At 65.8% G+C, this 55,895-nt stretch carries 56 protein-coding genes and 1 pseudogene (2 of these 57 cut by a window edge); 25 read left to right on the top strand and 32 right to left on the bottom strand.

What is annotated here, in order from left to right; all coding sequences use genetic code 11:
- The 6 genes from C1931_RS10430 to C1931_RS10405 form a co-directional block, all read left to right on the top strand.
- A protein-coding gene (locus tag C1931_RS10430) for an SPFH domain-containing protein (protein ID WP_108749724.1) crosses the window boundary here: on the top strand, positions 1–928 show its 3' portion. Its footprint begins 212 nt before the window's first position; only the last 928 of its 1,140 coding nucleotides appear in the window; its start codon lies off the left edge, out of view; it ends in the stop codon at positions 926–928.
- 21 nt (positions 929–949) lie between these two features.
- Positions 950–2,308, top strand: a complete 1,359-nt coding sequence (locus tag C1931_RS10425) for a hypothetical protein (RefSeq protein ID WP_108756266.1) — start codon at positions 950–952, stop codon at positions 2,306–2,308.
- Positions 2,305–2,592 carry a hypothetical protein gene (locus C1931_RS10420; RefSeq protein ID WP_108749726.1) on the top strand — a complete coding sequence of 96 codons (288 nt, stop codon included), beginning with the start codon at positions 2,305–2,307 and terminating at the stop codon, positions 2,590–2,592. The genes C1931_RS10425 and C1931_RS10420 overlap by 4 nt, the downstream gene beginning before the upstream one ends.
- Before the next feature lie 74 nt (positions 2,593–2,666).
- Positions 2,667–5,465 (top strand): PAS domain-containing protein, encoded by a 2,799-nt coding sequence (locus C1931_RS10415; protein ID WP_234412802.1) that lies wholly within the window; start codon positions 2,667–2,669, stop codon positions 5,463–5,465.
- Between the two features lie 75 nt (positions 5,466–5,540).
- Positions 5,541–6,086, top strand: coding sequence for an AprI/Inh family metalloprotease inhibitor (locus C1931_RS10410; RefSeq protein WP_234412801.1), 546 nt, complete (start codon positions 5,541–5,543; stop codon positions 6,084–6,086).
- 213 nt (positions 6,087–6,299) lie between these two features.
- Entirely contained in the window at positions 6,300–7,970 is a 1,671-nt protein-coding gene (locus tag C1931_RS10405; protein WP_108756264.1) for a tyrosinase family protein, read from the top strand.
- Here C1931_RS10405 and C1931_RS10400 read toward each other — a convergent pair.
- Positions 7,967–8,575 carry a TetR family transcriptional regulator gene (locus tag C1931_RS10400; RefSeq protein ID WP_108756263.1) on the bottom strand — a complete coding sequence of 203 codons (609 nt, stop codon included), beginning with the start codon at positions 8,573–8,575 and terminating at the stop codon, positions 7,967–7,969. The genes C1931_RS10405 and C1931_RS10400 overlap by 4 nt on opposite strands.
- A 153-nt stretch (positions 8,576–8,728) precedes the next feature.
- On the opposite strand from C1931_RS10400, the gene C1931_RS10395 reads away from it, so the two are divergent.
- The 6 genes from C1931_RS10395 to C1931_RS10370 all read left to right on the top strand — a co-directional run bounded on the left by C1931_RS10395 (position 8,729) and on the right by C1931_RS10370 (position 16,085).
- Positions 8,729–9,580: an SIP domain-containing protein gene (locus C1931_RS10395; protein WP_108756262.1), complete on the top strand. Its 852-nt coding sequence runs from the start codon at positions 8,729–8,731 to the stop codon at positions 9,578–9,580.
- Between the two features lie 187 nt (positions 9,581–9,767).
- Positions 9,768–11,957, top strand: a complete 2,190-nt coding sequence (locus C1931_RS10390; RefSeq protein WP_108756261.1) for a TonB-dependent siderophore receptor — start codon at positions 9,768–9,770, stop codon at positions 11,955–11,957.
- Between the two features lie 50 nt (positions 11,958–12,007).
- Positions 12,008–12,307: a DUF3649 domain-containing protein gene (locus tag C1931_RS10385; protein ID WP_108756260.1), complete on the top strand. Its 300-nt coding sequence runs from the start codon at positions 12,008–12,010 to the stop codon at positions 12,305–12,307.
- On the top strand, positions 12,304–13,917 hold the full coding sequence (locus C1931_RS10380; RefSeq protein WP_108756259.1) for a PepSY-associated TM helix domain-containing protein: 1,614 nt from the start codon (positions 12,304–12,306) through the stop codon (positions 13,915–13,917). The genes C1931_RS10385 and C1931_RS10380 overlap by 4 nt, the downstream gene beginning before the upstream one ends.
- Entirely contained in the window at positions 13,917–14,186 is a 270-nt protein-coding gene (locus tag C1931_RS10375; RefSeq protein ID WP_108756258.1) for a DUF3325 domain-containing protein, read from the top strand. Before C1931_RS10380 ends, C1931_RS10375 begins: the two co-directional genes overlap by 1 nt.
- Positions 14,187–14,369: 183 nt before the next feature.
- Entirely contained in the window at positions 14,370–16,085 is a 1,716-nt protein-coding gene (locus C1931_RS10370; RefSeq protein ID WP_108757730.1) for a PAS domain S-box protein, read from the top strand.
- Here C1931_RS10370 and C1931_RS10365 read toward each other — a convergent pair.
- Both C1931_RS10365 and C1931_RS10360 read right to left on the bottom strand, forming a co-directional pair.
- Positions 16,082–17,176 (bottom strand): crosslink repair DNA glycosylase YcaQ family protein, encoded by a 1,095-nt coding sequence (locus tag C1931_RS10365; protein WP_108756257.1) that lies wholly within the window; start codon positions 17,174–17,176, stop codon positions 16,082–16,084. The genes C1931_RS10370 and C1931_RS10365 overlap by 4 nt on opposite strands.
- 126 nt (positions 17,177–17,302) lie before the next feature.
- Positions 17,303–17,434: pseudogene (locus tag C1931_RS10360) on the bottom strand (integrase core domain-containing protein); the annotation flags it as partial.
- A 168-nt stretch (positions 17,435–17,602) separates the two neighbouring features.
- Between C1931_RS10360 and C1931_RS20600 the strand changes: the two are divergent.
- The 4 genes from C1931_RS20600 to C1931_RS10345 all read left to right on the top strand — a co-directional run bounded on the left by C1931_RS20600 (position 17,603) and on the right by C1931_RS10345 (position 19,517).
- Positions 17,603–17,731: a hypothetical protein gene (locus C1931_RS20600; RefSeq protein WP_267895968.1), complete on the top strand. Its 129-nt coding sequence runs from the start codon at positions 17,603–17,605 to the stop codon at positions 17,729–17,731.
- Between the two features lie 281 nt (positions 17,732–18,012).
- Positions 18,013–18,282, top strand: a complete 270-nt coding sequence (locus tag C1931_RS10355) for a hypothetical protein (protein ID WP_108749682.1) — start codon at positions 18,013–18,015, stop codon at positions 18,280–18,282.
- Between the two features lie 158 nt (positions 18,283–18,440).
- Positions 18,441–19,124 (top strand): hypothetical protein, encoded by a 684-nt coding sequence (locus C1931_RS10350; protein WP_108757729.1) that lies wholly within the window; start codon positions 18,441–18,443, stop codon positions 19,122–19,124.
- 96 nt (positions 19,125–19,220) lie between these two features.
- Positions 19,221–19,517 (top strand): hypothetical protein, encoded by a 297-nt coding sequence (locus C1931_RS10345; RefSeq protein WP_108756256.1) that lies wholly within the window; start codon positions 19,221–19,223, stop codon positions 19,515–19,517.
- Here the strand turns inward: C1931_RS10345 and C1931_RS10340 are convergent.
- The 4 genes from C1931_RS10340 to C1931_RS10325 are packed head-to-tail and all read right to left on the bottom strand — an operon-like array spanning position 19,510 to position 21,740.
- Positions 19,510–20,085 carry a GNAT family N-acetyltransferase gene (locus C1931_RS10340; protein WP_108756255.1) on the bottom strand — a complete coding sequence of 192 codons (576 nt, stop codon included), beginning with the start codon at positions 20,083–20,085 and terminating at the stop codon, positions 19,510–19,512. The genes C1931_RS10345 and C1931_RS10340 overlap by 8 nt on opposite strands.
- Positions 20,086–20,089: 4 nt before the next feature.
- A complete protein-coding gene (locus C1931_RS10335; protein WP_108756254.1) occupies positions 20,090–20,623 on the bottom strand; it encodes a tail fiber protein in 534 nt (177 codons plus the stop codon).
- 31 nt (positions 20,624–20,654) lie between these two features.
- Positions 20,655–21,185: a tail fiber protein gene (locus C1931_RS10330; RefSeq protein ID WP_108756253.1), complete on the bottom strand. Its 531-nt coding sequence runs from the start codon at positions 21,183–21,185 to the stop codon at positions 20,655–20,657.
- Positions 21,186–21,215: 30 nt separating this feature from the next.
- Entirely contained in the window at positions 21,216–21,740 is a 525-nt protein-coding gene (locus C1931_RS10325; RefSeq protein WP_108756252.1) for a tail fiber protein, read from the bottom strand.
- A gap of 459 nt (positions 21,741–22,199) precedes the next feature.
- Here C1931_RS10325 and C1931_RS10320 point away from each other — a divergent pair, with 459 nt between their 5' ends.
- Positions 22,200–27,095, top strand: coding sequence for a putative Ig domain-containing protein (locus C1931_RS10320; RefSeq protein ID WP_159095473.1), 4,896 nt, complete (start codon positions 22,200–22,202; stop codon positions 27,093–27,095).
- Between the two features lie 55 nt (positions 27,096–27,150).
- On the opposite strand, the gene C1931_RS10315 is transcribed toward C1931_RS10320, so the two are convergent.
- Positions 27,151–27,765 carry an energy transducer TonB gene (locus C1931_RS10315; RefSeq protein WP_159093590.1) on the bottom strand — a complete coding sequence of 205 codons (615 nt, stop codon included), beginning with the start codon at positions 27,763–27,765 and terminating at the stop codon, positions 27,151–27,153.
- 112 nt (positions 27,766–27,877) lie between these two features.
- Between C1931_RS10315 and C1931_RS10310 the strand changes: the two genes are divergently transcribed.
- The 3 genes from C1931_RS10310 to C1931_RS20285 all read left to right on the top strand — a co-directional run bounded on the left by C1931_RS10310 (position 27,878) and on the right by C1931_RS20285 (position 29,712).
- Positions 27,878–28,528: an NAD(P)-binding oxidoreductase gene (locus tag C1931_RS10310; protein WP_108756250.1), complete on the top strand. Its 651-nt coding sequence runs from the start codon at positions 27,878–27,880 to the stop codon at positions 28,526–28,528.
- A gap of 73 nt (positions 28,529–28,601) precedes the next feature.
- Entirely contained in the window at positions 28,602–29,345 is a 744-nt protein-coding gene (locus C1931_RS10305; protein ID WP_234412637.1) for a hypothetical protein, read from the top strand.
- A gap of 4 nt (positions 29,346–29,349) precedes the next feature.
- Positions 29,350–29,712: a hypothetical protein gene (locus tag C1931_RS20285; RefSeq protein ID WP_159095472.1), complete on the top strand. Its 363-nt coding sequence runs from the start codon at positions 29,350–29,352 to the stop codon at positions 29,710–29,712.
- Between the two features lie 60 nt (positions 29,713–29,772).
- Here the strand turns inward: C1931_RS20285 and C1931_RS10295 are convergent, their stop codons facing one another.
- The 5 genes from C1931_RS10295 to C1931_RS10275 all read right to left on the bottom strand — a co-directional run bounded on the left by C1931_RS10295 (position 29,773) and on the right by C1931_RS10275 (position 33,127).
- A complete protein-coding gene (locus C1931_RS10295) occupies positions 29,773–30,015 on the bottom strand; it encodes a hypothetical protein (RefSeq protein WP_108756248.1) in 243 nt (80 codons plus the stop codon).
- 16 nt (positions 30,016–30,031) lie between these two features.
- Positions 30,032–30,325, bottom strand: a complete 294-nt coding sequence (locus C1931_RS10290; protein ID WP_108756247.1) for a hypothetical protein — start codon at positions 30,323–30,325, stop codon at positions 30,032–30,034.
- Between the two features lie 11 nt (positions 30,326–30,336).
- Complete coding sequence (locus C1931_RS10285) at positions 30,337–30,837, bottom strand: hypothetical protein (protein WP_108756246.1); 501 nt, start codon at positions 30,835–30,837, stop codon at positions 30,337–30,339.
- A 20-nt stretch (positions 30,838–30,857) separates the two neighbouring features.
- Complete coding sequence (locus C1931_RS10280) at positions 30,858–31,520, bottom strand: hypothetical protein (protein ID WP_108756245.1); 663 nt, start codon at positions 31,518–31,520, stop codon at positions 30,858–30,860.
- An 83-nt stretch (positions 31,521–31,603) separates the two neighbouring features.
- The gene (locus C1931_RS10275; protein ID WP_159093588.1) at positions 31,604–33,127 is read right to left on the bottom strand and encodes an EAL domain-containing protein; all 1,524 of its coding nucleotides are present in this window, start codon (positions 33,125–33,127) and stop codon (positions 31,604–31,606) included.
- 164 nt (positions 33,128–33,291) lie between these two features.
- Between C1931_RS10275 and C1931_RS20505 the strand changes: the two genes are divergently transcribed.
- Positions 33,292–33,699, top strand: a complete 408-nt coding sequence (locus C1931_RS20505) for a hypothetical protein (protein WP_234412636.1) — start codon at positions 33,292–33,294, stop codon at positions 33,697–33,699.
- Positions 33,700–33,733: 34 nt separating this feature from the next.
- On the opposite strand, the gene C1931_RS10265 is transcribed toward C1931_RS20505, so the two are convergent.
- Both C1931_RS10265 and C1931_RS10260 read right to left on the bottom strand, forming a co-directional pair.
- Positions 33,734–34,174, bottom strand: a complete 441-nt coding sequence (locus C1931_RS10265; RefSeq protein ID WP_108756243.1) for a hypothetical protein — start codon at positions 34,172–34,174, stop codon at positions 33,734–33,736.
- A 51-nt stretch (positions 34,175–34,225) separates the two neighbouring features.
- Positions 34,226–35,008 carry a helix-turn-helix transcriptional regulator gene (locus C1931_RS10260; RefSeq protein WP_108756242.1) on the bottom strand — a complete coding sequence of 261 codons (783 nt, stop codon included), beginning with the start codon at positions 35,006–35,008 and terminating at the stop codon, positions 34,226–34,228.
- Positions 35,009–35,105: 97 nt separating this feature from the next.
- On the opposite strand from C1931_RS10260, the gene C1931_RS10255 reads away from it, so the two are divergent.
- Entirely contained in the window at positions 35,106–36,014 is a 909-nt protein-coding gene (locus C1931_RS10255; RefSeq protein WP_108756241.1) for a DMT family transporter, read from the top strand.
- 26 nt (positions 36,015–36,040) lie between these two features.
- On the opposite strand, the gene C1931_RS10250 is transcribed toward C1931_RS10255, so the two are convergent.
- From C1931_RS10250 to C1931_RS10230, 5 genes are read right to left on the bottom strand one after another with little or no spacing between them, the layout of a single operon-like run.
- Positions 36,041–37,201 (bottom strand): NADH-dependent flavin oxidoreductase, encoded by a 1,161-nt coding sequence (locus C1931_RS10250; RefSeq protein WP_108756240.1) that lies wholly within the window; start codon positions 37,199–37,201, stop codon positions 36,041–36,043.
- Between the two features lie 16 nt (positions 37,202–37,217).
- Positions 37,218–37,856: an SDR family oxidoreductase gene (locus C1931_RS10245; RefSeq protein ID WP_108756239.1), complete on the bottom strand. Its 639-nt coding sequence runs from the start codon at positions 37,854–37,856 to the stop codon at positions 37,218–37,220.
- Between the two features lie 18 nt (positions 37,857–37,874).
- Positions 37,875–38,648: an SDR family NAD(P)-dependent oxidoreductase gene (locus C1931_RS10240; RefSeq protein ID WP_108756238.1), complete on the bottom strand. Its 774-nt coding sequence runs from the start codon at positions 38,646–38,648 to the stop codon at positions 37,875–37,877.
- Positions 38,649–38,689: 41 nt separating this feature from the next.
- Positions 38,690–39,625, bottom strand: a complete 936-nt coding sequence (locus C1931_RS10235) for an alpha/beta hydrolase (RefSeq protein WP_108756237.1) — start codon at positions 39,623–39,625, stop codon at positions 38,690–38,692.
- A gap of 25 nt (positions 39,626–39,650) precedes the next feature.
- Positions 39,651–40,568: an alpha/beta hydrolase gene (locus tag C1931_RS10230; protein ID WP_108756236.1), complete on the bottom strand. Its 918-nt coding sequence runs from the start codon at positions 40,566–40,568 to the stop codon at positions 39,651–39,653.
- Between the two features lie 121 nt (positions 40,569–40,689).
- Here C1931_RS10230 and C1931_RS10225 point away from each other — a divergent pair, with 121 nt between their 5' ends.
- Positions 40,690–41,685: a LysR family transcriptional regulator gene (locus C1931_RS10225; RefSeq protein ID WP_108756235.1), complete on the top strand. Its 996-nt coding sequence runs from the start codon at positions 40,690–40,692 to the stop codon at positions 41,683–41,685.
- 47 nt (positions 41,686–41,732) lie between these two features.
- Here the strand turns inward: C1931_RS10225 and C1931_RS10220 are convergent, their stop codons facing one another.
- The 10 genes from C1931_RS10220 to C1931_RS10175 form a co-directional block, all read right to left on the bottom strand.
- Entirely contained in the window at positions 41,733–42,353 is a 621-nt protein-coding gene (locus C1931_RS10220; RefSeq protein WP_159095471.1) for a hypothetical protein, read from the bottom strand.
- A 15-nt stretch (positions 42,354–42,368) separates the two neighbouring features.
- On the bottom strand, positions 42,369–44,471 hold the full coding sequence (locus tag C1931_RS10215; RefSeq protein ID WP_159095470.1) for a peptidase domain-containing ABC transporter: 2,103 nt from the start codon (positions 44,469–44,471) through the stop codon (positions 42,369–42,371).
- Positions 44,472–44,507: 36 nt separating this feature from the next.
- Positions 44,508–44,993, bottom strand: a complete 486-nt coding sequence (locus C1931_RS10210; protein WP_108756232.1) for a hypothetical protein — start codon at positions 44,991–44,993, stop codon at positions 44,508–44,510.
- Positions 44,994–45,017: 24 nt separating this feature from the next.
- Complete coding sequence (locus C1931_RS10205) at positions 45,018–46,223, bottom strand: HEXXH motif-containing putative peptide modification protein (protein WP_108756231.1); 1,206 nt, start codon at positions 46,221–46,223, stop codon at positions 45,018–45,020.
- A 17-nt stretch (positions 46,224–46,240) separates the two neighbouring features.
- A complete protein-coding gene (locus tag C1931_RS10200) occupies positions 46,241–47,464 on the bottom strand; it encodes a radical SAM protein (RefSeq protein ID WP_108756230.1) in 1,224 nt (407 codons plus the stop codon).
- 120 nt (positions 47,465–47,584) lie between these two features.
- The gene (locus C1931_RS10195) at positions 47,585–47,797 is read right to left on the bottom strand and encodes a hypothetical protein (RefSeq protein WP_108756229.1); all 213 of its coding nucleotides are present in this window, start codon (positions 47,795–47,797) and stop codon (positions 47,585–47,587) included.
- Positions 47,798–47,958: 161 nt separating this feature from the next.
- Positions 47,959–49,191 (bottom strand): FtsX-like permease family protein, encoded by a 1,233-nt coding sequence (locus C1931_RS10190; protein WP_108756228.1) that lies wholly within the window; start codon positions 49,189–49,191, stop codon positions 47,959–47,961.
- 4 nt (positions 49,192–49,195) lie between these two features.
- A complete protein-coding gene (locus tag C1931_RS10185) occupies positions 49,196–50,506 on the bottom strand; it encodes an ABC transporter permease (RefSeq protein ID WP_108757725.1) in 1,311 nt (436 codons plus the stop codon).
- A gap of 23 nt (positions 50,507–50,529) precedes the next feature.
- The gene (locus C1931_RS10180) at positions 50,530–51,243 is read right to left on the bottom strand and encodes an ABC transporter ATP-binding protein (RefSeq protein ID WP_108756227.1); all 714 of its coding nucleotides are present in this window, start codon (positions 51,241–51,243) and stop codon (positions 50,530–50,532) included.
- 282 nt (positions 51,244–51,525) lie between these two features.
- Positions 51,526–52,416, bottom strand: a complete 891-nt coding sequence (locus C1931_RS10175; protein WP_108756226.1) for an EamA family transporter — start codon at positions 52,414–52,416, stop codon at positions 51,526–51,528.
- A gap of 99 nt (positions 52,417–52,515) precedes the next feature.
- Here C1931_RS10175 and C1931_RS10170 point away from each other — a divergent pair, with 99 nt between their 5' ends.
- Both C1931_RS10170 and C1931_RS10165 read left to right on the top strand, forming a co-directional pair.
- Positions 52,516–52,980 carry an Lrp/AsnC family transcriptional regulator gene (locus tag C1931_RS10170; RefSeq protein WP_108756225.1) on the top strand — a complete coding sequence of 155 codons (465 nt, stop codon included), beginning with the start codon at positions 52,516–52,518 and terminating at the stop codon, positions 52,978–52,980.
- 126 nt (positions 52,981–53,106) lie between these two features.
- Positions 53,107–53,619, top strand: a complete 513-nt coding sequence (locus C1931_RS10165; RefSeq protein WP_199913920.1) for a nucleoside 2-deoxyribosyltransferase domain-containing protein — start codon at positions 53,107–53,109, stop codon at positions 53,617–53,619.
- Here C1931_RS10165 and C1931_RS10160 read toward each other — a convergent pair.
- Positions 53,528–55,627, bottom strand: coding sequence for a TonB-dependent receptor (locus C1931_RS10160; protein WP_199913919.1), 2,100 nt, complete (start codon positions 55,625–55,627; stop codon positions 53,528–53,530). The genes C1931_RS10165 and C1931_RS10160 overlap by 92 nt on opposite strands.
- Positions 55,628–55,699: 72 nt before the next feature.
- Positions 55,700–55,895, bottom strand: the final stretch of a protein-coding gene (locus C1931_RS10155; RefSeq protein WP_108756223.1) for a helix-turn-helix domain-containing protein. Its footprint extends 215 nt past the window's final position; only the last 196 of its 411 coding nucleotides appear in the window; its start codon lies beyond the right edge, outside the window; the stop codon is at positions 55,700–55,702.

The raw sequence follows: 55,895 nt of genomic DNA, 5'->3' as shown, positions 1-55,895 counted from the left end.
CCTGCTGCTGTTCCAGGACGGTGCCATCACCGCCTTCGTGGCCGAGCCCGGTGGCTATGAATGGCGCTCGGACGATCTGAACTCGCAATCGATCTTCGCCGGCGATGGGCTGGTCAGCACCTTCATCAAGCAGAGCTGGGAACGCTTCAAGTTCGGCGGCCAGCCCGGTTCGCAGCAGGCAGCGTTCTTTGTCTCGCTGAAGGAACTGCCGGACAACCGTTTCGGCACCCAGTCGGAAATCTACTGGGACGATGCCTTCCTCAATACCCAGGTTGGTGCGGTCACCCGTGGCTCGTACACGCTGAAGATCGTTGACCCGATCCTGTTCGTGAAGAACTTCGTGCCGGCCAGCTACCTGCAGCCCGGCCAGGTGTTCGATTTCACCGACATGGACAATGCCGCCGCCACCCAGCTGTTCAATGAAGTGGTGGGTTCGCTGGCGCCGGCCTTCAGCCTGTACAGCAACGACCCGGCCAAGGGCAACCGCATCACCAAGCTGCAGCAGGATTCGATCGGCTTCGCGCAGAGCCTGTCGGCCGCGGTGGAACAGGCCTACCAGTGGCAGAGCGATCGCGGCCTGGCCATCGTCAAGACGGCCATCGTCTCCATCGAGTACGACGCCAACACCCGCGAACTGCTGAAGACCGTGCAGCGCGCCGACGCTCTGTCCGGTGCGCGCGGCAATTCCAACCTGCAGGCCAGCGTGGCCCAAGGCATCCAGTCGGCCGGCGAGAACGGCGGCGCGGCCGGCCTGGTGGGCGTGGGCATGGCCTCGGGCATGTTCGGTGCCGGCAACCTGCAGCAGCCCACCGCCCCGGCGGCGGAAGACCCGGTGGCCAAGCTGAAAAAGGCCAAGGAAATGCTGGACCTGGGCCTGATCACGCAGAGCGACTACGACGCGCTGAAGGCCAAGGCGCTGGGGCTGTAACCGGCAGGACCGACCACCACCATGTCCGATCCACGCAACAGCCCGCCGCCCCTGCCCCCCGTGCCGCCCGCTGCACCCACGCCGCCGCCCCTGCCCGGGGCGGCGCTGGATGGACCCGGCTCGCCGCAGGATGTACCGCCGCCGCCCGGCAGCTTCCCGCTGGACACCTCGAAACTTCCGCAGGCGATCCGCGATGAGATCGAGGCGCCCGACCCGCTGGCCATCGACACCGCGGCCAGCGAACTGAAGGACGGCCTGAACCGCTGTCCCAAGTGTGGCGCCACCGATATCCGGCCACGGTTGGGCACCGACATCCTGGTCTGCCAGTTCTGCCGCCACGAATGGCACGGCGCCCGCGTGGAGGAAGCCTTCGGCCTGGGCGAGGCCATCGGCGAGCTTCGCGGCACGGTGATCGCCAGCGGCGCGCGCGACATCGATGCCGACCTGTCGGCACTGATGACCTTCAAGTGCACCGGCTGTGGCGCCGAGGTGACGGTCAATACCGAAAGCACCATGACCGCCCGCTGCCACTGGTGCCGGCACGTGTTCGGGGTGAACGAGCAGATTGCCAACGGCGCGGTGCCCGACGCGGTGCTGCCGTTCCATATCCGCAAGGACGACGCCGTCGCCCGCATCCGCCAGTTCGTGGACAAGCGGCGCATGTTCGCGCTGAAGGCGTTCAAGGACCAGTTCACCCCGGAAAACGTGGTGGGCGTGTACCTGCCCTACATGATCGTGGACGGCAATGTGAGCGCGGCAGTGGCCGGCAAGGGCGAGATCAAGACCCGCGAGTACACCCGCGGCACGGAAAAGAACAAGCAGACCTACTACGATGCCGACATCTACCAGGTGGAACGCCAGGTGGATTTCACCGTAGACGATCTGCCGCTGGAGTCCTCGGCCGACCGCGGCAATCTGGACACCCGCGCCAACACCAACAACATCATCAACACCATCCTGCCGTTCGATACCAAGAACGCGGTGAAGTGGAACGCCTCCTACCTGGCAGGCTTCACCTCGGAAAAGCGCGACCTGGACGTGGAAAAGCTGCGGCCGCGGCTGGAAGACCAGCTGCTGTCCATTGCCCGCGCGCAGGTGGAGCGCAGCGTGAACCGTTACGACCGCGGTGTGCGCTGGGAACAGGAACAACTGCAGGTGCACGGTACCCGCTGGGTGGCGATGTACCTGCCGGTCTGGCTGTATTCCTACCACCAGCCCGGCCGCAACGGCGGCATGCTGCACTACATCGCGGTGAACGGCCGCACCGGTGAAACCATGGGCAGCGTGCCGGTGCAGCAGTGGAAGCTGCTGCTGGCCGCGCTCACCACCGGCACGATCATCGAAGCCCTCGCAATCGCCTTCCTGGTGGCAACGACATGAGTGATGACGCTGGTCTCTGGTTGCTGGCCGCAGGCCCGGCAGGCGCCACGGCGCTGTACTGGGCGCTGTACCGCTACTACCGCAACACCGACAAGTCGCACGGGTTCGAGCACGAAACCGAGATCGACGCCAAGCCGGTCACCGGCTCGGACCGGCGGGTGGACAGCATTACCGGCACCCAGGAACGGCGCGTGCGCGGTGACAACGTGCATGACTACCGCAAGCGGGTGGCACGGGTCGCGCCCGATCCCGACCGCAACGGGCCACCGGGCACCACGCCCTGACCACACCCGGCTGATCTAGACTGGCGCCCCCGCCGCTGGCGGCCGGGGCCCACTCTTTAGCTGCCGAGACCGCCGTGAACGCTGCACCCCCGAACGATTTCCCTGCGGCACGCGCTGCGGCCAGCGTGAACATGGCCTTGGCCGCCGGCGCCATCGTCGGCACCTGGTTCTGGGACGTAACCAACGACCAGCTGACCGTGGATGCCTACCTGGCCCGCGCCTTTGGCCTGGACCCGGCACTGGCCGGGCAGAAGCTGCAGCTGCACGACGTGCTGGGCGCCATCCACCCCGACGACCTGCCCGGGCTGACCGCCGCCATCGACGCCGCCGTGCGCGACGGCGACCGCTTCGCCCACCCCTACCGTGCGCGTGGCGAGGACGGCCAGTACCACTGGCTGGAAGGCATCGGCCGGATCGAGCGCGATGCCAGCGGCCGCGCGACCGGGTTCCCAGGCGTGCTGATCGACATTGACGAGCGCCTGCGCGTGCAGGCCGAACGCGACCAGGCACAGGCGCTGCTGCGCTCGTTCATGGAAGCCGCGCCCGGTGTGATGTACGCCAAGGACCGGAAGGGCCGGCTGCTGATGGGCAACCATGGCGCCACCGAACTGATCGGCCTGCCGCCGCAGCAATACGTGGGCCGGACCGACGCCGAACTGTTGGGCGACCCCGCGCAGGCCGCGGCAGTGATGGCCACCGACGAACGCATCATGGCCAGTGGCCGCACCGAACAGCTGGAAGAGAAGATCAGCTACGCCGATGGCCGGCAGGCCTGGTGGCTGTCCACCAAGGCGCCACTGCGTGATGCCGATGGCACCGTCATCGGGCTGGTCGGCACCTCGCTGGACATTACCGACCGCAAGGCCGCCGAAGCCGAGCGCCTGGATATCGAGGAGCGCTACCGGCTGGCCGCGCAGGCCACCAACGATGCCATCTGGGATTGGCGCATCGTCGATGGCCACGTGATCTGGAACGAAGCGGTCAACCACTTGTTCGGCCACGCGGTGAAGACCTCCACGGCGCAGTGGTGGCTGGACCACATCCATCCTGACGACCGCGCACGGGTGGATGCCAGCATCCACGCCGTGATCGACGGACAGGGCAGCGCCTGGATGGACGAGTACCGCTTCCGCCGCGCCGATGGCAGCTATGCCGATGTACTGGACCGCGGCGCGGTGCTGCGCGATGCACAGGGTCAGCCGCTGCGCATGATCGGTGCCATGCTGGACCTGTCCGCGCGCAAGGCCGCCGAAGCCGCGCTGGCCGATAGTGAGGAGCGCCTGCGCCTGGCCACCGACGCCAGTGAACAGGGCTTCTGGGATGTGGACCTGGTGCGCGACCTGCTGATCTGGCCGGCCCGTACCAAGGCCATGTTCGGCATCTCCGCCGGTGCACACGTAACCATGGACGACTTCCGCGCCGGCCTGCACCCCGACGACCGCGACGCCACCCTGGCCGCGCTGGATGCGGCCGCAGATCCGGCCCGGCGTGCCAGCTACGATGTGGAATACCGCACCGTCGGCAAGGAAGACGGCATCGTGCGCTGGGTGGCCGCCACGGGCCGTGGCATCTTCGAGCACGGCCAGTGCGTGCGCATGCTGGGCGTGGCCATCGACATCACCCGCCGCAAGGCCGCCGATGCGCGCCTGCAGGAACTGAACGAGCAGCTGGAAGCACGCGTGCACGCCGAAGTGGCCGAACGCCTGCGGGTGGAAGATGCCCTGCGCCAGAGCCGCAAGATGGAAGCGGTAGGCCAGTTGACCGGCGGCATCGCACATGACTTCAACAACATGCTGGCCACGGTGATCGGCCCGCTGGATCTGCTGGCACTGCGCATCGACAGCAGCGACAGCCGCGCCCACCGTTACATTGAAATGGCGCTCGATGGTGCCCAGCGTGCCGCGCAGCTGACCCAGCGCCTGCTGGCGTTCTCGCGGCAGCAGCCGCTGCAACCGGTCGCCCTGGACAGCAATCACCTGCTGGCCGGCATGAGCGATCTGCTGGTGCATTCGCTGGGCAGCAGCATCATGCTGGAAACCGTACTGGGCCGCGATCTGTGGTGGACCCACGCCGACGCCAACCAGCTGGAAAACGTGATCCTGAACCTGGCCGTGAATGCCCGCGATGCCATGCCCGGCGGCGGTCGCCTGAAGGTGGAGACCGGCAACTGCCGCATCGACATCGGCAACGCGGCGTCCCATCCCGGCATTCCTGCAGGCGACTACGTGCTGATCGCGGTCAGCGACACCGGCACCGGCATGGCGCCGGACGTGCAGGCGCGCGCCTTCGATCCGTTCTTCACCACCAAGGACGTCGGCCAGGGCACGGGCCTGGGGCTGTCGCAGGTCTATGGCTTCGTGCAGCAGTCGGCGGGCCATGTGGCGCTGGACTCCAGCCCCGGCAACGGCACCTGCGTGCGCGTCTACCTGCCGCGCCTGCTGGGTGAAGCGGCGCCGTCGGCGCGGCCGCCCTCACGCAGCCCGGCCACGCCGCCGGACGGAGGCGCCGAGCGCATCCTTGTGGTGGACGATGACGAGGCGGTGCGCCGCTTCTCGGTCGATGCGCTGACCGAGCTGGGCTACGACGTACTGTCCGCCGATGGCGCCGCCAGCGCCCTGCCCCTGCTCGATGCCCATCCGAACGTCGCCCTGCTGTTCACCGACGTGGTGATGCCTGAAGTCAACGGTCGCCAGCTGGCCGAGCAGGCGCTGGCCCGGCATCCCGGGTTGAAGGTGCTGTACGCAACGGGCAACAGCCGCAATGCGCTGGTGGACGACGGTGTGCTCGATGCCCGGGTGCAGCTGATCGGCAAGCCCTTCACCATCGACGAGCTGGCCACCCGGGTGCGGGTTGCACTGGCGCAGACCGGCTAGTTCACGCCTCCGATGCAGGGCCGGGGCCAGGCTGGGCGCGCGCGCCCTTCCGCCGCTCCCCTCGAGGCACCGACCATGGTCATCCGCACCCGTTCCGTGCTGCTGTTGATGTCGTCCAGCCTGGCCCTGGCAGGCCCCCTGCCCGCCACCGCGCAGGACGCCCCGCCACCGGTGGGCGAACAGAGCACCACCACGCAGACCACCTCCAGCGAGACTACCCAGACACGCAGCAGCCGCAGCGAGATCGACATCAGCATCGACGACGGCGCTGACGACGACTGGGGTGAGAGCCGGGGCCATGGCGCACGCCACCGGCGCGACGATGTGGACGAACGCGACCTGTTCGGCCAGTGGACCCTGGGCCAGGAAGGCGGCAACAGCTGCACCATTGAACTGAAGGACAGCACCTGGTTCGGTGGCTACGGCGCCTGGGTGCCGGCCGGTTGCCCCGACGGCGTGTTCTCGGTGAACCGCTGGCTGCTGTCGGGCAACGACCTGCTGCTGACCGATACCAACAACACGGTGATCGCGCGCTTCCGCCAGAGCGGCAGCGGCCGCTGGTCAGGGCGCCGGGTCGCCGATGGCGCCCGCCTCTACCTGAACCCCCAAGGATCGCGCTGACAACCGGCGCAGCGTCTTTCCGAGTGTGCCCTGCTGCCCAGAACCGGGCCGCAGGCGGTGCCTATACTACGGCCGCCTGCCCCCGGTTGCCGCTGCGCCACCGCCACGGGCAGGCAACGGACGGGATGTATCCGTTGGGCCCGCGGCCACGCCGCCGGCCCCTGCCGTGCTGTGCGACCCCATGCGGTTCCACCACACACCAGGAAGGATGCCATGCGCCTCACACGACGTGATTTCCTCGCAACCACCGCCAGCGCATCGCTGGCCTCGCTGGCGCCGGCGGCACTGGCCGACGATGCCCCTGCGGCCGCCGCAGCCGGCGCGGCGCGCTTCCAGCGCTACAGCGTCACCAGCCCACAGGGCCAGCGCATGCTGGCCAGCTATGCGCGCGGCATCCGCGCCATGCTGGCATTGCCGCCCGACGATCCACGCAACTGGTTCCGCAATGCCTTCGTGCACCTGATGGACTGCCCGCACGGCAACTGGTGGTTCTACGTCTGGCACCGCGGCTATGTGGGTTACTTCGAACAGACCATCCGCAGCCTCAGCGGCGATCCGCAATTCGCCATGCCGTACTGGGACTGGACCGAACTGCCGAAGATCCCACCGTCGATGTTCGAGGGCGTGCTGACCCCCACCGACGCGGCCTATTCGCGCTACACCCGCAACCTGGCGGTGTTCACCGATTTCATCAAACCGGCTCTGCAGCGCTACTGGGCCACCCTGGACCCGGACCAGCGCAAGCAGTTGTCGCTGCGCGGCTACAACAGCATGGACGATGTCTGGAACGATGTGACCGGCTACAACGCCAAGGAACAGACCGGCATTTCCGGCAATGCCGCCTACGCGGTCACCTGCGGCGCCCGTTACCTGTGGAACGACCACCCGCAACTGGACCCGAAGACCGCCTCGGCAGTATCGCCCGATACCATCCGCGCCGGCCTGTCACCGCAGGACTTCAACAACCCCGACATCAGCCGCAGTTTCACCAGTTCGCGCACCGCCTCGCACGTGCTGCAACCCGACGGCGCCACGAAATTCTCGGTGCTGGAAGGCTTCCCGCACAACAAGGTGCACAACTGCATTGGCGGCGTCGGTGCGGTCGATCCCGGCCCTTACGGCAACATGACCAACTTCCTGTCACCGCTGGATCCGATCTTCTACCTGCACCACGCCAACATGGACCGCCTGTGGGATGTCTGGACCAAGCAGCAGCAACGCTTCGGCCGCCCGATCATGCCCACCGATCCGGCCACCCGCGAACAGTTCATGCGCGAACCCTTCCGCTTCTTCGTCGATGCCCAGGGCCGCCCGGTGGGCAACAAGACGGCGCGCGATTTCTTCACCACCCAGGCCTTCGACTACGACTACGACTACGCGTACGGTGCCGGTGCCAACGCGGTGGCCAGCGCGGCGGCCGCTGCTGTTCCTGGTGCCGCCGAAGCAACCCTGGTGCGCGGCACCCGTGCGCAGGACGCGGTGCGTGTGGCCGTACCGCGCGCGGCCGTGCGTGCACACCTGGCCGCCACCGAACCGCGCCAGCTGATTGCCGAAGTCACTCTGGAGCGCCCGCAGGGCCTGCAGAATGCGCGCGAATTCGACGTGCTGGTGAACGCCCCGGCCGGCGTGCGCAGCGTGGATGCGGACAGCCCGTACTATGCCGGCACGGTGTCGTTCTTCGGTCCCAGCATGCCGGGCATGGACCACAGCCATCCGACCACGTTCGCGGTGCCCTTGCCGCAGAAGCTGGCGGCCTTCAGCGGGCTTTCGGCCGCCGCGGGCGGCAGCACCACGCTGGAAATCCGCCTGGTCGCCTCCTCGGGGCAGGCGCCGCAGGCATTGCCGGTGTTGGACGCGGCGATCCTGGTGGCGCCGCTGCGCTAGCGTTCCACCTGCGACAGCATGGCCACCGCGCCGTCGATCAAGGCCTGCATGCCCCGTTCGAACTCGGCTTCGGCCGCCGCCGCATCGTAGGGGCGGCGGTCGGTGTCGATGGGCAGGTGGCGCGAGTACACCGTATCGGCCAGCGCAACACAGTGGTAGGCCACGGTGGACAGCAGCCACGCCGCCTGCGCAACCGACAGACCATGTGCAGCGGCGAACGCGGCCTGGTGCTGCTGGATGCGCAGCACCATCTGTTCGGTCTTGGCACCGTGGGTGGCCAGGAACGGGGCCAGCCCCGGATTCTGGTCTACCAGGGCGCGCAGCGAACGATGGAACGCCAGCAGGTCGGCCTGCAGCGTACTGCCCCGCCCTGCGTCTACGGCCGGTGGCTGCCAGCGCTCGAAGATGACCTCGGCCACCAGGCTGCGCAGCGCGGCCAGGTTGGCCACATGCTTGTACAGCCCGATATGGCTGACGCCCAGCAGCCCGGCCACGCCCACGATGCTCAGCTTCGGCAGGGTCATCGCAATGCCGGCATCGGCGATCCGCTCGCGGGTGATCGACGGCGGTCGGCCGCGCGCGGCAGGTGTGTGGGGTGCAGCCATGGAACTCCGGTGCGGCAGGTGGACAGGAACCCGGCCATGGTGGTCACCGCGCGGGCGCAGGTCAATGCGCGCGGGAGCGGCCGCGTTGCAGTACCGCGAATTTAGTTTACTATGATGTAACTAATTCGCATTCGTACCCGGATTGGATTGCCGATGTCTGTTCTTCCCACCGCCGCGCCCGTCCAGGGCACGCTGCGCGGCGCCGACCACGATCGTGGCCTGCAGGCGCTGCAGGTCACCGTGGTCCACACCAGCCACGCCACGCCCAGCCTGCTGCGGGTCACCTGCCGCCTGCCGGCACATGCGCCGCTGGCGCCCTGGCTGCGCGCCAACACCGCCGTACGCATCCAGCTGGGCGCCGCGTTCGACGATGTCTCGCGCATCTACACCGTGCGCAGCGTGGATACCGCACAGCGCCAGTTCGTGTTCGACGTGGTGCTGCATGCCGCCCCCGGCCCCATGCTGGCCTGGGTGCGTGCCCTGCAGCCGGGGGATGTGTTCGCGCTGACCGGACCGCGCCCGCACCTGCAGGTGCCCGAAGCGGCCGGCGGCCATGCGCTGCTGTTTGCCGATGCCAGTGCCGTGCCGGCCGTGTCTGCCCTGCTGCAGCAATGGCCAACCGCACTGCGGGCCGATCTCTGGATCGCCAGCGACGACGCGCAGGCGGTAGACGAACTGCCGGCCATCGAGGGCGTGCACGTACACCGCCTGGACGCCCCCACGCCGACCGACCCCACCCCGTTGCTGCGCACCGCCCAGGCCTGCGTGGCCGACAGCCGCCGCAGCGTGGTCTGGGCCGCCGGTGAGCGCGAGGAAATGCGTGAGCTGCGCCGTCATTTCCTGCAGCACGCTGGCCTGCCGCGCGAGACCGTGGCCGTGGCCGGCTATTGGAAGCGCGGCGAAACCACCACCGAAACCGACCAGCGCCGTCGCCTGAACTACCAGCGTGTGCTGGACCAGGGCGGTGGCCTGCAGGATGTCGACGACCTCGCCGACGACATCTGACCCCTGTTCCAGCTCCGTGCCCGTGCAGGGTACGGAACCGTTGCACCCAGCCACAGTCCGCGCCCCTGCCCGCCGCAGGAACGGCGTGCGTTCTGCCAGCCACCTTGCCGTCTACGTCGCCCTGTGCACAGGCCCGCGACGGCGTAGCCCTGGCCGAACCCACTCCCTCCCCTCGACGAGTATTGCCATGTCCCGCGTCATCGTTTCTCCCTTGCCATCGCTGCGCCCGCTGGTGCGCGCCGCACGCCTGGCGCTGCTGCCCTCGCTGCTGCTGGCCGCCACCGCGCACGCCGAAGCAGGCCCCACCGGCGGCGCCGCCGACCCTGCCACCGAGCTGCCCTCGGTGAACGTGCGCGCCGACAAGGCAGACGACAGCGGCGTCTATGCCGGCGGCCAGGTCGCCCGCGGCAGCCGCGCTGGCCTGCTGGGTGAACTGGACTTCATGGACACCCCGTTCAACACGATCAGCTACACCGCCGATTACATCCAGAACCTGCAGGCACCGGACCTGGTGCGGGTGATCGCCGCCACCGATCCCAGCGTCTACAACGGCGGCTCCACCGGCGGCATCACCGACTACTTCAGCATCCGCGGTTTCAGCGTTGCTTCCTCGGACATCGGTTTCGGCGGTCTGTACGGCCTGATTCCCTACTACCGCGTCTCGCCCGAGCTGGCCGAACGGGTGGAAGTGCTGAAGGGGCCGTCCGCGCTGTTGAACGGCATGCCGCCCGGCGGTTCGGTGGGTGGGGCGATCAACCTGGTGCCCAAGCGCGCCGACGATGTGCCGCTGACCCGCTTCACCGCCAGCTATGGCAGCGATGCACAGCTGGGCGGCCATCTGGATATCGGCCGTCGCTTCGGCGCGGACAAGCAGTTCGGCGTGCGCCTGAACGCCGTGCATCGCTCTGGCGACACCGCCACCGACAACCAGCAGCATCGCGCGCAGTTGGCCTCGCTGGGCCTGGACTGGCGCGGTGAGCGCAGCCGCGTGTCAATGGATGTGTTCGCCAGCCGTGACCACGTGGATGGCCTGAACCGCGGCGTCTCGCTGGCCAGCGGCCTGGCCGTACCGCGCCCGCCGAAGGCCGACACCCTGTTCGCACCGGACTGGACCTTCAGCAACGTCAAGGACTGGGGCGCCGCACTGCGCTGGGAAATGGAGATCAACGACCACCTGTCCGCGCACGCCGCCTATGGCCATGGCAATACCGATTTCGACTCCATCGCCAGCGGTACCACGCTCATCACCAACGCCGCCGGCGACTTCCGCAACAACTTCGCCCACCAGCGCTTCAAATACAGCAAGGACACCGCCGAAGCCGGCCTGACGGCGCGCTTCCGCACCGGCGCGGTCGACCACGCGGTGGCCGTCAGCGCGGCCTGGTACCACCACGAGTACCGCTTCGGTTTCCTGCGCAACATGCTGGCCAGTGACTGGGTCACCAGTATCTACGATACCCACTGGGGTCCGGCCATCGACCGCAGCTACAGCAACGCTGCGCTGCCCAAGACCGGCGAAGTGCGCACCACCACGGTCGGCATTGCCGACACCCTGTCCTTCGCTGACGAACGCGTGCAGCTGACCCTGGGCATCCGCCGCCAGAACGTGCTCAGCGATACCCTGGATGGCAGCAGCGGCAAGCGCACGGCGCGCTATGACGCCAGCGCCAACACGCCGGCCGCCGCCCTGCTGTTCAAGGCCAGCGGACGACTGTCGCTGTACGCCAACTACATCGAAGGCCTCAGCCAGGGCAGCACTGCACCGGTCACCGCCGCCAATGCCGGCGAAGTGTTCCCGCCCTACAAAACGCGCCAGCGCGAAGCCGGCGCCAAGCTGGACCTGGGGCGCATGGCCAGCTCGCTGAGCGTGTATGAGATCAACAAGCCGGCCTCCTACACCGACCCGGCCAGCAATGTGTTTTCGTTTGGGGGCCAGCAGCGCAACCGTGGCGTGGAATGGAGCGTGTTCGGCCAGGCCACCGAACAGCTGCGGGTGGTCGGTGGCATCGGCTGGCTGCAGCCCAAGCTGACCCGCACCCAGGGCGGCATCAACCAGGGCCGCCTGGCCACGGCCACCCCGCAGTGGCAGGGCAAGCTGGGCCTGGAATGGGACGTGGCCGGCCTGCCGGGCCTGACCGTCACCGGCAATGCCATCAGCCTGTCCAAGGGCTATATCAACGCCGACAACAGCCAATGGGTGCCCGGCCGCACGGTATACGACCTGGGCGCGCGCTATGCCACCCATGCCGCAGGCAAGCCGCTGGTGCTGCGCGCCAGCGTGCAGAACCTGACCAACAAGGCGTACTGGGCCGGCAGCCTCGGTTCCGGGTTGGGCGCACCGCGCACCGCCGTGCTTTCAGCCACGATTGATTTCTGATCCCTGCCCGCGCCACGTCCGCGCGGCGTGGCGCCCTGGAGGTTGTTCCGGTGATTGATTCCCGCTGGGCAGCGCTGGCCGCATGGCTGCCGCTGCTGTCACGTATTGTCGCCGCCCTGCTGGGTGGCTATCTGCTGGCCGCGCTGTGCAGCGTGGCCGCGCTGTCGCTGCCCATCGACCCGCAGCAGGCGGTGTTCACCGACATGCTGGCCAGCTTCCTGCTGTATGCCGGCGCGGTGGTGTGGGTGTTCGCCGTACGCTCGGCGCGCCGCGCATGGGCCGGCCTGGCGCTGCTGGCGGTGCCACTGTGGCTGGTCACGCTGGCCGTGCACGGCACGGGGGGCGCATGAGCACGACCACTGCCACACGCGCCAGCAAGCCACGTGGCATCCGCCAGACCATGTCCGACCTGCATATCTGGGTGGGCTTGCTGGCCGGCTGGATCCTGTACGCCATGTTCCTGACCGGCACCGCCAGTTACTTCCGCGACGAGATTTCGCGCTACACGCGGCCGGAGATCGCCACGCCGCAGCAGCTGCCGCCCCCGGCAGAAACCAGCGCACGGCTCATTGCGCAGCTTCAGCACGACAGCCCCGGCGCCCGCCAGATCAGCCTGACCCTGCCCACCGCGCGCACGCCCTGGGTAGCGGCCATGTGGGCGCCCGCGGGCGGGGGTGGCGGTCGCCACGGCATGCAGTCGGGCCTGTTCGACGCCGCCACCGGCACGCCGCTGCCCTCGCGCGAAACTGCCGGTGGTGACTTCTTCTACGCCTTCCACTTCAACCTGCACTACATGCCCGCGCTGTGGGCGCGCTGGATCGTCGGCCTGTGCGCCATGTTCATGCTGGTGGCCATCGTCAGCGGGGTGATCACCCACAAGAAGATCTTCGCCGACTTCTTCACCTTCCGCTGGGGCAAGGGGCAGCGCTCGTGGCTGGATGGCCATGCGGCGGTATCGGTGCTGGGCCTGCCCTTCCACTTCATGATCACCTGGAGCGGGCTGGTCATGCTGGCGGTGCTGTACATGCCCTGGGGCCTGTCGAAACTGCCTGACAAGCGCCAGCAACAGCAGGTGACCAGTGAAATGCGGCTGTCATTGCCACGCCAGCCTGCCGCCGGCGTAGCCGCCGCGCTGGTCGATGTCGCGCCACTGGTCGCCCAGGCCGAGCAGCGCTGGGGGGTCGGCAGCATCGGCGCCGTGCAGGTGCAGAACCCCGGCGATGCCGCCGCGCGGGTGGCCGTGGTGCGTGCGCAGTCCAGCCGTGTGTCCACCACGCCGCACTACCTGCTGTTCGATGGCAGCAGCGGCCGCCTGCTGCAGGCCAAGGAACATTCCGGCGCGGCCGCGCAGACCCAGGGCGTGCTGTACGGCCTGCACCTGGGCCGCTTCGCCGACGCCGCCACGCGCTGGTTGTACTTCGTGGTCAGCCTGGTCGGCACGGCCATGGTCGGCACCGGCCTGGTGCTGTGGACAGTGAAACGGCGCAGCCAACTGCCAGACCCGAAGCGGCCGTACTTCGGCTTCCGCCTGGTGGAACGCCTGAACATCGCCACCGTCGCCGGGCTGTCGGTGGCGATGGCAGCGTTCTTCTGGGCCAACCGCCTGCTGCCGATCAGCCTGCCGCAACGGGCCGCCTGGGAAGTGCATGTGTTCTTCATCGTGTGGGCAGCCATGCTGGTCCATGCCTGCCTGCGCACGCCCAAACGCGCCTGGGTGGAACAGTTCTGCCTGGCGGCGATGCTGCTGGCCCTGGTGCCGGTACTGAACGCAGCGACCACCGCACGCCCGTTGTGGGTCACCCTGCCGGCCGCCGATTGGGCCTTTGCCGGTACCGACCTGACCCTGCTGGCATTGGCCGGCCTGCACGCTTGCCTGGCCTGGCGCACCTGGCGCTTCACTCCGCGAGTCGCCCGTGCACGCGCGCCACGCACTGCGGCTGCCAGCGGGGTGGCCTCGTGATGCACGCCCTGCTGTTGCTGCTGTGCGGCGCCGGCTTTGCCTGCCTGGCGCTGGCGATGGAACGCCACCAGCGCGACCTGCTGGGCCGCAGCCTCGTGCCGGCAAGTTCACGGCGCTGGCGATTGGCTGGCTGGAGCCTGCTGTTGATGGCGCTCGGCGTGGCCATCGCACTGCGCGGCCTTGGCCTGGGGCTGGCGCTGTATTCGGGCCATACCAGCGTGGCCGCCGGTGCGGTGGTGCTGGCCCTGGTGGCGCACGCGCGGCGTTGAATGCGGCAATGCAACAGGAAGCGTGCGGCGCGCGTGGCTGCACTGCTTCGTGAACTGCGTCAATGCGCCAGTACCCCGCATTGACGCACGCTTCACTGGTGTGCGCATCAGCATAACCCGTTCATTGCCAGCATCGGACCGCAGGTCGCAGCACCACACTTCCCTACACAGCACATGCTTGCCATGGATGAAGTCGCCCGACTTGAAGAACTGAATCGCCTGGGGGTGCTGGATACCGCACCGGAACCCGTGTTCGACGCCATCGTGGCGGCCGCGCGCGCCGCCACCGGCATGCCGACCGGCCTGATCTCGCTGGTCGACCACGATCGCCAATGGTTCAAGGCCAACATCGGCCTGGAAGGCACCTGCGAAACGCCGCGTGACATCTCCTTCTGCACCCACGCCATCGAGCAGCAGGGGCTGATGGAAGTTGCCGATGCGCGCCAGGACCCACGTTTCCAGCAAAACCCGCTGGTGCTGGGCGGGCCGCGCATCCGCCACTACGCGGGCATTCCGCTGGAAACGGCGCACGGCGCACAGATCGGCACGCTGTGCCTGCTCGACACCCTGCCCGGCGTGCTCTCGCCCTCGCAGCGCGAACTGATGGTGCACCTGGGCCGGGTCACCACCCAGGTGCTGGAACAACGCAGCGCGCTGCTGGCCCAGGTGGAACAAGCGCGCGTGCTGCACCGCGAACTGAAGCGCAGCGAAGATTTCCTGGAGCGCACCAACACCGCCGCGCGCGTGGGTGGCTGGGAACTGGAGCTGGCCACCGGCGAAGTGCGCTGGACCCGCGAAACCAAGCAGATCCACGGCGTGCGTTCCAGTTACGAACCCACGCTGGCCACCGCCCTGTCCTTCTACCGGCCCGACACCCGCGGCATCATCCAGACGGCGGTGAAGCGCTGCGTGGACGAAGGCACACCGTACGAACTGCAGCTGCCGATGACCACCGCCGATGGGCGCGACATCTGGGTGCGCGTGGTCGGCAACCGGCAGATCGTCGAAGGCCGCCAGCGGCTGGTCGGCGCCATCCAGGACATCAGCGAGGAACGCAGCACCCGCGATGCGCTGGAAGCCAGCGAAGTGCGCTACCGGCGCCTGTTCCACTACAGCCTGGGGCTGATCTGCACCCATACCCTGGATGGCACGCTCACCTCGGTGAACCCCGCCGCCATGCAGTCGCTGGGCTACGACGAAGCGCACGTGGTCGGCCGCAGCCTGGGCGAGTTCATGCCCGAGGAAAAGCAGGACCACTTTGCCGCCTATCTGCGCCGCATCGGCGCCAACCACACCGATTCGGGCGTGATTGAACTGATCGCCGCCGATGGCACCCGGCGCTACTGGGCCTACCACAACGTGCTGGATTCGGAAGCGCAGCCGCCCTATGTGCTGGGCCACGCGCAGGATGTCACCGCCCTGCGCACCCAGGAACAGCAGCTGCGCGAACTGTCCTTCAAGGATCCGCTGACCCAGTGCAACAACCGGCGCTACCTGCACACCCTGGAAGCGCAGACCGGACAAGCTTGGGCCTGCCTGGTGTTCGACCTGGACCACTTCAAGCAGATCAACGACAGCGAAGGCCATCGCCGCGGCGATGCGATCCTGGTCGGCTTCGCCACCTTCCTGCGTACACCGCTGGGCAAGGACGAGGCCGTAGTAAGGCTGGGTGGCGATGAATTCCTGGTGGTGTCCAACAACCCCGACCCGGCACGGCTGCAGGAACTGGAGCGCTGGTACAACGATCATTGCAGCGATTCGCCCTGCGCCTTCTCGATGGGCGCAGCGCAGCATGTGCCCGGCGAAAGCGTGGCCGACACCATCCACCGCGCCGATGACCATCTATACCGCGCGCGTGCCCGCGTCCGCCGGTCGCCGCGCGGAGATGGCGGGCGCTAGTCCAGCAGGAAACGACTCATGCGCTGCAGCTCATCGTCCAGCGCGTTGCTGAACGCCGCACCGCGCGGTGCGGCGCCGCCGATGTAACCGAACTGCGGCAGCAGCTGGCCGCCGGCCACCGCCACGTTGGCCCAGCCAATCACCTGGTCGTGCCATAGCAGGGGCAACGCGTAGTAGCCGAAGCGCCGCTTGGGTGCAGGCGTATAGGCCTCGAACCGGTAGACCCAGCCCCACAGCTGTTCGAAGCGGCGACGGTCCCAGACCACCGGATCGAACGGCGCCAGCAGGCGCACGGCCTCATCCACTGCGTGGCGTCGCGAACGCGGGTTCTCGTCGGCCGGCCAGAACCAGACCGTGCCATCGACCGTGCAGCTGGCCAACTGCGCGCGCGCGTCGCGCAGGGCCTGCTGCAGCGGCGCGGCCAGGTGCGGAGCGCCGTAGCCCAGCAGCCGCACCAGATAGGTCAGGCTGGCCGCCGGCAGCGGCGCGTACTTGCGCACCACCAGGGCCAGCAAGGCCTCGGCACGCTGCTGCGCGGTCAGGCCATCGGCCTCAAGCGGCGCGTGCAGCGCCGGTGCGTAGATGCGGGTGCCACTGTCACGCCGCTGCACCCGCAGCAGCCCGCGGTAGTGCATGCCATCAAGCAGCTGCGTGCTGGCGTTGCTGGTGCCGCCCCAGTAATTGGTCACCCGTCCATGCGCAAAGACCTGGCCCACCTCGCGCGGGTGCACCGCACCCTGCGCCTGCACGAATGCCAGCACCTGCTCGGCGCGGCGCCGGGTGGCCGCATCCCAGGCCCGCTTGGGCACGCGCGGGTGCATCAGCGCCACGTGCTCGCGCGGCAGGAAGCCGTAGTTCACCAGGCAGTCTTCTTCCACCGGCAGCCGCGCATAGCGCCGCTCCAGATCACCAGCGCGATAGTCCTTCACCCGGTGCCGCAGGGTCAGGTCCTGGGCACGGGCGGGCGCGCGGATTGGATCGGCCTGCACGAACCCCAGGCGACGGATCGCCACCATCAGCGTGGTAGGCGCGAACAACGAGCGTGACACCGCGTAGCGGCGCAACTGGTCCAGGGTGGGCGAAGCGGCCATGGGCTATTGTAGATCGGTGCACGGGTTGGAGGGCGTCGGCTGGGTGGCGGCGACGGAACTGAGGCAACGAGATCGCGGCGACTGCGTGGCAGCGACGGGGTAGCAACGACGGGGTAGAGTCGACTGTTAGTTGTGTAAACCCACTACGTTATTCAGCGGCACTCTGGAGATAGGTGGCTGGCCGCCGATCCCCATATGGGGACGGTGCCAGTTGTAGTGGTGCAGCCATTGGGTCAGCACGGAATTGCGTTGGTCCGAACCTTATCTTTGCACCTGGAGTGGTGTGCGCTATGTCGTCCTTGCGGTTTTCTGTTGAGTGGTGTGTGCGGTGTGTTTGATGTTGCGTTTGCTGGGTGGGGGGGGGGGGGGGGGGGGGGGGGGGCGGCGTGGCTGCGTCTTGCCTCGCGCGGCATTTCGCTTATTGGCGTGCTGTACCTGTGGATGATGGTGTGCGGGTTCGATCCTGCCGCCTACCGTGGGCTGACCCAGCGGCTGGCGGCACTGCCCGCGTTCGCGTGGTACGCGCTGGCGGCAATTGAACTGCGCCGCGCGTAGGGTGCCGATGACCGACATGACGGCTGAATAGGGCAGACCTCGCCCCAACGTGCGTGAAGGCAGCAGAAAACCGCGTGCGCTTTGGCTACAAGGAACGCTGGCCGCAGCAATAGCGGCCATTACAGCCGGCGTTTGAACAGCCTCTGGACCATGAACATTTACACGCCATTTCACATTTCTTCACACCCCCTCCACCTCGTCCAACCGTAGCTGAAAGGCGCTCGGTCAACTGCCGAAAAGGTCGCTATATTCGGGCTTCCCCAGACGAAGGAGGGAGTGCAATGTTCCTGAACCAGCAACACAAGACCTTGGCCCGCACGCTCGGTGTAGCCATCCTCGCCGCCGCCGCTCTCAGTGGTTGCGCCACCTACAAGGACGAATTCGCAACCATCAATTCGCGTCTCGACGCGCTTGATGTGAAGGTGCAGGGCGCAGCCCAGAGCGCCGAGTCGGCCAACCAGTCGGCACAGCAGGCCAACCAGCGCCTGGATCAGATCGAAGGCCGCGTACAGCAGCTTGAATCGGCACCGCGCCGTACCCCGCGCGGGTGATCGCTCCCCCACGCAGTACCCGTACTGTTTGACCCGGACACCGGTGGCCTTCGCGGGCCACCGGTGTCCACCCCGTAGTACACGCAGCAAGGAGTCGTGCCATCCCTATGTTCCCCAACCCTGCAAACCGGCCGCTGCGCGCTGCGCTGGCCATGGCCCTGGCGTTGACGCTTGCCGGCACCGGTGTGGCGAGCGCGAAGAACGGCACGCCACCGGCACCGTCTTCGGCGGTTGATGAACTGCCCGAAGGCCAGAGCGTGTCCGACACGGTGATTGAACTGGCCGGTTGGGTGGTGGCCAGCAAGGACAGCCAAGGCTATCCGTTTGCGATCATGGACAAGGCGGCCGCACAGATCCTGGTGTTTGGTGGCGATGGCAAGCTGCGAGGCGCAGCGCCGGCATTGTTCGGCTCGGCCAAGGGTGACCACATCGCCCCCGGCGTAGCGGGCCTGGCCCTGCGCGAGATTCCCGGCCGCGACCGCACCACGCCGGCGGGCCGTTTCATCGGCGGCTTCGGGCCGTCCATCGATGCCGGCCGCGTGCTGTGGGTCGATTACGAATCTGCGGTCTCGATCCATCCCATGCCCAAGGGCACGTCGAAGGAAAAGCGCGCTGAGCGCCTGGCGTCGGCTACGCCCGACGACAATCGCGTGACCCACGGCTGCATCAATGTCTCGCCGATGTTCTACGACGAGGTGGTGAAGTCCACCTTCGAAAAGGGCGGCGTGTTCTACGTGCTGCCGGACAAGGCATCCATTGCCGAAACCTTCCCCGAGTTCGCGCAGAGCCGCGGGAGTGCAGCGCAGAACGGCGAAGGCGAACGCCACGCCGGCGCCAAGTAAGCGGGCACGTCATCCGGTGGCAGGCGCGCCGCGCGGCGCGCTTGCATCCGGCGCTGGCGCAGCCCACCATGCAGGTCGGCCTTGGGGAACCCTGCAATGGAACTGCTGACGCTCGATCATTTCGCCCGCCACGTCGATCAGACCTTCTCGGCCGTCATCAATGACGGCGAAGTGCCGTTCGTGCTGGTGGAAGCCCGCGCCCTGGATGCATCGCGCGCGATGCCGGGCGCCGCACGTGCGCCGTTCTCGCTGTTGTTCCGTAACGCGTCGGCGTTCCTGTTTCCGCAGCAAATCTATCCCATGCGCCACCCGGACGTAGGCGAGGTCGGTATCTTCCTGGTGCCCATCGCCCGTGAACAGGCCGGGTTCCTTTATCAGGCTGTATTCAACTGATCTTGCCGGTCTGCTGCGCGCAGGCGCGCTGCCAGCGCATCAGCAGATGCGTGCCTTGCTGCTCGACCCCCACGAAACCAAGACGCTGGTAGAGGCGCAGCGCGGCTGGATTGGCACCGTCCACGTGCAGTTGCATGTCGCTGCCGCGCAGGCCGGCTTCGTGCTGGCTGTGCGCGATCAACGCCGTGGCAACACCGCGACGGCGCTCGGCGGGGAACAGGCTGATATCCACGATCAGGTCGTGCGACGCCCCGCACTGCAGGTAGTAGCGCCCCACGGCGGCACCATCGTGCTCGATGGCCAGAAAGTGCGAGTCGCCGAAGTGGGCCAGATAGTGCTGGTGCTGCAGCGCGAACTGGCTGTCCAGGAACATCCGCTTGGCCGCTTCCGGCCAAGGCACCGGTGCCAGTTCCTCGGCGCGGGTGCTGGCATACAACTCGCGCAGCCACGGCAGATCATCGGCAACCAGCGGCCGCAGGCCATACCCGCGCTGCAGCAACAGCGCGGGCAGGGTGGGGCAGGCATCGCGGCTTGGCGGAAACGGGGCGAGCGGTGCGGGCGCGGCCATCGGCTCAGCTGAAGCTGGGGAACACGCCCTGCAAGGCGATGCAGAAGTTGGTCGCCAGATAGGGCTGCCGGTTCTCATGGGGCTGCCCGCCACCGGAAGCGCCGATCATTCTCGGGCTGAACTGCGCATTGGCCGTGGCGTTGGTCACAAAGGGCATGCCTGTAGCAGGCACGCCGAGGTAATTGCCCGCCTCGGGCGTCGCATTGCGTTTGCTGCTGTCGCGCTGGTTGTAGAGCGTCAGCGAATGGCTGTGCGCCGGAACGGTCTGTTGGGTCAGGGCCACAGCGTTGGTGCCGAAGGCCTCGCCAATGCTGTGCGGTGTCAGGCCCGGGCCCTGGCCCTGGCTGGTAGCCGCGCGATTGACGAAGTTGGGCAACTTGAATGTGTTTACGCCATCGCCGCCGTAGCTCGTTCCCAGCAGTGAAAACAGAGCAGTGTTCTGCCGGATGGCCAACGTCGTGCCATTGCAGGTGGCCCAGTTCAGCGGGGCAAAGTTGAAGCCGAACAGCTGGATCTCGCCGAAGAAGGGTTCGGTCATGGTGAATTCCTTGTCGGATGCAAAGAGGGGTTCAGCCCTGCGTCGGGAAAACGCCCGCCCAGGCAATGCAGAACTGCACCGTCAGCGTGGGCATCTGGTTCTCGTGCGCTTGATTGCCACCCTGGCTGACAATCACATTGGGGGCCAGTACGGCCGCGTTGGCGCCGGTGATGTCTTTCACGAAGACGCTGTCGCCCGCCACCGTTGCCGGCAGCACGCCGTTTCCTACCGTGCCGGTAGTCGCAAGGGCGGTGGTGGCCATCAGCGGCGGCGCATGCGCAGGCATCTGCACGGGAAGCACGGTGACCTGCTCAGTGCCTGCCATCTGGCCCACCACGTAGCGGCTCAGTCCTGGGCCTTGTCCCTGGTGGATCGGTACCCGGCCGCGCAGATCGGGCACGCCGAAGGTGGTAATGCCATCGCCACCGTAGGTGGTGCCCAGCAGCGTGTACAGCACTTCATACTCGGCGATCGACTTCAGTGACCCATCGCATGTAAACCAACCGTTGGGCACGCGCTGAAAGCCGAACATGCGGATTTCTCCGACGTAAGGGGTACTCATGTGAAGCTCCTTGAGCAGTCGTCGGCGCGGTCAGCTGCGCGAGGGGTAAATGCCCTGAATTGCGATAACGAAATTGATCGCCGTATAGGGCTGCAGGTTCGGGTGGGGCTGGCTGCCTCCCCCTGTGCCAACGCCTTGCAGGGGAACCAACGTGCCGTTGTCCGGGCCGAAGAGAAGTCCGCTGTCGTTGCCGTACAGACCGTTGGTGGGGTTGCGTACCGCACCCGCCGCGGTGGTGCCGTAGGCCTGCGCGGTGTGCGCGGGCACTTCGTTGCTGATCAGTGTCACGTTTTCCACGCCAGCCACGAGGCCTTGCTGATACGGCGGTGGATTCCAGCCCGGATCGGCCGACGGCCCGGCGCCGACCGGCGTCCGCGATTGCATGTTGGGCAACGCGAAGTTTGTCGTACCGTTCCCGCCGTACTGCGTGCCCAGCAGCGAAAACAGGGCCTGGTTCTGTGCAATCGAAAGCAACTGGCCGTTGCAGAGAGCAAAATCTTTGGGTGCAAACGAGAACCCCGTGAGCATTATCTGCCCGAGGAAGACTTCGGTCATGCCTTGATTCCCCCGATAGCGTGATGGCCGGACGTCATGTCCGGGCCGCATTTACTCTCGCTCAGTCAGCATGGGCGGTTCAAGTGAAATTTTTGTGCATGCGCAGCAATATCGAAAGCCGGGAAAGGGGGGCACTTCCCTTTACCCCTGGAATACTGTTTGAATATGGCGCAGCCGTTCTAAAGGGGTGCGGCCCGGGTCACCGACCTGGCGTCCGCGGACAGGGGTAGGGTCTCGCTGTACCGGCACGGACGCCTGGGAGTGTTCGCGCCTGTGCAGTGCCAACAGGGGCAGAACATGCAACTTTCTTCAGCGCACAGCGTGGGGGCGTCGCGTGCGCGTCCGCATGCCCTGGTTTCATGGTTCGGTTCCTGGCTGGCGATTGCACTGCTGTGCATCTGCGGTCCGTGGCCGCAGGTAGCCGCCGCTGCACCGTCCACGTTCTGCCCAACGCTGAGCATGTCTGTGGCCCATAGCGGCTCGCAGACCATCGACATCGACCATTGCCACGGCGGTTTTGGTGTTTCTGCAGGTACAGCAACCACTACTCATGGCACCCGCACCGTGGGCCAGCAGACGGTCAATGCGCAGCCGCTGACCTACACCCATAACGGCGACAACGGCACCAGCGATACCTTCGTCATCCAGGATGACTCGGGTGGCGACATCGCCGTTACCGTCACCATCGGCCCGGCCGCGGCCATCACCCTGGATGCCAGCCCGGCCGTGAGCCTGCAGGCGGGCACCGCGTTCAGCAGCACCCTCAGTGCCAGCGGTGGCACAGCACCGTACACGTTCAGCCTCGATGCTGGCGCATTGCCCCCTGGTGTGGCCCTCGGCGGCAATACGCTCAGCGGCACCCCCACCCAGCGCGGCGCGTACTCCTTCACCCTGCGCGCAACGGACAACGCCGGCGTCAGTGGCACGCGTGCGTTCAGCGGCACCACTGCCAACCCGGTGCTGAGCCTTGCACCGGCCTCGCCGCCACCGGCCGGGCAGGGCGTGGCCTATTCGGTCAGCTTCACCCCCAGTGGTGGTGTGGCGCCCTACACCTTGGCCCATGAGGCCGCCAGCGGCGTACTGCCCCCGGGTCTGTCACTGAGTGGCAATACGCTCAGTGGCACGCCCACGGCACAAGGCACTTACACCTTCGGCATCCGCGTGACCGACAGCAGCAGCGGCCCCGGCTTCTATGCCGAGGTGGAGACGGTCACGTTGGTGGTGGCGGCGCCGCCCACCATTGTGGTCAACCCGGCCTCGTTGACCGTTGCCGCCATCGGGGTGGCGTACAACCAGACGCTCACCGGCAGTGGCGGTACCGCGCCGTATACCTTTGACCTCAGTGCTGGCACCTTGCCGCCCGGGCTGACCCTCAACACCACGACCGGCGCGGTGAGCGGCACGCCAACGTCGGGAGGCACCTTCAACTTCACCGCACGTGCCACCGATGCAAGCGGCTTCCAGGGCACGCGTGCGTACACGCTCACCGTGAACGTGCCGACGATTGCCGTCGACCCCAGCACGCTGCCCAACGGTACGGTTGGCGCCAGTTACAGCCAGGTCATCACGGCGACAGGGGGAACGCCCACGTACAGCTACGCGGTTACCTCTGGCTCCCTCCCTACCGGACTCAGCCTGGGCTCCAGCGGCACAATGTCGGGCACCCCAACGGCCGGAGGCACGTTCAATTTCACCCTCACCGCCACCGACAGCTCCGGCGGTACCGGTCCGTACACCGGCTCCCGTCCCTATTCGCTGACCATTGCGCCGCCCACGGTCAATCTTCCGGCTACCACCCTGGCCGATGCGACCCAGAACACGGCGTACAGTGCCGCGCTCAACCCCGCCAGCGGTGGCGTGGCGCCCTACACCTATTCAATCTCGGCTGGCGCGTTGCCTGCAGGTGTCACGCTTTCGGCGGGCGGCCAGCTTTCCGGCTCGCCTACCGCGGCAGGCACCTTCAACTTCGCGGTAATCGCAACGGACAGCGCCACCGGCAGCGGTCCGTACAACTCGGCACCGCGCGGTTACGTGCTGCAGGTCATCAGCAGTCCGCCGGTGACCAATCCTGTTTCGGCAGCCGTGGCGTACAACAGTGGCTCCAACCCGATCACGCTGAACCTCACCGGCGGCGCCGCCACTTCGGTGGCAATCGGCACCGCGCCCGCACACGGCACGGCCATTGCCAGCGGAACGACAGTGACCTACCAACCCAACGCCGGCTACGCCGGCCCGGACAGCTTCACCTATACCGCCACCAACAGTGCCGGAACTTCTGCACCGGCTACAGTGACGATCACCGTGGGCAACCCGACCATTACCGTCTCGGCCAATAGTCCGTTCAGCGCCACGGTCGGCTCTAGCTACAGCCAGACATTCACCTGGAATGGGGGCGCGGCGCCCTACAGCAACTACACGGTCACGGGCCTGCCGGCCGGGCTGAGCATCACCGGAACGACGGCAAACAGCGTTACGGTCAGCGGCACGCCTGCTGCGGCGGGACCCTTTACGCTCAATGCCAGCGCCACCGACAGCAGCACTGGCAACGGGCCGTTCACCGTTGGCCAGGGGTTTTCGCTCACGGTGGCTGCACCCACCCTCAGCATGACGCCGGCGCCAGGCAACCTGCTCATGCCTTACGGGACCGCCAGCACCATCAACTTCGGCACGAGTGGCGGAACCGCGCCTTACAGCTATTCAGTGGTTACGGGTTCACTGCCGGTGGGCGTCAGTTTCAGTTCGGCAGGCGTTCTTTCCGGTACCCCGACGATGCCGGGGAGTTACAACGTCACGATCCGTTCGGCGGACTCCACCGTCGGTACCGGGGCCCCGTTCAACCTGCAGCAGAACTACACCATCGTGGTGAGCGCACCGACGATCAGCATCGATCCGGCCACGCTGCCCAACGGCACTGCGGCGCTCGCCTACAGCGCGCAGTTCACTGCCAGCGGCGGCACCGCGCCGTACACCTACGGACTGCTGACAGGCGCTCTGCCGCAGGGGCTGTCCCTCAATTCCTCGGGGGCCATCACCGGCATTCCGCGTTCGGATGGCAACTTCAGCATCACCGTGCGGGTGACCGATGGCAACGGGCAGACCGCTGACAGCGTCTACACCTTCTTGGTTGACCCGGCCACCGTGGTCATCGCCCCGGCCACGCTGCCGGGCGGTGTGGTCGCCACGGCCTACTCGCAGACTCTGACCAGCAGCGGCGGCATTGCGCCGTACACCTACGCAGTGGTTTCCGGCGCACTGCCACCCGGTCTCGCCTTAAGTTCGGCAGGCGTACTCAGTGGCACCCCCACCACCGCCGGCAGCTACACGTTCGTACTTCGCTCCACCGACGATGCCGGCTACAACGCCAGCCAGAGCTACACCCTCGTCATCAGCGAGGCGTTGCCGGTCGCCACCGACGATACGGCCACCACGCTGGCGCAACAGGCGGTCACCATTCCGGTCACGGGCAATGACACGGGTGTGATCACGGCGATTGCCGTGGCCAGCGCGCCCGCGCACGGCACGGCCGTCGTCAGCGGTCTGAATGTGGTCTACACGCCAGCAGCCAACTACTTCGGCGCCGACAGTTTCACCTACATCGCCAGCGGGCCAGGTGGCAGTTCGGCCGCCGCGACCGTGGCCATTGCGGTCAATGCACTGCCGGTGCCGGTGGGTCAGCCGCGCGCAGGCGTGGTCACACTGGCCGGCCAGGCCGTGCTGATCGATGCAGCCGTGGGCGCCAGCGGCGGGCCGTTCACCGGGGTCACCCTGGTGTCCGCACCGGCCACCGGCACCACCACGGTGGACGGCACGATCATCACCTACACGCCGCTGGCCACCACGTCTGGCCCGCAGAACATCGTCTACACCTTGAATAACAGCTTCGGTGCATCGGCGCCCATCACCACCACGGTGACGGTGAACGCGGTGCCGGTGGCGGCATCGCAGCGGCTCACCGCCAATGCGGGCGTGCCGGTCGTGGTGGAACTGACCAACGGCGCGACCGGTGGCCCGTTCACCGCGGCGACGCTGGTCTCGCTGTCGCCGGCGAATGCCGGCACCGCCACCATCGCGGCCTCGGGCAGCGGGGCCAATGCCGGCTACCGCCTGACGTTCACCCCGGCCGCGGCGTTCTCGGGCACCGCGACGGCAACGTTCACCCTGGCCAATGCGTTCACCACCTCGGCCCCGGCCACCGTCACCTTCGATGTGATCAGCCGGCCGGACCCGACCCAGGATGCCGAAGTGATGGGCCTGCTGGGCGCGCAGACGGCCACCGCGCGTCGCTTCGCCACCACCCAGATTGGCAACTTCCAGCGCCGCATGGAAGGGCTGCATCAGGGCGGGGAGGGCGCACGCTTCGAGAACGGGCTGAGCTTCGGCGTGGACCGCCGCTGCCAGGAAGACGGATGGCGTACGCCGGGCAGCGACTGCCGTCCGCTCGGCATGCCCGATGACACGGCAGCAGGTGCAGGCGCAACTGCAGGCAACGCAGCGGCGCCGCGCAACCGTGGCGGCGAAGGCGGCAGCTTGACGCTGTGGACGGGCGGTTCGATCAACAACGGTGATCGCGATGGTCGTTCCGGCAGTGCCGGCTTCGACTTCCAGACCAGCGGTGTCAGTGCCGGTGCCGATACCCGCCTGAGCAGCGATTTCGCCATCGGTGCGGGCATCGGCTACGGCCGCGATACCACCGATGTCGGCCACAACGATACCCGCAGCAAGGGCGAGAGCTACACCCTGGCCGTGTACAGCAGCTACCACCCGGGCGACCACTTCTTCGTGGACACCCTGCTGGGCTACCAGTTGCTGTCGTTCGATTCGCGCCGTTACGTGACGGCCAATGGCGCGATGGTGCAGGGCGAGCGGGATGGCAGCCAGTGGCTGGCGTCACTTTCGGTGGGCGGCGACTACCGGCGCGACCGTCTGTCGCTGACCCCGTATGCGCGCCTGGATCTGGCCCGGGCCACGCTCGATGCCTACACCGAACAGGGCGACCCGATCCATGCGCTGCACTACCAGGACCAGGACGTGGACACCACCACGGCCAGCCTGGGCCTGCGCATGGACTACCGGGTACCGGTCAGCGTCGGCACGTTGACGCCGCAGCTGCGGCTGGAATACCAGCATGACTTCCAGGACGACAGTACGGTGATCATGAACTACGCCGATCTGCCGGGCGGGCCGTTCTATCGCAGCGCGATCGATGGCCTGAAGACCAACCGTTTCGTGTTCGGCCTGGGCGCGGTGCTGCAGACCGAGCGTGAGTTCAGCCTGCGGCTGGAATACCGCGGCGTGTTCGGCAGCAGCAGCGACACTGACCACGGCGTGCAGCTGAACCTGGAAAAGAAATACTGAGTACAGCGGGCAGGGCCGAGCACGCGCTCGGCCCTGCCACGTCGCGAACCTGCCGTCAGTTCAGCACGAAACGGATCGGTACTTCCTGCGCCGGCTCGGAGGCATCGAATCCTGTGCCGCAGGCAAACGTCCAGCGCTTGCCTGCGGCCAGCGCTGCATCGTCCAACAGCGGTGAACCGCTGCTCTGGGTCACGTAGGCCAGGCGCGCGGTCTTGCCATCGCCCTGCGGTTGCAGCGCCAGCAGCACGGTGCCCTGCACGTTGTCGCGGAATGCGGCGGGCGGATAGCGGGGCGGATTGTGTGCCTTGCTGGTCAGGTCCACCTTGCAGTGCTGGGCTGCAAGAGGAAGCACCCACTCGGCGGTGCCGCCCTGGTTACCTTCGCAGCGGTACCGCCACTGTTGTGCGCTACGACGCACCGGCTCCGCATCGTGCGGGCTTTCCACTGCCACTTCCTTGGCGGTGCCATCGGCGGCCACCTGCACGCGCAGCTTCGCCTCGTGGGCGGGTGCAAGGGCAGTGGCGGGATACTTCAGTTCGGCCACCGCTGCAGGATGGCGAGCCATCGAATCGGCAATCACTTCGCAGCGGGCTGAGGCCTGCGCTGCGGCCGGGAGCAGGCCAGCGATCATCAATGCAAACAGCGGCGTATGGCGATGGTACGTTCTCACTCGTGCTTCCTTGTCGGTGATGGATGGGTCAAGGCGCAGCATAGCGGTGATCACGCCTGGTTTCATTCTGGCATTGCACACTACGTGGCATTGCCTTCGCAGAGGACCTTCAATGAGCCGGATATTTGTGATTGGCGCGGCTGGAAAGGTCGGCCGCGCACTGGTGCAGCAGGCGGCGGCGCGTGGACACCGCGTGGTGGCCATGCATCGTTCCGCCGAACAGATGCCCGAGCTGTCCGCGTTGGGCGCGCAGCCCGTGCAAGGCGACCTGCTGCAGCTGCAGGCCGATGCGCTGGCCACATTGATGCAGGGCAGTGACGTGGTGGTGTTCACGGCCGGCGCAGGCGGCAAGGGCGGCACGGCCATGACCGATGCCATCGACGGGCGCGGCCTGGAACTGGCCGTGGCCGCTGCAACCCTGGCACAGGTGCCGCGCTTCCTGCTGGTGTCGGCGTTCCCCGAAGCCGGTCGCGGCAAGCACTTGTCGGATACGTTCGAAAACTACATGGCGGTGAAGAAGGCGGCGGATGTGCACCTGGCCAGCAGCAGTCTGGACTGGGTGATCCTGCGGCCCGGCACGCTGACCGATGCGCCCGGTACGGGGCGGGTACATGCGGGGTTGGCCATTGCCTATGGCGAGGTTCCGCGTGCGGACGTGGCGGCCGCGCTGCTGGCGTTGGTGGAACAGCCACAGGTCAGCCGCCGCATCATTGAGCTGACCGAAGGCCAGACCCCGGTGTTCGAGGCCGTGCATCGTCTGTAGAGTCGAGCTTGCTCGACTGAACCACCAGCACGCCCACCTGCGCTAGCATGCAGCTCCCCGCAAGGAGCACAGCATGGGCGATGCAATGGACACGCAGTACCTGGACGCCACACCGGCTGCTGCGCAAGCTCCCGGTGAAGGCCTCACTTTCCACGCACTCTACCGCCGCGTGCAGGGGCTGACGGGCCAGAGCATCTACCCCAAGCCCAGTGCCGTTGAGCGCTGGTCGGTGCGGGTGGGCGCAGGTGCGGCGCTACTGGGGCTGACCACCGGGCTGCTGCTGGACCGCTGGGTGCCTGCCAATGTGCTGCTGCCGTTCCTGCTGGTCTGCCTGACCGTGGAGGTCGGTGGTTTTGTCATCAGCGGTGTGCTGATGGCGCGCAGGGAGTACCGCCAGTACATCCAGCCCCGGCTCTCGCACGCCAAGGAAATGGACAACGAGTTCGGGCATTGGCAGGCCGTCGTCGCCGAGCTCCAGCGCTTTCCGCGGCGTGAGCGCGAACAACGCCTGCGCTTTGTCACTGTGCTCCGCGCCAGCATGGGTGAGCGCATGGGCCTGCTCTACGGCGGGCTGCAGAAGCTGGGCCCGTTTCCGCTGCTGATTGCGCTCTACGTGCAGTACCGAAGCTGGAAGGCCAATGGCTGGCAAGGCGTGTTCGACGTGGGCTGGCCAGGTGGGGTCCTGATCTTTTCGATGGTGCTGCTGTACATCATCGGCTGGATGCTGATCATCCAGCGCGCCCGCCTGGACACTTACGTGAACCTGCTGGAAGCCTCCCTGCACCACGAACCCGTAGCGTCGAGCTTGCTCGACTGACGCCATGGCAACCGTGACGCGTACCATAGCCGCATGTGTGTTCCTGCTATTGCAGTCCGGATGCGCAACATTCGGGGGCGATCTGATCGTACGCGTCTCCGGAAGCGTGCCAGAACCGCATGGTGACGATGGCGGTCGACAGTGCCAGTTGAACATGCACGACGGCTCGGGCGACGCAGTGGCGGCGATGCCCGTTGGCAGCCATTTCTCGGTCCCGATGATGGTTGTTGCCGGGCCGGAACCCAAGCAGTATCGCTTCACGGTTGAATGCGCCGATGGCCGCCGCTTTGAATCCGCGGCAGTTCCGATCAGTAGTCGGCGCGTCTCCCCCAGGAAAATCGATCTGGGCGAACTTCAGTCCAGGTAGGTTGAAGAAGCAAGCAGCTCGGCGTGCGTCATCAGTCGTGCGCCGCGTTGAAAGCCGCAGCTACTTCCCCCAACGCCACCCAGGCGGCGCGCCTTTCAGCCAGCACACCAGCACCAGTACCAGCGAGACAGCCCACGTGTACAGCATGAAGGCCAGGGGGCGACTGAACGGCGAAAACAGGAACGGCCCCGCTACCAGCAATGCGAAGGCCACGCCGTAGACCACCCAACCTTGCCACGCGCAGGGCCAGCCCCAACCCCAGCCATAACGCTTCGGGGTAAACCAGTAGTTCTTCTCGGCCATATCCGTATCCGTTGTATTACGTGTGTGCTTCCCTGTGCCATGCGGCGCCTGATGCAGAGCGCACTGCGTTCATCCCCGGCAGCAGGTCCGCAACTGCTTCCACGTCCGGGTGCAGCCGCACGATGGATCCCATCGAAACCACGCGTGCCTGCGCGGGGTCAGCCTCCGCCCCGTCCAGGAAGGCCCATGAGTGGTCATCACTGTAGTGGGTCACTACCAGTACCGGGCTGCCATCCAGCACGGCCTGGCTGGTAATGCACGCCACGTTTGGAGCCTGGTCGAATTTCCATTCCATTGCGGTCTGTTCCATGTCCGGACGGTTCAACGGTCCATCTGCTCGTCCAGCATCTTCGCCTGCTGCGCGTAGTAGCGGGCCGATGCCTCATTGTTTTGCGCCTTGAACACCGCGCTCGCGGCCTGCGCGGCCTTGCTGGCGGCAGTGAAGGCGTCCGTGTTGTCCTGCCAGACGCTGTCCTCACGGGTCGCCAGGTCGCCGTCCTTCCAGCGCCCGGCGATCAGCCCGCCCTGGTTTCCGCGGGCGGTGTCGATCACCCCGATCACCGGCACGCCATCCTTCAATTCGCCATAGAACACCTCGCCAGCGTCCGCGCCATCGCGACGGCGAAGCACGCCCAGGCCGTCGGCCTTTCCACTTGGGCAGGCGCCGATCCAGTAGGTGGGGCCCGAGGGAAGCGAACGAGGCGGCAGGAACTGGCAGCCGCTTGCCGGGTCCCTCGACCAACCGGCTTCCGGGGCGCCCGGGTTGGCGGCGTTCGCGGCGATGACCCACCCCAGCAGGGCGATGATAAGCGCAGGTTTCATGTCACAGCTCCTTTGGACATTCAGCGGCAGGGATCCTGGTCAGGCGCGGCATCGGGGTAGGGGCAGGGGAAGAAGCCCGTGTTGCCCAGTTCGGCAGCCGTGGCCTGCGCCACGCCAAGTGCAATCCGCCAGTGGCCATTCTCCAGCACGGCGCCCACTTCGGCCTGCTGCTCCTGGTCAATCAGGCGTGCCAGGAAGGGAAAAGCCGCGCGCATGTCACGGCGCTCGGTCCAGGCCGGGGCATCCACGATGCGGTAACGGTAGCGCACCACGCCATCTTCGCCTCGGGCAATGGCGGTGACCTGCCGCTCGCCAAAACACAGATAGGGTACGGTCGAGCCGCTGTTTCCCATTGAATCCAGTTGCAGAAACGGCTTGCCTGTTTCAGTTACTGAAACCCGCGCGCGAGGGGTCGCGTTGGCGCGATCCTCAATCGCCTCGCGGTGCACCAGGTCGGCGGCGATCAGGGCGTCAATTCCCGGGCGTGCCAGCAGCTCCGCGCTTTGTTCGATGGGCCATTGCGGGGCAATCAGCATCGCGCAGACCTTGGATCCGTCCAGCTGAGCGCGCAGATCTTCAGCCAGCGCCGCCGATCCATCGCCTGCGCTGCAGGCCGCCAGTGCCAGCGTGGCAGCCACCACGGCGGCAGAAAACGCGATACTGCGAATGCCCAGTTGCCTCATGCGGGGGATTCTCCTTGTGGAAATCCCATATTAGTTCGTGGCTGCAGCTGGCGTTTCGGACGCCCATCACGAAGTGAGCACCATCACTCCAGCATTTCCACAGCGTCGGCCGTCGGTAATGGATAACCGTAGTGCCAACCCTGGCCCACGGCATCGGCGGCCAGTTCACGCAGCAGGCTGGCCTGCTGTGGCGTTTCAATGCCTTCAATGATCACATCCATCCCCAGCTTGCGGGCAATCTGGTACATCCCCGGCAGCACCGAGCGCAGAGGTGAATCTTCGGTAATGGCGGTCACGAACATCCGGTCGATCTTCACGCCCTGGAACGGCGATTCGGCCAGGTGCGAGAAGTTCGCACTGCCGGTGCCGAAGTCATCGATCAGCAGCTTGTAACCCATCGCCTCCAGCTCGCCGATGTTGGCCTTGCCGACCGCGCAAAGTTGCTCCCGTTCGGTCACCTCAATGCGTATCTGTGAGGGGCGCAGGCCTGCCTCGTGCAGTAACGCATCCAGATAGCGCACTACATTGGGCTGGGCCAGATCATGGGGTTCTGCGTTCACGCTCACATACAGCTGCGGGTGGCGGCGCAGCGAAGGCCCCAGTTCCTGCAGCGCCCGGGCCAGCACGTGGCGGAACAGCAGCGGCGTCAGGTTGAACTGCCGTGCAATGGGCACGAACACCGAAGGCGGAATGTCCTCGCCGGCGTCCGGATGCCAGCGACTCAGGGCTTCGAAGCCGACCAGTTGCTGATCGCGTATACGACAAAGCGGCTGATACACCAGCTTTATCTCGCCCTGTTTTATGGCTTGGTCCAGACGCGCGTGGATCGAGCCATCCTGAGCATTGCGCCGGCGCGCCAGAACGTAGGCGCCGACCGCACCGGCGATCGCGCTCAGGCACAGCATCAGCGCCAGCACCCAGGCCGGCAGCCCGGCAACGGACCGGCGCGGGGTTTCCACCACCACGCAGACGGTGTTCTGCGTGCTGCAGGTGCGGCTGTGCACGGTGGCGACCTGCGCGGCGGCCCCGGCACCCGATTGCAGCTTTCTGATGGTGTAGCTGCGATTGCCCGCGACGATGCTGAGCGTGCTGGTACTGGTGGCCAACCCGTCTATGCCGTCGAATGCCGAGGTGGACGAGACACTGAAAATGCCGTCGCGGGCAATCAGCGTCGTGCCCTCATACTGGGTTCCCGCCAAGTCCTCGCTCAGCCAGACCCGCGAGTTTCCCAGGTGGAACGTAGGCGGTGGCAGCGGCCGTGCAGCCAGATCGCCCCAGGTGGCTGAGCAGGTCAAACGCCCTTCATCAAGCCGCCCCAGATCGGCAATGAAACTGGAGTGGAAGGTAAGGGCCTTGAAGCGATCCAACTCGTCGGCGGAGCAGGGCGTGCCCGGTACCCGCAGCGCCTCGTCCATCACATCGCGGCGCACGCGGGTAATGGTCTCCGAGCGGCCCAAGACTGCCTGGGCGATCCGCTCGGACGTGGCATTGTCTTCTGAATAGAGCACGGCCTGCGCCCCGGCCAGCAGGGCGGCGGCGGCCAGCGCGGCAATCACGATAGCCTCGGTAACAGCGCGGCGGCGGGCGGTTGCTCGAATCAGGCTCAAGTACGGCCCCCCTGTACGACATGGCGTCTTGGGCTGGCCCCAGCATGGGGCCAAGGGGCGGTGGGGGCAAGGGGGAGGGGGGGCAGACGCAGGCGCCGTAGAGTCGAGCTTGCTCGACTAAACCCTCGATCCGCTACCATCCTCCCACACACCAGGGGGCTGGCATGGACGCAAGAATCGGTTTCTTCATCGCGCTGATAACGCTGGCGCCGTCGGCACACGCCCAGCAGATGCGCTCCGCCACCGGGCCCCAGCCCGCGCCGAAGCACACGCCATCCGTTCCGAAGGCGCACAACCCCGGTGCCCAGCCGATGAAATGCGATCAGTTCATCGACCCGCGCATGCGGCTGTACTGCGCGGACATCGAGCGTGGCTACGTACAGGGCGAGGCCCGGCGCCAAGGGCTGCCTACGCCATCCAGTGAAGTCGTCCGCCTGCCGGCCTATGGAACGGCTGAGTCCAAGCGGGTAGGGGCAGCCTGCTTGGGTGGCACGGCCATGCGGCGCCTGAGCAATGGTTGGGAGCAGCTACGCACTGCCAAGGGCGAATGGCTTCGCTGTCGGGAGCAGTGAGACAGGGGCAACGGATGGGTAGCAGGCGGGCCTGTCAGAACACTGTTGCGCTGTATACAAGATCCATTTCCCTATCGTGCGTGACCCAATGGGTCGTCGCGCCTTCGGTGCACAGATAGAACGTGCCGTTGGAAGCCGATGCGCGCGACCGGGCATCACGGGCGAACAATGGGAACCGGCGCATTACGCGCTTGCCGGGCATTTCCGGCCGCGCCGCATTGCTGCAATTCTCGGGCAACACAAGTGCGCCAGATCGCAGGCGGAAGACCAGCCATGACGCATTCGTGTCGATGTCGTGGGTCTCGCGGATGTTGACCGCATCTGCAGGCAACCACGTGGGCAGCCACTTCGCTTCGCCGATGGCGTTTCTGTTCATGGCCTCATCGCGGTCGGCGTATTCAGCGCTCACCACTTCCATGCAGCCAGGCACGAAGAGTGCCAGGGCGAGTATCAGCAAGATCCGGAAAAGCTTCATGCGAACATCCCCTCTGCAGCAAACAATAGCGAACCCACAGCTTGCGTCGCGCTATACCCGTTGTAGCGCGGCGCCCCTTCGGTACTGATCAGGCGTCCGACCAGCATGGCGCTTGAACATCTCACTGAACGACGTTGAATTTGCGTACCCCAGATCTTCTGCAATCTGCGTAATCGACCGTTCCGACCCCAAGGCATCGATTGCCTTTAGAAAGCGAAGTCGATTGCGCCACTCTCCGAACCCCATGCCCAACTCCCGCTTGGCCAAGCGTTCGAGCGATCGGACACTGATATGGTGGTGCTGTGCGACCTGAAGTGCAGAAGGAGATTCCTGAAGGCAAGCCTCGGCATACCTCAGAATCCGCTTCAGCATCTCACCGCGGGCCAGCGGCAGAAAGCTGGCCATCACCGGCGCAGCCAGAATCAGATCAAGCGCCACCGCGCAAAGCCTCCGGTCTTCCGGCGTTACGGCTTCATCGATGCCCCGACGGGCGAGCTCATCCAGGACTTCTTTCAGCAAGGCGCTGACCGCCAACGCCGTTGGGGTGCCGGGCATCCTCACGGACGCCTCCGTGGAAAGATACGCGGAGCGATACATCACCGCGCTGCGATTGCGGGAGGAATGCACAACACCCGGCGGTATCCATATCGCATAGTGCGAAGGGGACACCATCCAGTCGTCTCCTGCCTGCAGCTCCATGACGCCCTGTGCGACGTAGTTGAACTGGCCCCAGGGATGTACATGGGCGTCCCAATCGGTAGGGGGCAATGTGCCTTGCCGGACGTAGATGTCGCCGGGAATGGAAGTGAACGAGGGGATGGGATCTAAGGCCATGTCGCATTCGCCAAGAAGATTGACGCAAATTATGGATGTAACGAAATTACGCCAAGTCTACGCTGGCGACCGTTGATTTCCAGTCGTCGAGATTGCCATGTACTACCTGCTGCCGCTTCTTGCCTGCCTGCTCTGGGGCGCCAACACCATCGTTACAAAGCTCGCCGCAGGATCCGTCGGCCCGGTGGACATCAGCTTCTGGCGCTGGCTTGCTGCTGCCATCATCCTGCTGCCCTTCGCGCTGCCACGGCTGAAGACCAATCTGGCGGTCATCAAGGCCAACTGGGCTCGATTCTTCGTGCTGGGGGCGTTGGGTGGCGTCATGTTCCAATGCTTGGCTTACTACGCCGCGCATTTCACGTCTGCCACCAACATGGGTGTCATCCAGGCGCTCATTCCGCTGATCGCGTTGGGGCTGTCACGCGTCTTCATGGGGAACGCGATCCGCGTCGGCGCGGTGATCGGCTCGATCATTTCCCTGGTTGGGGTGATTGCAGTGGTGTCTCACGGCGATTTTGAAGCGCTGGCATCCCATGGCATCAACAAGGGCGACGCATTGATGCTGCTCGGTGCGGTGGCGTTTGCTACCTACAACCTGCTGATGCACAAGTGGCGCATTGCCGTAACGCTGATCGAATCGCTCTTTCTCCAGGCCACGTCTGCAACGATCCTGTTGCTTCCGCTATGCCTTGCTGCAGGCAATGGCGTGCAGGGCGGGGCGGCCATTGGCTGCATCGCATTCGCTGCGGTCGGCGCCTCGATCATGGCACCGTTGGCCTGGATGACAGGCCTGCATCGACTGGGCGCCGCCCGCGTTGCCGGATTCTTCAACCTGGTTCCCATCGTCACCGCCTTGCTTGCCGTACTGGTGCTGGGCGAGGCATTGAACACCTGGGTTGTTGGCGGGGGCTTGATGGCCGTGTTCGGCGTGGTACTGGCCGAGTACGCCGCTCGCAGGAAGCCTGACGATGTCATGGTCGTGGATGACGCGTCGGCGTCACACTGACGTGAATCAAGCAATGTGGTCGCAGACTAGCCGCTTGCGTCCTCCAGCACCCTCACCGATCGCACAGGGAACCACCCCGGATTCGAACGGATCGCGTCCAGCAGCTTCTCTGGAACCTCCGCTTCCCCAGCGTCGGCGTCCATAGCCAGTGCGGTCACGATATCCCGATCGTGCGCCGCCTGCGCTTTCTGCACCCACTGTGGATCCATCACCAGGCCACGCCCGACCGCAGCAAGGGTCAACCCACCCTGCAGAGCGGCGCGCGCATTCTGGGGCAAACGCAGACCGCCTGCAGCCATCAACGGCAGGCGCCCTGCAACGCGCTCAATGAACAGCTCGGCGGTGGTTCTCTCATCCACTGCATCCGACGGCTTGCCGCCCAGGACGCTGTAAAGCGACGCGTGCAGATAGTCCAGGTTTCCCTCTGCAACCAGCGCGTCCACCAAGGCCAGGGCATCACCTACGCGCAGCGCGCCTTCGCCCGGTTCCTCAGGGGATATCCGGTAGCCCAGCAGGAAGGGCCGCCGGGCGCGAAGGGCAATCACACGGCGCACTTCACGTACCACCTCCAGCGGGAAGCGCATTCGCGCCTCCAGGGTGCCTCCCCAGTTGTCGGTTCGTTGGTTGAACAACGGCGACAGGAAGTTCTGGATCAGGAAACCATGCGCACCATGAAGCTCCACGCCGTCGAATCCCGCCTCGATCGCGCGGCGGGTGGCTTCGCCAAAGTCATGGATGACGGCCAGCACCTCGTCATCGTCAAGCGCACGACTCATGATCTCGCCACTATTGAACGGCCCCTTCGGTGCCGCCATGGCACTGGCGCTGACCAGTTCGCCTTCGGGTATCAGCGAGGGCACCGCCTTGTTGCCCGCATGAAAGATCTGCAGCACGGCAGGGGCGCCGCCGCTCTTTGCAGCCTGTGCCAGCTTGCGCAGACTGGGGATGAAACGATCATCATGGGAGGCGAACTCGTCGGTGAAGCCGACACCGTTGGCCTGCACCTGGGTGCAGCCGGTCAGCACCAGGCCCACACCCTGCACGCGGGCACGGTAGTAGGCCAGCTCGTCTGCGGAAACGGTCTGGTCCGGGTTGGACGACCAGGTGGTCATCGGTGCCATCACGATCCGGTTGCGCAGCACCGTGCCGTTGCTGAAGACATAGGGTTCAAACAGCGGGTCATTCATCGTCGATATCACGCGGTTACATGAAGAAGGGCTTGTCGCCGTCGGTGCCGGGTTTGTTCACGCCCAGGTCCGCCCCGACGAAGCGTGCCGGGTCAACGATGATCTGGCCGATCAGATCGCCGACGCTCCTGCGGGAAACGATGGTGCCCTTGAACGGCTGGCCCTTTTCAGTGGTCTGGTAGTCCACCTCGTCTTCGTCGGTCAACCAGGCCGGGCGCAGGATCGTATAGTCCAGCCCGGAAGCCTCGATGGCATCGGCCGCACGCCTGAAGGGTTTCAGGTCTTCGCCGATGATGTCGTTGTTCCAGTCGCCAAACGCGCCCGGCACCTCGTCGTAGATCCCCAGCGATAGAACGAAGACCAGGCGCTTCACGCCGGCGCTCTGCATCGCTGCAATGACCGCCTGCGCCTGCTTGTCCAGGTCGTCGCCGGTCAGGTTGGCGTAGACGATGTCCTGTCCTGCCACCGCATCCTTCAGCAGTTTCCTGTCCAGCACGTTGCCGATGACCACCTTCGCGTTGGCCGGCTCCTTGCCGGTCAGCTTCTTCGGGTCGCGCAGCAGCAGGGTCTGTTGGATGCCTGCCTCTGCGGCGAGCGAGCGGATCACCCACTGGGCGATCTGCCCGCTTGCGCCGAGGATAAGAACGTTCTTCATGTGTGTGATCCTGTGTTGTCAGGCGCCGATGTAGGCGCCGTTGTCGACTACCAGCACCCGTCCCGTAACTGCGCGTGCCATGTCGCTGGCCAGGTAGAGGATGGCGTTGGCCTGGTCCTCGGGCTGGGTGAAGGGCAGGGACTGGTCGGTGTGTTTTGTGATGTAGGGAACCATCGTCGATCCCCCGGTGAGTTTGCCGGCCGCCCAGTCACGGGCCATCGGCGTATCGGTGTTGCCCGGGGCCACCGCGTTGCAACGGATGCTGGTGCCCGAGAAACGCACGGCGATGTTGGTGGTCATCGCGTTCACCGCTGCCTTGGTGGACACGTACGCCAGTCCGCCCAGCGGCAGCGAGCCGTTCACCGAGGTCACGTTGACGATGGCGCCGGTGCCGCGCGGCATGAAGTGCGCGACGGCCTCGCGACAGAAGCGGAACACGCCGGCGTAGTTCACCTGCACCACTTCATCGAAGTGCTCGTCGGTGTATTCCTCGATGGACATCATGTCGCCATAGCCGGCGTTGTTCACCAGGATGTCCACCTGTCCGAACGCCTCGATGGCCTGGGCGAAGACACGCGCCGGTGCCGCAGGGTCGGCCGAGTTCGCAACGATGCCCAGCGCGTGGCCACCATCGGCCTGGATGTCTTGCACGACTGGATCAAGCTCGGCCTGGTCCAGGGCGGTCAGCACGACCTTGGCGCCGTGCTCGACAAACCGCTTCGCCGTGGCCAGACCGATGCCCTTGCTGGCACCGGTGATGATGGCGGTCTTTCCAGAGAGAAGAGGGTTCATGTGTACTTCCTTTGCGTGTTGCGTGGCGGCTTGGCGGCCTGTCAGAGCGTTGCCTTGAAGAACGGAACCACCTGGGCCATCGCAATGGCGACCGGCTCCGGCTTGTCATACAGGTCGTAGTGCGACCAGCCTTCAGCGACGACGATCTGCTTGTTCTCGGACGCTGCACGGCTGTAGATCTCCCAGCCGTCACGGTAGGCGCCGAAATCACCGGGCTTGTCACCAATCACCACCATCAGCGGCTGGGTCAACAGCACTTCTGCGTTGAGGAAGGCATCCCAACCCATCGCCGCGCCGCTGAAGGACATCAGCTGGCTGGTAGCGCCATTGGGCTGCTGGCCGCGCGCCGTCTTGTAGTACTCGGTGGCTTCCAGCACATCGATGTCCGTGATGCCTGCCGCCTTGGCCGCTTCTACCGAGTCCGGCAGCAGATTGGCGACATCACGCTCGGCACCCTGCGCCTGGGCCGAGCGCATGCCGGCGATGTTGGCGGCCAGTTCGCGCGGCTTGAACTGGGCAAAGCCCTCGCGGATCAAACGGCCGTAGTTCACGCCGGTGATGGACACCAGTGCCTTGATGCGGTGGTCGGTAATGCCAGCGTGGATGGTGTACGCACCGCCGCCGCAGACACCGATGGCACCAATGCGACCGGCGTCGACATACGGCAGCGACTGCAGGTAGTCCACGGCGAAACGGATATCCGAAACCCGGATCGACGGGTCTTCGATGAAGCGCGGCTCGCCGCCGCTGGCGCCCTGGAAGCTGGCATCGTGCACCAGCACCACGAAGCCTTGTTCGGCCAGGCCCTTGGCGTAGACATTGCCCGCGGTCTGTTCCTCGCAGCTGCCGATGGGATGGGTGCTGACGATGGCCGGATACTTCCTGCTTTCGTCGAAACCAGCCGGGAAGTAGATGTCGGCTGCAGTCTGCCAGCCCAGGTTCGCGTAGGTGACCGTCTTGATGGAAACGGTATTCATCGTGTTCTCCTGGTTGGACCGGGGTTTACTTCAGGCGGCTCTGGAAGAACGGCGCCAGCACAGAGACCGCTTCATCCACGAAGTTCGGTACGTCGTACAGCGACATGTGATTGGCGCCCTCAACCACATGCAGGGACTTGTCCTTGCTTGCGGCGCGGGCCAGCAGGTCATCACTCATCCACTTGCTGCCGGCAACGCTGCCAGCCACCGCCAGGATGGGCTGGGTCAGGAACGCTTCGGCCTTGTTGTAGGCGTCGTAAGTGATGATCTGGTTGAGGTTGCGGGTCAGCGCGAAGCCCGGCGCGTTGGGGTGTTCGGCGCGCGGGGTGTGGTAGTACTCCCAGGCTTCGCGCAGCTCGGCATTGGGCGCGTCTTCTTCGCGCAGCGGTGCCAGCGGGATGGTGGCGAACTGGCCCGAGGCGATGTCGGTGGTGCGCGCATTTGAACCGAAGTCCAGGTAGCCCACGGCGTCGGCGTCCTTGACCGTGTTCTCCCAGCCGTTGCGGAACATCTGGCCGATATTGACCGCGCTCACCATGCCCAGTGCCTTGATGCGGCGATCATTGATGGCGGCGTTGGCGCTGTAACCCGCGCCGGCACAGATACCCATCGCACCGATCCTGTCCGGGTCCACGTATGGCAGGGTGGTCAGGTAATCGATGACCGCACTTACGTCCTCGGTGCTGACGTAGGGGTTTTCCAGCTGGCGCGGTTCGCCGGTGCTGGCGCCCTGGTACGAGCGGTCGAAGGCAATGGTGACCACGCCGGCTGCGGCCAGCTTCTTCGCGTACAGGCCGGCGGTCTGCTCCTTCACGCCGCCACCGGGGTGCGATACCACCACCGCGGGGTACTTCGTGGCCTCATCAAAGCCTTCGGGGAAGTACAGCGTGGCCGCCGTGGTGACGCCCTGGCCGTTGAGATTCTTGAACGTGACGTTGCGCATCTGCGTGCTCCGGTGTGGGTGTGAGGTGGCCGGCTCGAGTGCCGACGGTGCCCATGCTATTGACCGGATTGGGTGCGTTAAATAGTCTTCCGGATACATGAGTCGTAAGTCGAGCTAAACAATGTCCCTCGAGCCCTCCCTGGTAACGGCCCTGACCTGGTTCGCCCATATCGCCCGGCACCGCAGCTTCACCAAGGCGGCGGCGGAGATGGAGATCACCCGGGCGGCACTGTCCCAGCACCTGAAGGCGCTGGAGGAGCGGCTGGATGTGCGCCTGCTGCATCGCACGACCCGCAACATGTCGCTTACCGAAGAGGGGCAGCAGCTGCTGGACGTGCTGCAGCCGGCACTGGCGGCCATCGAAAAGGCCGTGGGGGAACTGGGCGAGGTCCATGCAGAGCCGTCGGGCGTGATCCGCATGAACTCCTCACGCATCGCCTCGCGATTGCTGCTGGAACCGCACATGAGCGAGTTCCTGGCGCGTTACCCCAAGCTTCGGCTGGAACTGATCATGGACGATGGCTTTTCCAATCTGGTTGCCAACGGTCTGGACGCCGGCATCCGCCTGGGCGAAAGCCTGGACGAGCACATGGTGGCGGTGCCCATCACGCCGCCACTGGAGATGGCCATCGTCGGCTCACCCGCCTACTTCGCGCGCCATGGGATTCCCGAAACCCCAGCAGATCTGATCGGTCACAACTGCCTGGCGTATCGGTTCACCTCCAGCGGCACGATCGACCACTGGACCTTCACCGCGCCGGGCGAGGACGGGCGGAAGCTGGTCTTCGAGCCGCAGGGCAACGCGGTGTTCAACGATGACGACAGCATGCTGCGGGCCGCCCTGCAGGGCGTGGGTCTGATCCGCCACATCGATCTGTGCGTGCGCGAACAGCTCGCCAGTGGCGCACTGGTGCGCGTGCTGGCGCCGTGGTGCCGCCCCTTTCCCGGCTTCTTCCTGTACGTGCCATCACGCGCCCAGATGCCCGCCAAGGTGCGTGCGCTGATGGATTTCCTGATTGAACGGCGCGAAGAACTGGCCTCACCCCAGCGCAAGCGCGCGGCAACCGAAGATCGTCGCGTAAAGAAGCGGCACGGCAGCCGCCCCAAGCCCTTGTAGAGTCGAGCTTGCTCGACTACGGATGCCTCCAGACCCCTCGCCCAGCATCAGGCAATCGGTTGCTCGCTCTCCAACGCGGCAACCAGCTGCGCGGTCGCCATGTCCACGCCCGCGAAGTAGTCGTCCCAGTCCGCATCGGCGTGCTTGCTCAGATAGAGGTCGATGGTGGGATAGACGGCTTGCCCGTCATGCACCTCGTTCAGCATCAACGCCACCTCCACGGCAGGCGAGGCGGGCATGGCGTTGAGTGACCGGCCCACCGCCTCGAACACCGCGATCGCCCGGGCGCTCTCCTCGGCGCTGCGCGGGATCAGACCGACGTGGCGCTCGTCCGGGCGCCGGCCATCGGGCCGGTAGTCATGGCCTTCGCAGCTGGTATAGGTAACCAGGTTGTGGTCCACGGCAATGGCCACCAGGAAGTCGCGCACACCGGGCTCCACCACGGCAAGGAAATCGGGATGGAAGCGAGAGGCGAGGCAACTGCTGGCGGGGTACGGTGCGCCTTCGTGATTCATGTTGCCGAAGATCGAGCGCTTCTGCGAAATGGGGGCATGCTCCCCGATGTGGCGCATCTGTGCATCATCCAGTGGCACGTCCCACAGGCGCATGAACAGATCGACCTGATCGGAGCGATTGTGCGCGCGCGGAGCAATACGTCGTAAGCCCATGAAACAACTCCTTGTTCAATGGATGGCGCAGGGAATCACGTGGGAGGGCGACGCCACAGCGCGTTGCTGCACCGTGCCTGCCTCCACGTGGTAAACACGATTGGCGCGCCGGATGGTTTCCGGGCGATGGGCAATGGAAACGCAGGTGATACCCAAGGCCACCAGGTTGTCGAGCAATCGCCGTTCCAACGCTTCGTCCAGATTGGCCGTGCCTTCATCCAGCAGCAGGATGCGGGGCTCGTGATAGAGCGCGCGGGCCAGCAGGATCCGCTGCTTCTGGCCGCCCGACAGCGCGGAACCCAGGTCACCGATGCGGCTGTTGAACTTCATTGGCATGGCATCGATGTCGTCCAGGATCAACGCCGTCTGTGCGCACTGGCGGGCCCGCGTTTCATCCGGGCTGGAGGTGAAGAATGCGATGTTGTCCAGGATGCTGCCGGTCAGCAGCATGTCCTCCTGCATCACCACGCCGAACAGGCGGCGGTACTGCTGCAGGTCGTAGCCTTGAATGTCCTCGCCGTTCAGGCGGATCTGCCCGGACTCCAGATCCAACAGGCCCAGCAATGCCTTGAACAACGTCGTCTTGCCACTGCCGGAAGGTCCGGTCAGGGCGATGAAGTCGCCGCGCTGTACCTTCAGCGAGACATCGCGCAGCACCAGCTTTTCCTGCGGCGCAAAGCGGGCGTTGATACCGTCCAGTTCGATGCGGAAATCGTACCGGGCAGCCTCGGGAACCCCACGGCTGTCGGCCGGGTCCTGCTCGATCGGCGAAACGGCGATCTCGGAAAGCCGGTCCATGTGCAGGCCGACCAGGCGCAGTTCCATCACCTGCTCTGCAAGTGCCATTGCCTTGGCGGCGAAGTGCGCCTTGTACACGAACAGCGCGAACAGCAAGCCCAGACTGATGCTGCCGTTGGCCACCAGAAGGGCGCCCACATACACACTGGCGGCCATGTCCAGCCCAAGCAGGGTGACCTTGGCGGCGCCCTGCGCGGACGCCATGATGCCTGCGCGCATGTCTGCATTCACCAACCGGCTGTAGTGGTTGGTCCATGCCCCCAGCCGTTCGTGCTCCTTGGCGAAGATCTTGATCGGCTGCATGCCACGCAGGGTTTCGATCACATGCGAGTTTTCCTCCGAGCGCGCCTTCACGGCATCCTCTGCAAACCGACGCGTGCGCTGGAACAGGCACAGTCTGGCGGTCAGATAGATCAGGAACGTGGCCAGTGCGATGCCGGCCATGGGCGGCGAGATCGCCGCGATGATGCCCAGCGCGGCCAGCGCGATGAGCCCGTCCAGAAGCACCCGCGGCAGGGCACCAGTCAACGTCTGCCGGATCGCATTCGTGGATTGGTACCTGTCGACCAGGTCACCAATGCAGCGCTTGCTGTAGAAGCCGAGTGGCAGACGCATCATGCGCTGGATGAGCGCGCCCATGAACTGGGCATTGAAGCGGGTGCCGAAGTGCAGCAGCACGTAGTCACGTGCCAACGCCACCATGCCATGCAGCAGTGCGACACCGGCAAAGCCCGCCGTGATTGCGGTGATGAAATCCATGTCCCGGTGCGCCAGCCCGGTGTCGATCACGGTCTTCAACAGCAACGGGCTGAGCAGGGCGAAGAGCTCAAGGAACAGCGTGATCCACAGTACCTGGCCGACGTAGCCGAATACCCCGCGGCTGGTGCGTAGCAGCGCCGCCAGCGTGAAGCGCTTGTCGACCCTTTGTACCGCAAAGGCAGGGCGGGGCGTGAGCTCCACGGCGATGCCGGTAAAGTGGTGCGAAACCTCGGCCAGCCGCAGGTGCTGCACGCCGTGGGCGGGATCGTGGATGATCGCCGTGTCACCACTGATGGCCACCAGCACCACGAAGTGCTCGAAATCCCAGTGCAGCAGCGCGGGCAGTTGCAGGCGCGGCAGATCAGCCATCTCGCAACGCAGTGAGCGCGCGGCCAGCTGCATTTTGTCGGCCAGTTCGACTACGTCGCGCAGGGTCGACCCCTTCAGCGAGATCGGGAAGCGCTCGCGCAATTCCAGCAGCGGAATGTCCATGCCAAGGCTGGCGCCCACCATGGCCAGGCACGCCAGCGCGCATTCGCTGCTCTCTGCCTGGTAGATCATCGGAACGCTACGTGCGCGGAATTTCATATCGGACAGTCATACTCTGGATAGCAGATAGCGGCGCGGCGCGCCACGCACACTGGTGGGTAGCGGCGTGCCCGGTGCGATCGAGGCGTGGCTGCGCGCACGGATCTGCAGGCAATGGCCTCGCCCAGTGCCACTGGACCCGGTGGGGCAGACCATCGGCACGATGGCCTCGATCCGCGCCACGCCCTGTATCTGGTTGTCGCGCAGCAGTTCTATTTCGTCACCTGTGTGAAAGTACGGTGCCTTGTCCGAATCGATCACCAGCTGCACGCCCGCCGTGCCCCCCCACGCCGCGGACCGCAGCTCCGCGCGGGGCACCAGCGTCAGCGACGCCGCCGCCATGCCGGCCACGGCCAATGCGATCAGCGGCACCACGGCCAGCAGCCGCACCGGCAGTGGCCTGAACAGGGCAATGGCACCCAGGTGGCGGAAGCGCCGGTACGCCTCCGCCTCTGGCCGGAAGAACGGGCGGTTGTGCAGAGGATCAGGGCGCATCGGCCCGCTTCCTGTCGGGAGTGCTCATGCGCGTTCAAGCACCGCGTCAGAAACAGCCCCGACCGTCGGGCGGGGACCGGGATATTCCAGCGTGGCCAACTGGGACCGCAGCGGATCGAACAAGGCCTGGCCCAGCTCACTCAGTTCCTCCCCATCGCGCAGCGGAACGGCGAGCTCGCGCAGATAACCCGACACCGTCTCCCAGCGCACCTGGATATCGGCCTGCAGGCCGTCGGCCGCCAGACGGTCGAACACCATCATCGCGTTGCCGAAGGCGTGGTACCCCAGCAGGATGCGGTCCAGGGGGCGATGGCAGCCCTTCAGGGGCGAATAGTACGAGCCGGCTTCGGGGACCACCGTCGGGCCCAGCCAACTGGCCATGTGGAAGTACTGGTGCGTGCACTCGTGCACCAGCATTTCGGCGGTCTCCAATGCATCGGCGGGCACGGCCAGATCGATGCCGCCCATGCGCAGTGCCGATGAATTGCTGGCGATCGTATTGGCTGCTGGCCGGCCAAGCGGCGTGATCTCCTTCAATACGCTGCACACCCAAGCGGCATGGGCCGGGGCCACGCGCTCAAGCAATGCCAGAGCCGATGCCACCTGGGGGGCCATCTCCGGCGTGGGTGCCTGCACTCTGAAGGTGTCACGGATCCACGGGCTTTCATGCCAGCCCGAGCCGGTCAGCCGGATAGCCGGCTGACCGCCAAGCATCACGAAGGTGTCGGGCGCACGTTCGTCGTTCCAGACGGGTGCTCCATCGCGCTCACCCACTGCGGACCAGTGCAGATGGCCGCCATCGGGCAGTCGCACGGTGATCCGTCGGCCCGCAGCGCGCACCGATAGCCGCCCCGGCAGGCTGCGCCCGCACAGCAGCAGTGGATCGTCCACGTCGAACTGCAGGCTCAGGTCATCCAGCACGCCTACGGCAATCCCGCTCAACAGCAGCTGGGCGCGCAGCCAGTCGTCGCTGGCGATATGTCCGGGCACCGCGCCGGGCGGTTTGATGCCCGCGAAGACCAGGCTGGCCTCCGGTGTCCAGTAGCCCAGCGACGGGGCCCGGGCACTGACCCGCGCCAACAGTTCGGCTGCCAGCGCTGCGTGATCACCGCCGCCCTTGCGGTCGATCACGCGCTTGCAGAACGCCGCGTAATGCAGCGTCGCCAACTCTGCGGCCAGCCAGCGGTGGTCTCCTTCCAACGGTGTCGATAAAGCGCGGAACACGTCCATCGAGTATCTCCGCAGAGTCAGGCGGTAACGATCGGGTTGAGGAAATCGCGCGCAGCGTGGCGTGGCGTGCCGCCCAGGATGCCGGCCATGGTTTCCAGTGCCCCCTCGCGCTGGGACAGAATGCTGGCCATTGCCGTGTGGATCGAATCGAGCGTCTCGCAGAACACCGATGCCTGGTCGAAGTGGGTGCCGGGCGCGTAGCGATTGAACAGTTCGCCCGAGCGGCAGGTGCGGTACCAGTCGCAGCTGGCGCACTTGGTTGGCGGGGTGTCGACGCTCTTGACCAGCGTCTGCCAGATCGGGCTGGCGAAGAACTGCGCCAGCGTGGTGTTGCGCACGGTCACATCGGTCAGGCAGAACGCTTTGTCCAGCGCCATGATGTTGTCGTCCGGCCCCAGGAATCCTTCTGCCGATACGGTAATGATGCCGTGGCGGTTGGCGCGCTGGTAGTCCAGGCCCTCGGCGTACTCCTCGGACATCAGCGCAAGCACGATTTCGGTCAACAGGTAGATCCGCACCGGCCGGGTACCGCGCGTGTGCAACCAGAAGTCGATCACTTCGTTGAAGTAGCGGATCCACTTGTCCTGCGACTGCAGGTAGGTGCTGTTGTGACCCTCGCGCGGCAGCAGCAGGTTCAGGCTGTGCACGTCCAGCTCTTCCACGAAGTGGCGGATCAGATCGCCGCCGTGCAGATCGGGATTGGCCACGCAGAGTACGCCGGTTGCCGGAATCCTTCGCGCCTTGGCCGCCTGCTGCAGCAGCTTCAAGCCGCGCACGCTGTTGTCATAGCTGCCGCGCCCTCGACGGTCCGGCCGCTGCCGATCATGCACCTCTTTGGGGCCGTCAATGCTCACGCCGACCATGACGTTGTGCTTCTCGAACAGATCGATCCACTCCGGGTCGATCAGGGTGCCGTTGGTCTGCATGCCGATATGCAGTTTGGTGGTACTACCAAGCTCTTCGCGGAAGATCGTGCACATGCGATCAAACCGCTTCTTGGGCAACAGGGTCGGCTCGCCGCCGTGCAGACCCAGGAAGATGTTTTCGATGCCCATCTCCTGGGCGCCCTGGCGCAGGAACCGGGCGGTGTCGATCACGGTCTGCTCTGGAATAAGCGCACGGCTGAGCTCGGAGATGTTGTTTTCCTGCTCGAAGTAGTAGCAGTAGGGACAGGCCAGGTTGCAGCGCTCGGCCAGCTTGAGCACCACGTCAAGACGGTTTCCTCTGAACAGTTCAGTCATTCGCGCACTTCCTGTGGCTGCGCTGTGGATCAGGCCGTCCGTACTGGCCTGTCATGAGCGCGCTGCGGGTGAGAGGGCACCGGCGAAAGCGCCGGTGCCCAGACGTCAGACCAACTGAAATCAGCCCTTGATCTCGACCTCGCTGTCACCCGTGCCGGCCGAAGCATGGCCGGACTTGTGACCCGAGGTATGACCCGAGCCGTGGGCGGCGCTGACCAGGTCCAGATGGGCGTCGATCAGATCCGTCATGTCGCTGGCACCAACCAAGGGCGTTGCAGCACCGTCGATCCGGGACTTCAGACGATCGGCCAACCCTTTGAGCTTGCTATCCATGAAACCTCCATTGTCTTGACGTTGATTGGAACTTCTCATTCCTTCTACTTCCTTCGTGCCGGCTTATCCTGCGCCGACCTTTCGCAGCAACCGGGCTGATGCACCCGGTGCGTGCGCGTTGTCGCCACATGCCGCGGCTGCGGCACGGGCGGAATCCGAGTTCAGGCGCTGCGGGTGGCGGTGGCCGGTGCCACCCGCGTGGCCTTCAGGGCGGGGTGGAGAATGGCGAGCTGGCCCAGCGGCACCAGCACGGCAAGGCCCAGCAGCAGGTAGCCCAGCGGGAGCCGGGGAACCTCGTAGAACTGCATCAGCAGCAGGTTCAGCGCCACCGCCAGCATGGCGCCGGACAGCGAGCCCAGCAGCGTCAGCAGCAGGTTCTCGGTCTGGAAGTAGCGCAGGATCTGCAGCCGCGTTGCGCCCAGTGCGCGGCGGATACCGATCGACCGTGTGCGCTGCTGCACCCAGAAGCTGGCCAGCCCGATGATGCCCGTGGCGGTGATGGCCAGCAGCAGGACGCAGATCAGCGCCAACAGCCCCGCCATGGCCTTGTCATCGCGGTAGTAACGGTCGCGCAGGGCCTCGATCGTGCCGTTGTTCACCCCCAGGATGCGCGGCGGCCCGCTTTGGCGCAGTACTGCCGTCGCTTGCTCCAGCACGGTCTCGCGTTGCCCGGGCGCCACACGCAGCAGGTAGTTGGCGCCGCTGGTATAGGGAACTGCAACCGGGAACAGCATCGAGTAGTCCATGTCGCTGGGATCATCGGTTTCGCTGGGGCGGGTAAGCCGTTGCACGACCCCCACCACCCGCGTCGGCTCGCCACCCCAGCTGTAGAACTGCCTGCCCACCGCGCTTTCACCCGGGAACAAGCGCTCGGCCATGGCCTGGGTGATGATCGCCGCGGGAATATTCAGTTCCCCCGGGTTGGTGCCGGGCACCCAGTCGATGTAATCGTGGGCGGTGAAGTCCCGACCACCCACCAAGGTCAGCCCAAGCGTGGGCAGCGCATCGGGGCCGGCCAGATAGACCGATGCATCCAGGGTTGGCGTTTCCTGGTCCTGTCGCAGATTCACGCCGCTGTTCGAAGAAGAGTCGCCGAAGGGAATCTGGCTGATCACCGTTGCCGACTGAACGCCGGGGATCGCGCGCAACGCGGCCAGATCGGTGCGCGTCTGTGCAAGGGCGTCCTGATCGCCACGTTTGGCCGCACTGAGCTGCAGCCGCACCAGCATGTCATCGGCCATGCCCGAGGGGCGCTGCACGCGCTCGATGCGCTCGACGATCAGGAAGCCGGCATTGCAGATGACCGCACAGGTGAAGGCGATCTCAAGCACCACCAGGCACGCAATGATCTTGTGGCGGCGCAGCGCCGCAAGGATGGGGGCGATATCGGTCATGGGCTCACAGACTCTTCAACTGGCTGGCCGGTGCCACCAGGCACGCGCGCCAGGCGGGAAACACCGCCGCTGCAAGGCTGGCCAGCAGCGCCAGTGCCAACGTGCCAAGCAGGGTGCTGGCATCCATTCCTGCCAGCGCGGCATAGCCGGCGGCCTGCTGGCGCACCAGCCACAGGCCGCACCAGGCCAGCAGCAGTCCCAGCAACCCACCGCCCATGCCGATCAGGCCTGCCTCGACCAGGCACTGCTGGAACACAGCACTGCGCGGCGCACCCAGCGCCCGGCGCAGGCCGATCTCCGGCGACCGGCGCAGGAACTTGGCCAGCAACAGGCCAGTGGTGTTGAGCAGGCAGATGAACAGGAAGCCGAAAGCGAGCCAGGTCTGCAGCCGCACATCGCTGGGCACCACGCGCTTGTAGTCAAGCCACTGGGGGATGTTGTCCAGGCGGACATTGACCGGGCGCTCGAAACGACCACGCTGGCGCTGCTGGCTTGAGTAGTTTTCCAGATAGGTGCGGTAGTCGGCCGCGTCCTGCGCACTGGACAGCTCCACCCAGTACTGCACCCATGCGCAGGGGGCGTTCAGGCCGAGCTGCCCGGTGTCCTTGTCGATCGGACCCCAGCAGTCGAGATTGCCGGCGAAGCCCATCCGCAGCGCACGCGATGTGGCGAATGGCATGAACAGCTGTTCTTCTTCGGCGAACCCGCCGTCACGGTTGAGGTCGTAGAACGTGGGCCGGGGGTGCCACGGCGCCGCCACGCCGATCACGCTGAATTCCTGATCGTTGATGCGAAGGCGCTTGCCCACACTGTTGGCACCACCGAACAGGCGCTGGTTGAGCGCGCTGCCCAGTACCACCACGCGAGCCTCGGCCGCATCCTCGTTGGCGCTCCATGCCTGGCCATAGCGCATCGGCACCGCGAACATGGGGAAGAAATCAGCCGAGGTGTAACGGATGCGCTGCCGGAACGGCATGTCGGCCGCGGCGTCGCTCTGCACGACCGCATTGCCTGCGTACATCATGGCCTGCCGCACGCCACGCTTGTCCCGCAGCAGCTGCTCGGCGTCGTAGCGGGTCAGCAGGTCGTGCGGCTCTGCACCGGGCACGTAACCCGACATGCCCTGTGCATCCAGGCGCGGATGAAACACGCGCGCACTGCGATCCGGCAGTGGGTCGTTGCTGATGATCTTGAACACCGTAAGGGTGGTCATGGCCGCACCGATGCCCATGCCGATGGCGCCGATCATCAGTGCGGTCAACAGGATGTTGCGGCGAAGGCTGGCAAGTGCGGTGCGCAGGTAGTAGCCGAACAGGGCAGGGCGGAGCATCGGCATCGTCATGCCAGTTCGGACGGGGCGAGTGCGATATCGGCCGCATCGCCTGCGCGGATTTCGCTTGCGATGCCATCCAGAATGCGGATGTTGCGGTCTGCGCGCGCAGCCAGTGCGCGGTCATGGGTGATCAGCAGCACCGCAGTGCCCGCCTGGTTGATGCCTTCCAGCATGGCCATGATTTCCTCGCTCATCTGGCTGTCGAGATTGCCGGTCGGTTCATCGGCCAGCAGCACGCGCGGCGAACCGGCCAGCGCCCGGGCAATGGCGACGCGCTGCTGCTGGCCACCGGAAAGCTGCGAAGGAAGATGGCGCATGCGTGATGCAAGGCCGACGCACTCCAGCGCATCCTCGATACGCGTGCGCCGCTCGCCGGCGCTCATCGGGCGATAGCGCAACGGCATATCGCAGTTGTCGAACACCGACAGGTCGGGCAGCAGGTTGAAGCCCTGGAATACGAAGCCGAATTTCTCGCTGCGCAGGTGCGAACGCTCGCGGTCCGAGAGCCGTTGCGACGGCACGCCATCGATCAGGTATTCGCCTGTGCTGGGCAGTTCCAGCAGGCCCATGATGTTCAGCAGCGTGGATTTTCCCGAGCCAGACGGCCCGGTGACGCTGATGAAATCACCCGCGTGCACGTGCAGATTGAATGCACGTAGCGCAGTGGTTTCCACACCTCCCGTGCGATACAGCTTACTAACGTCGCGAAGCACTAGCATAGGAAACGCATCCCCAACGAGATTGGCTTGATCGGCTTACCTCAGGACTGCTGCACAGCACAACGACCACGCGATCAGGGCGTGGGCGCGATAAATCAGTAATTGGCGCTACGGAATTGGCTGCGTGCTGCAGCTGGGAAGAACATCCGGTCTATCCGTGACTTCATCTGCGTTCCGATCCTTCGGTGCGAGTGAGTGTGATTAATACAGCATGAATCTCGATGGTGCAAGCAACCCAGTAGCGAGGCGCCCGCTCGACTAGACATCTCACGCCGCGCGCGGTCACTTCGTCGCCGCAACCCGCGCTCTGCTTCTGCGCGACCGCGTAAGCGCATGCCCTGCCATTGCAACCACAATCAGTGCCAGCGCCCCGCACTGGAGCGCACTCAGGCGCTCACCCAGCAGCAACCAGCCCACCACTGCCGACACGGCTGGGGCCGTCGACAAGATCACACCCAGCGCAGAGACCGAAAGCCGCCGCATCGCCCACATTTCCAGCGCATACGGCAGCACGCCCGACAGGCAGGCCACAGCAAGCCCTGGAATGAGGAAGGCAGGGGAGGCAAAGCGGGTGTCGCAGCTGGTGATGGCAACGGGGACGGCGAGCATTGACGCCGCCACCATGCCCCAGGCGACCGTATTCACGCCCTGCAGGTGCGAAGCGCGCTTGCCGGCGAGGATGTACAGCCCCCAGGCAACGGCCGCGCCGATCGCGCACAGCACGCCAATCGGATCCAACGCGCCGTGCGCGGCCTGGCCGAGTGGCAGCAGCAGAAACAGTGCCCCCAGCGCAAGCAGCGACCACAGCAGATCCATCAGCCGGCGGCCCGCCAGGGCGCCGACGGCCAACGGGCCCAGAACTTCGATTCCCACCGCCACGCCCATGGGAATTCGCGCGAACGCCTGATAGATCAGGGTGTTCATGGCCCCCAGCATCAGGCCGTACAACACTACTGCACCGAACTGGCCGCGACCTGGCAGATGGCGCCAGGCGCGCTGCAGGACCACGAGCACCAGCGCCGACAGGCCAATGCGCAGGGCGATGGTGCCCTCCACGCCAATGGCGCCGAACAGGTGCTTCGCGCAGGCCGCGCCGACATTCTGGCTGACTAGGGAGAGCGCGATGGCACCGATTCCGGCGGCCGCAGCTGCCTGGGCAAGGTCGTTCTTCATGGGAAGCCATGCTAGCCGCGCGACCGCGGGTGGTTTCGCACATTTCACCCGGCCGCACGAGTAAATTACTCTGCCAGATCCACTACACGAGCGTGCGACGTGGACAAGTTCGACCTCGCCATTCTTCAGATTCTGCAGCAGGACAACCTGACGCCACAGCGCGTGATTGCGGAGCGGGTGAACCTGTCGCCCGCTGCGGTACAGCGCCGGGTCGCGGCGCTGATGAAGTCCGGCGTGATCGAAAGGAACATCGCGGTGGTTGACCCGCGCGCGGTCGGAGCACTGGTTACCGTCGTGGTAGAAGTGCACCTGGTCAGCGACCAGTCCAGCGTGGTGCGCACCGTCAAGGACGCTTTCCTGGCCGTGCCCGAGATCCAGCAGTGCTACCACGTCACCGGCAACGGCGGGCTGATCCTCATCGCGCTGTTGCCAGATCTGGAAGCCTACGGTCTCCTTGCCGAGCGGCTGTTCGCAGACAACCCGCTGGTGGAAAGCTATCGAAGTCTTCCGGTGCTGGAGCGCGTCAAGGTCGGGCTGGCCGTGTGCGGCCCCGGTAGCGAATAGCCAGTAGTTTCGATGCGGCAGAGGAAGGGGCAGGGCGCCGATCCGGCTCTGCCGTCATCAATAGATGCAACAATGCCGTCTGCCTGTCCGTACCGCCTACCCATGAAACTTCGACTTGCCTTTCTGTTGTCCCTGATCGTGCCCATGACCTGCTGGGCGTCGCCCTCGCAGACGGTGACTTCACCGGCGCCGCTCCCGCCATCGGATGGCCGCGTGACAGTGTTCCTGGCCGGCAGCATCGAGATGGGCAAGGCCGGCGATTGGCAGGCACAGGTGCAGCAGGCGCTGGCAGATGACGGCGTACTGATGCTCAACCCGCGGCGGGAAGACTGGAATCCGGCGTGGAAGCCGAGCGCCAGCGACGCGAACTTCCGCCAACAGGTGCAGTGGGAGCTTGCCGCCCTGGAAAAGGCGGACATTGTCTTGATGTATTTCGCCCCGGGCACGCAGAGCCCGATCACCTTGCTGGAATTCGGGCTTTACGCGCGCTCCGGCAAGCTGCTGGTTGCCGCGCCGGAAGGGTTCTGGCGCAAGGGCAACCTGGACATCACCGGCGACCGCTATGGTGTGCCGCGCTACGACAACCTGGCCGAGCTGATCGAAGCCGTGCGAGCACGCATCCACCAGCCCCGCCCGTAGAGTCGAGCTTGCTCGACTGAAGGCCTAGAACTTCATCCTCACACCACCATTGACCACGAACCCTTCCAGCGGCGCCCATGCGTCCACCGTCCACCGTCCACTGGCCATCATCGGCGCGGCGAGGCCGCAGCATCGGGTTGTAGCCGCTCTGGCGTACGTTGAGGATGTTTTCCAGGTTGAGGAACAGGCTGATGTTTCCCAGCACAATCTCGCCCAGGGCACCCACTTCCAGATACGGCCGGCTGCGCCGACGCCAGGGATTGTCATCAAGCGCCTGGATGCCGGTGTAGTAGGCTTCCACACCCACACGGCCACGGTCATGCTGTTCCCACATGGCAACCAGCCCTGCGCTGTGCCGGGGGGTGAGTGAAACCAGGCGCCGGCGGGTGCCTGCTTCACCGGGCTCGCGCGCATCGGTGTAGACATAGCTTCCAGTAACCGTAACGTCCCGCCAGCGGTAGCGCAGCAGAAGTTCACTGCCACGGGTGCGGGTAACGCCGTCCACATTGACCAACTGCACGCGCTCACCTGGGGCGGTCGCAGCGTCCACCAGGCGTACCGCATGGTCGATGTTGGACGCGAACACGCTGAGGTTCAGTTCCCAGGGGCCATGCACGTACCCTGCATCGATGGACCCGGTCGTAGCAATCTCCGCGCGAAGTCCGGAGAGCGGCTCAAGCCGTGACAGGCCAGCTGCCTCGATCTGCTCGACGAAAGGCGTTGGTGCGTAGAAGCCCCTGCCAACCGAGGCGCGCAGAGTCCATTGGTCAGGGCGGAACAACAGCGACAGGCGGGGGCTGAAGTGCCCGCCATAGGCACTGTGGTCATCCCAGCGCGCACTGCCGGACAGCGTAAGGTCATCGCGCAGCGTGTGCTCGGCCTGCACGAACAGGGCAGGTACGGTGTATCGGTAATCAAACTGGGAATATCGGTCAGAACGGAACCGGTCCTGCTGGGCGGCGATGCCCGCCAGCCAACTGGTGGCGCCAACGCCGGACGCATAGCTCACTTCCGCAAAACCCGTCTGATGGGTGTCGCTGTCCTGCGAGGGGCCATACCCGTGGTCGTGATGGGTGGACATGGCCGATGCGCGCAGCTGCAGTCGGTCGCTCTCGCGCACTGGAACATCCACCACTGCCCCGGCGTCGTAGCGCTCCGTGCGCTGTGTCAGCGCGAAAGGCTGCCCGTTGGGCGCCAGGCGACCGGGCAGGGTTCCTCCCAGGCGGCTTTCGCGCATTGCACCTGCTGTCAACATCGCACGCGCGCCATTTTCCGATTCCCAGAACAACCGCGGCCGGATCGTGGCACGCTCGTAGCCGGGAATGTCGGCCCAGCCGTCCCCGTCCAGATCCTGGCGGTCCTGGCGATGGTAACCCCCCACCACCGAGAGGCCCCAGTGGTCGGCCAGCGGCCCGCCGGCATAGCCCGTCACGTCCTGCCCACCACGGCTGGTGGCGTTGAGCAGCATTTCGGCCTCGGCGGTTTCCTTGGGTCGGCGCGATATCAGGTTCACCACGCCACCCAACGCTGCTGGGCCATACAAGGCCGATGCACTGCCCTTGATGATCTCGACACTGCCAAGGTCGGTCGGGGGAATCTGCAGCAGTCCGATGGACGATGACTGACCGCCGTACAGCGGCAATCCATCGGCCAGCAACTGCGTGTAGCGGCCACGCAGCCCCTGGATGCGGATGTTTGATCCACCCATGCCAGGCGAGGTGTTCTGCACCCGCACGCCCGCCGTCTCGGCCACCAGCATGGAGATGTTGCCCGGCGACATCAGCAGCTTTTCCTCGATCTCCTCCTGCGATACCACGTCTACCCGGATCGGTTCCTCGGAAACGCGACGCCCTGACCGGGTTGACTGCACCATCACCGCATCCAGCTCCACGGCCTCATCGTGGTGGTCGTCGTGCGCGGCGGGCGGTTCATGCGCATTGGCCGGGGCAACGGTGGACAGCAGGGTAGCGCTCAGCGCCAGAGCAAGCGGGTGGGGCAGCAGGGTCATGGGTCGTCAGGGCGGCAAGGCCGCGCGGTGGCGAAGTGGCCCGGCGTTGTAAACCTTGATGCGGCTACAAGGTCAAGCGCGAGGTTGCGGCTGAAGGGCCTCCAGCACCCTGCAGTCAGCCACGCGGCCGCCCGGGCAGTTGCCGATCATCCGCTCAAGTTCGGCCTGAAGCGCCTGCAGGTCCTGGATCCGGCGACCGATCTCAGCGATATGCGCTTTCACCACATCGTCCACCGAACTGCATTCGTGCTCCCGCTGTTCACCAAAG

This window comes from Stenotrophomonas sp. YAU14A_MKIMI4_1 (assembly GCF_003086855.1).
GTDB lineage: Bacteria > Pseudomonadota > Gammaproteobacteria > Xanthomonadales > Xanthomonadaceae > Stenotrophomonas.
This window is presented reverse-complemented; position numbering and strand designations above follow the sequence as displayed.

Bases quoted from the DNA above. Each gene is read 5' to 3' on its own strand.
- C1931_RS10425 (WP_108756266.1), top strand. From the start codon at position 950: ATGTCCGATCCACGCAACAGCCCGCCGCCCCTGCCCCCCGTGCCGCCC.
- C1931_RS10420 (WP_108749726.1), top strand. From the start codon at position 2,305: ATGAGTGATGACGCTGGTCTCTGGTTGCTGGCCGCAGGCCCGGCAGGC.
- C1931_RS10410 (WP_234412801.1), top strand. From the start codon at position 5,541: ATGGTCATCCGCACCCGTTCCGTGCTGCTGTTGATGTCGTCCAGCCTG.
- C1931_RS10405 (WP_108756264.1), top strand. From the start codon at position 6,300: ATGCGCCTCACACGACGTGATTTCCTCGCAACCACCGCCAGCGCATCG.
- C1931_RS10400 (WP_108756263.1), bottom strand. From the start codon at position 8,575: ATGGCTGCACCCCACACACCTGCCGCGCGCGGCCGACCGCCGTCGATC.
- C1931_RS10395 (WP_108756262.1), top strand. From the start codon at position 8,729: ATGTCTGTTCTTCCCACCGCCGCGCCCGTCCAGGGCACGCTGCGCGGC.
- C1931_RS10390 (WP_108756261.1), top strand. From the start codon at position 9,768: ATGTCCCGCGTCATCGTTTCTCCCTTGCCATCGCTGCGCCCGCTGGTG.
- C1931_RS10380 (WP_108756259.1), top strand. From the start codon at position 12,304: ATGAGCACGACCACTGCCACACGCGCCAGCAAGCCACGTGGCATCCGC.
- C1931_RS10375 (WP_108756258.1), top strand. From the start codon at position 13,917: ATGCACGCCCTGCTGTTGCTGCTGTGCGGCGCCGGCTTTGCCTGCCTG.
- C1931_RS10370 (WP_108757730.1), top strand. From the start codon at position 14,370: ATGGATGAAGTCGCCCGACTTGAAGAACTGAATCGCCTGGGGGTGCTG.
- C1931_RS10365 (WP_108756257.1), bottom strand. From the start codon at position 17,176: ATGGCCGCTTCGCCCACCCTGGACCAGTTGCGCCGCTACGCGGTGTCA.
- C1931_RS10355 (WP_108749682.1), top strand. From the start codon at position 18,013: ATGTTCCTGAACCAGCAACACAAGACCTTGGCCCGCACGCTCGGTGTA.
- C1931_RS10345 (WP_108756256.1), top strand. From the start codon at position 19,221: ATGGAACTGCTGACGCTCGATCATTTCGCCCGCCACGTCGATCAGACC.
- C1931_RS10340 (WP_108756255.1), bottom strand. From the start codon at position 20,085: ATGGCCGCGCCCGCACCGCTCGCCCCGTTTCCGCCAAGCCGCGATGCC.
- C1931_RS10335 (WP_108756254.1), bottom strand. From the start codon at position 20,623: ATGACCGAACCCTTCTTCGGCGAGATCCAGCTGTTCGGCTTCAACTTT.
- C1931_RS10330 (WP_108756253.1), bottom strand. From the start codon at position 21,185: ATGAGTACCCCTTACGTCGGAGAAATCCGCATGTTCGGCTTTCAGCGC.
- C1931_RS10325 (WP_108756252.1), bottom strand. From the start codon at position 21,740: ATGACCGAAGTCTTCCTCGGGCAGATAATGCTCACGGGGTTCTCGTTT.
- C1931_RS10320 (WP_159095473.1), top strand. From the start codon at position 22,200: ATGTCTGTGGCCCATAGCGGCTCGCAGACCATCGACATCGACCATTGC.
- C1931_RS10310 (WP_108756250.1), top strand. From the start codon at position 27,878: ATGAGCCGGATATTTGTGATTGGCGCGGCTGGAAAGGTCGGCCGCGCA.
- C1931_RS10305 (WP_234412637.1), top strand. From the start codon at position 28,602: ATGGGCGATGCAATGGACACGCAGTACCTGGACGCCACACCGGCTGCT.
- C1931_RS20285 (WP_159095472.1), top strand. From the start codon at position 29,350: ATGGCAACCGTGACGCGTACCATAGCCGCATGTGTGTTCCTGCTATTG.
- C1931_RS10295 (WP_108756248.1), bottom strand. From the start codon at position 30,015: ATGGCCGAGAAGAACTACTGGTTTACCCCGAAGCGTTATGGCTGGGGT.
- C1931_RS10290 (WP_108756247.1), bottom strand. From the start codon at position 30,325: ATGGAACAGACCGCAATGGAATGGAAATTCGACCAGGCTCCAAACGTG.
- C1931_RS10285 (WP_108756246.1), bottom strand. From the start codon at position 30,837: ATGAAACCTGCGCTTATCATCGCCCTGCTGGGGTGGGTCATCGCCGCG.
- C1931_RS10280 (WP_108756245.1), bottom strand. From the start codon at position 31,520: ATGAGGCAACTGGGCATTCGCAGTATCGCGTTTTCTGCCGCCGTGGTG.
- C1931_RS20505 (WP_234412636.1), top strand. From the start codon at position 33,292: ATGGACGCAAGAATCGGTTTCTTCATCGCGCTGATAACGCTGGCGCCG.
- C1931_RS10265 (WP_108756243.1), bottom strand. From the start codon at position 34,174: ATGAAGCTTTTCCGGATCTTGCTGATACTCGCCCTGGCACTCTTCGTG.
- C1931_RS10260 (WP_108756242.1), bottom strand. From the start codon at position 35,008: ATGGCCTTAGATCCCATCCCCTCGTTCACTTCCATTCCCGGCGACATC.
- C1931_RS10255 (WP_108756241.1), top strand. From the start codon at position 35,106: ATGTACTACCTGCTGCCGCTTCTTGCCTGCCTGCTCTGGGGCGCCAAC.
- C1931_RS10250 (WP_108756240.1), bottom strand. From the start codon at position 37,201: ATGAATGACCCGCTGTTTGAACCCTATGTCTTCAGCAACGGCACGGTG.
- C1931_RS10245 (WP_108756239.1), bottom strand. From the start codon at position 37,856: ATGAAGAACGTTCTTATCCTCGGCGCAAGCGGGCAGATCGCCCAGTGG.
- C1931_RS10240 (WP_108756238.1), bottom strand. From the start codon at position 38,648: ATGAACCCTCTTCTCTCTGGAAAGACCGCCATCATCACCGGTGCCAGC.
- C1931_RS10235 (WP_108756237.1), bottom strand. From the start codon at position 39,625: ATGAATACCGTTTCCATCAAGACGGTCACCTACGCGAACCTGGGCTGG.
- C1931_RS10230 (WP_108756236.1), bottom strand. From the start codon at position 40,568: ATGCGCAACGTCACGTTCAAGAATCTCAACGGCCAGGGCGTCACCACG.
- C1931_RS10225 (WP_108756235.1), top strand. From the start codon at position 40,690: ATGTCCCTCGAGCCCTCCCTGGTAACGGCCCTGACCTGGTTCGCCCAT.
- C1931_RS10220 (WP_159095471.1), bottom strand. From the start codon at position 42,353: ATGGGCTTACGACGTATTGCTCCGCGCGCGCACAATCGCTCCGATCAG.
- C1931_RS10215 (WP_159095470.1), bottom strand. From the start codon at position 44,471: ATGATCTACCAGGCAGAGAGCAGCGAATGCGCGCTGGCGTGCCTGGCC.
- C1931_RS10210 (WP_108756232.1), bottom strand. From the start codon at position 44,993: ATGCGCCCTGATCCTCTGCACAACCGCCCGTTCTTCCGGCCAGAGGCG.
- C1931_RS10205 (WP_108756231.1), bottom strand. From the start codon at position 46,223: ATGGACGTGTTCCGCGCTTTATCGACACCGTTGGAAGGAGACCACCGC.
- C1931_RS10200 (WP_108756230.1), bottom strand. From the start codon at position 47,464: ATGACTGAACTGTTCAGAGGAAACCGTCTTGACGTGGTGCTCAAGCTG.
- C1931_RS10195 (WP_108756229.1), bottom strand. From the start codon at position 47,797: ATGGATAGCAAGCTCAAAGGGTTGGCCGATCGTCTGAAGTCCCGGATC.
- C1931_RS10190 (WP_108756228.1), bottom strand. From the start codon at position 49,191: ATGACCGATATCGCCCCCATCCTTGCGGCGCTGCGCCGCCACAAGATC.
- C1931_RS10180 (WP_108756227.1), bottom strand. From the start codon at position 51,243: ATGCTAGTGCTTCGCGACGTTAGTAAGCTGTATCGCACGGGAGGTGTG.
- C1931_RS10175 (WP_108756226.1), bottom strand. From the start codon at position 52,416: ATGAAGAACGACCTTGCCCAGGCAGCTGCGGCCGCCGGAATCGGTGCC.
- C1931_RS10160 (WP_199913919.1), bottom strand. From the start codon at position 55,627: ATGACCCTGCTGCCCCACCCGCTTGCTCTGGCGCTGAGCGCTACCCTG.